This window comes from Pseudomonas sp. GW822-FHT02G04, from assembly GCF_058802085.1.
The window spans coordinates 1-55,811 of record NZ_JBXANU010000004.1 but is presented as its reverse complement, the minus strand read 5'-3'; the positions used below and the strand labels follow the sequence as shown (position 1 = coordinate 55,811).

Here is a 55,811-nt window from a genome sequence, read left to right as displayed (position 1 = left end):
GAGATGTGGCAAGTAGACCAACTGCAGGTCAGGTCGATCGAGCTGGAATTCGGCGATGGCGCAGTCGACGATCCAGCGGCTCGACGCGATGCCGGCCGCCGGGCCCCAGAAACCCGGAAACGGGAATTCGCCGATCTGCTGCTCGATACGCTCATGCAACGAGGCCGGCGACGAATACAAGCCGAACATCTTGCGGCCATCGGCCGGGTAGTGCGGGCGTGGGGTGATGGCGGCGTCCACGTCCGCATACATGTTGTACCACCAGAACAACTGGCTGCAGCGAAAACCGGGGAGCTCACGCTTGAGCGCCTGCCAGACCTTTTCTCCCTGGATCAGTGCGTTGGGTTGCAGCCAGAAACGCACTTCGGCCTGGTCGCGAAAATACCAGCCATTGCCGACGATGCCGTGCTCCGACGGCGACAGACCGGTGAGAATCGAGGCCTGCACCGTCGACGTGACGGCCGGAAACACCGGTTGCAGGCTGGCCATTTTTGCCGTTTTCAACAGGGCATTGATGTGCGGTGTCGCCGGCCCCAGCAGCGCCGGTGTCAGCCCGACCACGTTGATCAGCAGCAACGGTTGACGCTCGTGATCAGAGGGCATCGGCGTACGCCTCCCGCACTTGGGGTTGCAGCAATTGACGCTGGCGCAATTGGTCTTCGACCCAATGCAGCTCCGCGGCGATTCCCTGCAGTTGAGCGTGCTCGGTGTTGGGCCGCAGTTGCGCGGGCAGGACGCCCCAACTGTAGGTTTCCACTTCCAGCACGGGACGAAAATCCCGATGGTCTGCGAGAAAGTCGAAGGTCTGCGACAGGGCGATCTGGCTGCCGCTGAGCTCAGGCAGCAGCAAGTGTTCGCTGAACAACGGAATGTGGAAATGAATCCGCAGTTCGGGGTATTGCCCCAGGTTGTTGGCGCAATCGTCGAGGGCTGCGGGAAGGTCGGCCCAGCCCGATAACCGCGCCCGCGCATCGCGGGCTTTGACTTGGTGCAGGTAAGTGGTTTCGGCGAAGTCGCTCAAGGTCTTGAGCACGTGTTCGCGCCGGTTGTGGTCTTCAGCGGGCAGGCGACAAATCAGCGCGTTGGACAGCTGAATCTTGCCGACCGGCACCCGAGCCTGACGCAGCTTTTCCAGCGACTGATAGCAGTGTTCGAAAACCACGGCCTGATGGCAGACATCAAAACACAGCGCCAGATAGTCATGGTGCGGGTCGCTGGCTTGGTAGCGGTGGAAGAAGGCGATCGCCTGGTCGGTGTTTTCCAGCACGCAGTCCGGCTCCATCTCCAGGCAGAACACGATCTTCTTGCCGGTCTCCCGATGCAGGCTGGCCAGCGCAGCGGTGAGCTGGCGCAGCAGATGTTCGGCTTGCTGCTGCAACTGCGGGCTCCAACTGGCGGCATAGCCGAGCGGCACGGTGGAAATCACCCCCTGGCGACAGTCCGGCGGCAGCGCATCGGCGAGGATCCGCGCCAGATTCAGGCTGTACGCCAGCCGTTCCGGCTCGGCCCAACTGGGCAAATAAACCTCGGCTTTCACCGCGCCCTGATGAAATTGGCCATAGGGAAAGCCGTTCAGCGAAGTCAGCCGCAGCCCGCTGCGTTGCAGCAGGCTGAGGAAGTCCGCGCGAGCCGACGGCTGTTGTAATTCGGCTGCGGCGAGGGCGCTGATCCACAGCCCACTGTCTTGCTCGTTCAGGCCGCGCAGGGTGCGCACACCCTGAAAATGCTGTTCGATGGATGACCGTAGCCCCGCCAGGTCACGGGTCGGGTGCACATTGCTGCAATAACCGACCTGCGCGGCAGCCCAACCCGTGCCGGCACTCATTTGATCACCGGTTCCTGGCCACGCAGGGCAGAGTTTTCCTGCCACTGCCGACGCTGGTCGATGGGCAGCGGGGTGCTGACCAGGGATTTGTCCAGTTGGCCGCTTTGGGCAAAAAAGTCCACGGGATTGTGGAACAGCACCTGTTCGACCTGGGCTTTGCTGAAGCCGGCAGCCAGCATCGCTTCGCCCGTTTTCGGCACCTTGAGCGGGTCGCTGATGCCCCAGTCGGCGGCGCTGTTGACCACCATTTTCTCAGTGCCGTACTGCTGCAACAGGGCGACCATGCGCTGTTCCGACATCTTGGTGTTGGGGTAGATCGAATGGCCGCGCCAGCAGTCGCTGTCCAGCACCAGCGGCAGAGTCAGTTCGTTGAGGTGGTCGATGATCACCAGGTGCTCGGCAATCCCCACTTCGCGAATCACCGCCAGGGTGCGTTTGGTGCCACCGATCTTGTCGCGGTGCGGGGTGTGCACCAGCACCGGCAAATTGAATTGTTTGGCCAGTTCCAGCTGAGCGGCGAGGAAGCGATCCTCCTCGTGGGTGATATCGTCGTAGCCGATTTCGCCGACCGCCACGACGCCGTCTTTCACCAGGTAGCGCGGCAGAATCTCCAGCACTTCATTGGCAATCGACAGGTCATTGGCCTCCTTGGGGTTGAGGCCGATGGTGCAGAAGTGATGGATGCCGAACATGCTGGCGCGAAAGCGCTCCCAGCCTAGCAGGGTGTCGAAGTAGTCGATGAAACTGCCGACACTGGTCCTCGCCTGGCCCTGCCAGAAGGCCGGTTCGATCACCCCGGTGATGCCGGCGGCAGCCATGTTCTGGTAGTCATCGGTGGTGCGGCTGACCATATGAATATGCGGGTCGAAGTACTTGAGCATGGTAAATCCTCGTCAAGGAAAAGGAGTCGTTGAGTGTCAGTTCTGTGAGGTGCCGGCCAGGTGCTCGTGCCATTCCGGCGGCAAGCGTTGCTGCTGATTCAGGCCGGCCAGGCGCTGGCGTTGCGCCGGGCTGAGCAGGTCGAAGGCAATCACTCGGGGCAGCCCGGCGGACACCGTTCGTTCGGCGGCAAGCTGTTCGTCCAGCAGGTCGAGGGCCAGCTGGTTGAGGGTGACGCTGTGTCGTTGCGTCAGGCCGATCAGGCGTCGTATATCGAGCCCCATGCCCAGTGCCTTCAGCACCAATTGATGGAAGGCCCGTTCGCTGTAATGGCGCGATGGGTAAAGGGTGTCCAGGGCGAGGGCGGCGAACACCTGGCTGTTGCTGGTGCGTCCAGCCTGTAGCGCCAGCTCTACGCAGAGCCCACGGCTGTCGAGCCAGTCGAGGGCCTTCAAGGTGGCGATTTTTTCCTGATCGTCGCCCCACAGAAACAGCTGGCGCAGCAAGGGCAGTTGCCCGGCGAGGGGTTGTCGCTTCAGGACCTGAGACAGCAACAACGCCCGAGCCAATTGCACGTGGTTCCAGCCGGGGCTGTGGGGCACTGGTTGCTCCTTGAGGCTGCGCTTGCACTGGCTGCTCAGGAGCGCCGCAGTATTGGCGTCCGGGCGTTGGGCCAGCCGCTCCTGTGCCTGGCGCCACCACTGCAGCTCGGCGTCATCGAGCTGTTGGGTGAGGGCCTGGTGTTGTTCGGCAAGGCAGTCGTGGCGCATTTCGAGGGCCGCCGATGGCGGCGCAGTGACGTCCATGTTCATGTCGGTTTGATCCAGCGCTGGAAGTGTGGGAGCAGGAAAAACACCAGAACGCATAACAGGCTGCCCAGTGGCTGGTTGGCCACGGCCAGCACCAGGGCATCGAACAATGGCAGGGCGGCCAGGCCAGCGCCGATAAACGCGCGGACCTGCCGTTGCTGCGGGTTGGCCAAGTGCTGCCAGTAGTGCCATCCGAGCCAGCCAAGCCAGAGCAGCAGCACCGGCCAGAACCAGACGTTGTCGGAATAGATCGCCAGCGCCAGCGGGCTCAACATCAGCAGTAGAGGGAGGCGGCTGAGCAGTTGGTTGTCGTGTTCCTGACGAGCCAGGTAGGTCAGGCCGCTGATGTAGACGCCAAGCAAAATGGCGCAGAGCCAGATCGGCTCCGGCGGCACCGCGAGGCTGGCCGCCGCCGTGAGGTAGAGGGCTGAGCGGCAGGCGCCCATCAGCCAGACACTGTGGGCGTATTTCTTGTGCAGCAGGTTGTAGCCGAGAATGCAGCCCACCAACAGGGTGGCGCTACCCAGCAACCAGTGCGGCTGGTCGATCAGTCGGCTCAGGCCCAGTACCGAGGCTGCGGCCAGCATCAGCAACAGCGCAGTGGCCAGCCCCACTTGCTGGCGGCTGACCAGACCCAACGTGATCGGGCGGGGATTGTGGTGCTGTTGGTCCCAGTCGGCGTCCAGCAGGTCGTTCAATAACATACCGGCCAGATACAGCAGCGACAGCGCGGCCAACAGCAGGATCCACATCAGTGACGACGGCGGCGCCAGGGCACCGGCGCTGCTGGCGAGCAGGGCAGCGGCCAGGGTGTTGGTCCACACCGTGGGCAGGTTGGACACCCGGCCGAGGGTCATCCAGGTTTTCAGGTTCAGCGGTGTCTGGCTCATTGCGCGCAGCCCTCGCTGAGGGTGAGTGCCGGGTCGATGCGGGTGGACAGTCGTTGCAGCGCTTGCTCCATCCGCGCGGCATCGATTTCATGCAGGTCCACCGACTCGCCGATCCGGCTGAGCATGGGGATGGAGAGTTGCCCTCCCAGGTGCTGGCGGAACTCCTCCAGACCGAGCAGAACCAGCGAGCGTCCCTGTGCATCTTTCAAGGTCAGTTCCGGCGGGCACAGGCTGAAGCCGAGCTTGAGCAGCAGGTTCAGAACCCGTTCGGTGTCGGCATCGCTCAACAGCCCCAGCGCATTGGCATAGAGTCCATCCAGAGCCATGCCCACCGCCACGGCTTCACCGTGACGCAGCCGATGCTGACTGAGGTTTTCCAGTTTGTGCGCGGCCCAGTGTCCGTAATCCAGCGGCCGCCCGTTACCACGCTCGAAGGGGTCGCCGGCACCGGTGATATGCGCCAGGTGCAGTTCGGCACAGCGGCGAATGGCATAACGGCTGGCCGAGTGATCGAAGTGGGCGAGGGCGTCGGCCTGCTGCTCCATCCATTGGAAGAAGGCCTGGTCTTTGATCAGCGCCACTTTTACCGCCTCGGCCAGCCCGGCGATCTGGTCGCGGCGGGTCAGGCTGGTCAGCAGCTGGAAGTCGTTGATTACCGCGGTGGCGGGGTAGAAGGCGCCCAGCAGATTCTTCTGGCCGAAGGCATTGATGCCGTTTTTCACACCGATGCCGGCATCGTTCTGCGCCAGCACGGTGCTCGGGATGCGGATCAGGCGAATGCCGCGATGGAAGGTGGCGCAGGCGTAGCCCACCGCATCCAGTACCGCACCGCCACCCAGGGCCAGCACATAGCAATGCCGGTCCAGCCCATGCTGCAGCATGTCGCTGTAAAGCTGTTGCAACACCTGTGAATCCTTGCTCAGTTCTCCGGCCGGCACCGCAATCGGCGCGGCCTGCAAGTGCAGGTCCGCCGCATGCGCGGCAAAGTAGGTATCGATCTGATTCAGCAAGTGTGGAGCGCTTTTCAGCAGTTGCTCATCGGCGAACACCAGCACCGTCACCGGGCCTCTGTGCTGTGGGGTGAGCCGTGCGGTGAGCTGGCGGTGCAGACAAGGATTGGACGGCTCGAACAGGTGATCGGTGAACACCACCGGGTAGTCGTAACGGACCTCGAAGCGCCCGTGCAGGGGCTGCTCGGCGTTTTGCTTGCGCAAGGTCTTGAACAGACTGTACCCAGCGATAAACAACCCGGGCAACACCATGCTGGCGAGGAGAGTTACCAGCAGCGCGTTCTGCTCGACGAGGTAGGTGCCGATGGCGCTGTAGGTCAGTGCCAGGCCGGCATTGGCCAGGGTGGTGACCCACAAAAATGCACGCAGCGGATAACGTTGCATACCGGCGGCCACCACCGAGGTTTCCGCCAATACCGGCACGCCGCGCAGGCAGATCAACGACAGCGTGCCCAGCTTGTACGCCAGTTGCCCCGGCTGGCGCTGATGCAGGCCCAGGCGGCCGGACAGCAGACGAAAATAGCCCGCCCCCAGCGCATACCCCAGCCCGGCTCCAAGGCACAGCCCCACGAAAATCACCAGGTAGCCACCAACAGCGCCGAGCATGGCCACGGCCAGCAGCGCGACCATGCTCGACGGCACCGGCAGCACCACGTCCAGTGCGAGCAGGGCGATCAGCAGCAGTGCCAGGTTGAGTTTTTGGGTGGGGGTGGAGGGCAGGTACAGGTTGAGATGGGTCAGGAAGTCCTGGATCTGCTGTTCGAACAACAGAAAGCTGGCGATCACCAGGCCTGAGAAGCAAAGCAATGAAATCCAGAAATGACCGGCAGGCCCCCGTTGCGAGAACGCACGATACCCATGGCTGCGCTTCATCAAGCATCCCTCTTTATTGTTATGACTGATTCCGTGTCAGTAATTAAAAGCAGCGTCTGGTCGGTTTTAGATCAATAGACTCTCTCGCCTGAGGGGCTGGTTATGTACGGTTTGGTTACGCCTGTAGAGATAGTTCTGAACTTAGACGGTCGTGGTGTTTTTGCAAGGCGGCCTGATGGCGATCTGACTTTTTTCACCTGTGTAAACGCGACCGGTAGCAGCTGTCGAGCCTGCGAGGCTGCGTTCGGCTGCGCAGCAGTCGTAAAACCAGAACTGCGGTGCATCAGGCAAACCAGGTCAGTCGGATTCACGACGGCTTCGCCGCCGAACGCAGCCTCGCAAGCTCGGCAGCTGCTACAAAAAAGCGCGTCGCGGCTATCGATGCTCCTGAGTCGATGTTAAAAAATGTTATTTTAAAAAAATACTTCACATAATCTGTTCATTGGTGGATTATCTGCTCAACCAGTGTCAAGCGATCGTAGCTGCCATTGTGTTGGGCGATCCGCTGGTCATGCCGCCGGTGCCCATCTCTACATCACGGCCCGCCGCCTGCGCTTTGCCAGCGTGGAACAGGCTGTTGCTTCCCTCAGGAGTACCCCATGAATAACAAGAATGTCGGTGTTGTCGGTCTGGGCGCGATGGGGCTGGGCATTGCCCGCTCGCTGTTGCGCAGTGGTTTCAATGTGCATGCCTGTGATGTGCGTGCGCAGGTGACTGAACAGTTTGCCGGGGAGGGCGGTGTGGCGTGCGCTTCGCCCGCGCAGATGGCCGCGGCGTGCGACGTGATCATTACCGTGGTGGTGAATGCCGAGCAGACCGAAACCGTATTGTTTGGCGAGGGTGGCGCCGTCGCTGCGTTGCGCCCTGGCAGCCTGGTGATCGGTTGCGCCACCGTGGCCCCGACCTACGCCGTCGACTTGGGTCAGCGCCTGACCGCCCAAGGCTTGCTGTATCTGGATGCGCCGATTTCCGGTGGCGCGGCCAAGGCGGCTGCCGGTGAAATGACCATGATGACGTCCGGCCCGGCCGACGCTTACGCCAAGGCCGAAGCGGTACTGGCGGGCATGGCCGGTAAGGTTTATCGCCTGGGTGACAGCCATGGCCTGGGTTCCAAGGTCAAGATCATCAACCAGCTGCTCGCCGGGGTACACATCGCGGCCTCTGCCGAAGCCATGGCGCTGGGCCTGCGTGAAGGGGTCGATGCCGACGCGCTTTACGAAGTGATCACCCACAGCGCCGGCAATTCCTGGATGTTCGAAAACCGCGTGCCGCACATTCTCAAGGCCGATTACACGCCGCTCTCCGCGGTGGATATTTTCGTCAAGGACCTGGGCCTGGTACTGGATACCGCGCGGGCCAGCAAATTCCCGCTGCCGCTGTCGGCCACTGCCCACCAGATGTTCATGCAGGCCTCCAGTGCAGGCTTCGGGCGTGAAGATGACTCGGCGGTGATCAAGATTTTCCCTGGCATCGAGCTGCCGACTGCCAAGACCGAGCCTGTTTGAGGAACGCACCATGAGCACAACCACTGCACGCCCATTGCTGGGCTGCATCGCCGACGATTTCACCGGTGCCACGGACCTTGCCAACATGCTGGTGCGCGGCGGTATGCGCACCGTGCAAAGCATCGGCATTCCGAGCAGCGAAGTGGCGGCCGGGCTTGATGCCGATGCGATCGTCATCGCCCTGAAGTCGCGCACCATTCCAGTCGCCGAAGCGGTCGAGCAGTCCCTCGCCGCGCTGGCCTGGTTGCGTGAACAAGGCTGCGAGCAGATTTTCTTCAAGTACTGCTCGACGTTCGATTCCACCGGGGCCGGCAATATCGGCCAGGTCAGCGAAGCACTGCTGGCGGCGCTGGGCGGCGACTTCACCCTGGCGTGCCCGGCGTTCCCGGAGAATGGCCGGACGATCTTTCGCGGTCACTTGTTCGTGCAGGATCAACTGCTCAGCGAGTCAGGCATGCAGCATCACCCGCTGACGCCGATGACCGATGCCAATCTGGTGCGGGTGCTGCAATCGCAGACCCGTCTGAACGTCGGCCTGTTGCGTTACGACACCATTGCCCAAGGGGCCGAAAAGGTACGCGGGCGCATCGCCGAACTGCGGGCTGAAGGTGTCGGCATGGCGATTGCCGACGCCTTGTCGGACCAGGATCTGTACACCCTCGGCACTGCTTGCGCCGACTTGCCATTGCTGACTGGCGGTTCGGGACTGGCCCTGGGCTTGCCGGAAAACTTCCGTCGCGCCGGTAAGTTGCGCGACCTCGACGCCTCGAAACTCCCGGCGGTGGCTGGCGGTGAAGTGGTGTTGGCCGGCAGCGCTTCGATCGCCACCAATGGCCAAGTCGCGGCCTGGCTCGAAGCTGGTCGACCCGCGCTGCGGATTGATCCGTTGGCCCTGGCGGCCGGTGAACCGGTGGTTGCCCAGGCCCTGGCCTTCGCCAAGGGCAATGAACAAACCGTATTGATCTACGCCACCAGCACCCCGGATGAAGTGAAGGCGGTGCAACAGCAACTCGGCGTCGAACGGGCCGGTACCTTGGTGGAGAATGCCTTGGGTGAGATCGCTCAGGGCCTGCGCCAGAGCGGCGTACGGCGCTTCGTGATCGCCGGCGGTGAAACCTCGGGCGCGGTGGTTCAGGCGCTGGGAGTGCAACTGCTGCAGATCGGCGCGCAGATTGATCCGGGTGTGCCGGCAACGGTCAGCAGCACCGATGAGCCTCTGGCCCTGGCGCTCAAATCAGGCAACTTCGGTGGTCGGGATTTCTTCAGCAAAGCGCTGAAGCAACTGGCCCAGACCGGAGGTGCGCAATGAGTAATGAAAACGCCCTGCGCGAAGAAATCTGCGATGTTGGCCGCAGCCTGTATGAGCGCGGTTACACCGTCGGCAGCGCTGGCAATATCAGCGCACGGCTGGATGACGGCTGGTTGATCACGCCGACCGATGTCTGCCTCGGCCGCCTCGATCCGGCGACCATCGCCAAGGTCAATCTGGCTGGCGAATGGGTGTCCGGTGACAAGCCGTCGAAGACATTGGCGCTGCATCGTCAGGTCTACGACCGCAACCCGAGTGTCGGTGGCGTGGTGCATACCCATTCCACTCATCTGGTGGCGTTGACCCTGGCGGGTGTCTGGCAACCGAACGACATCCTGCCGCCACTGACGCCGTATCAGGTGATGAAAGTCGGGCATATCCCGTTGATCAGCTACCAGCGTCCCGGCTCGCCAAAGGTTGCCGAACAGGTCGCACAACTGGCCAACAGTGTTCGCGGCGTGATGCTCGAACGGCTGGGCCCGGTGGTCTGGGAGAGTTCGGTATCCAGGGCCAGTTACGCCCTGGAAGAACTCGAAGAAACCGCGCGGTTGTGGCTGATGAGCAATCCCAAGCCCGAACCGCTCGATCAGGCAGCACTGGACGAGCTGCGAGCGGCCTTCGGCGTGCACTGGTAGTGCGCTGAAGCTTTTTAACACGATAGAACACGAAAGACCGATAAAGCAGGCCTTGTCCGGGAGCCGCGCAGCGACTTCCCACGACCCCGGCTTGCCTGAAAAATACAATAACAAGAGGACATCCAGGCATGACTCACCTTCACTGCGGCATTTTCGGACCCGGTTGCAGCACCCTTGTGTTCACCCGGCGCGGAGGGCTTGTGAAATGAGCCCGTTAATCCTGATGGTTACCGCGGGGCTAGGGATCGCTCTGTTGTTGTTTTTAGTGCTCAAGTACAAGTTCCAGCCGTTCGTGGCGTTGATGCTGGTGAGCATTCTGGTGGCGCTGGTGGCCGGGGTGAAACCGGCCGATCTGGTCGCCACCATCGAAGGCGGCATGGGCAAAACGTTGGGCCACATCGCGATCATCATTGCCCTGGGCGCGATGATCGGGCGGATCATCGAACTCTCCGGCGGTGCCGAGGAACTGGCCAAAACGTTGATGGCCCGTTTCGGCAATCGACGCACGCCGCTGGCGCTGACGATTGCCGGGTTCATGGTCGGGGTGCCGGTGTTCTTCGAGGTCGGCGTGATCATCCTGATGCCGCTGGCCTATGGCGTCGCTCGCAGTGCGCGCAAGCCGCTGTTGGTGTTCGCGCTGCCGATGTGCGCTGCGTTGCTGACCGTACACGCCTTCCTGCCGCCACACCCGGGCGCGGTGGCCGCTGCCAGTCAGTTGGGCGCCGACCTTGGCCGCGTGCTGATGTTCGGTCTGCCGATCACAGCGTTCCTCTGCTATGTCGGCTACCGCGTGGCCGGGCGCATGACCCGTCGGGTGTACCCGATGACCGACGACATCCGCGCCGAAGTCTATGGCCCGCATGTCACCAACGAAGACCTGGTCGCCTGGGCCAATGGCAACGGCAAGAGCGCTGAACGAGCCGCCGTGGCCGCGTCGCACATGGGCCTGGAAGAAGCCACCAGCGCTATCGTTTCCAAGTTGCCGCCGGCCCCCGCGCCGGGCTTTGGTCTGATTGTCAGCCTGATTCTGTTGCCGATCATTCTGATCCTGCTGGGGACGCTGTCCACCTCGTTGCTGCCGGCCGACTCGACCCTGCGCGGCATCATGACCGTGCTCGGTGCGCCGCTGGTGGCGTTGCTGATCGATACCTTGCTGTGTGCCTGGTTGCTGGGTTCGCGTCGGGGCTGGAGCCGTACCCAGGTGTCTGACGTGATCGGCTCGGCGTTGCCTGGCGTGGCCATGGTGATTCTGATTGCCGGCGCCGGCGGTGTGTTCGGCAAGGTGCTGGTGGATACCGGGATCGGCGCGGTGGTCTCCGATTTGCTGCGCACCACCGGTCTGCCGGTGCTCGCGCTGGGCTTTCTGCTGACCATGCTGTTGCGTGCGGTTCAGGGCTCGACCACGGTGGCGCTGGTGACCACCGCCGGCATCATCAGCCCGCTGATCGCGACCCTCAACCTCACGGCGAATCACATGGCACTGTTGTGCCTGGCCATGGGCGGTGGCGGGTTGGCCATGTCCCACATCAATGACGCCGGTTACTGGATCTTCACCAAACTGTCCGGGCTGAACGTGGCCGACGGCCTGCGCACCTGGACCGTGCTGACCACCTTGCTCGGCACGTTGGGATTCGGTATTACCTTGCTGATCTGGCCGTTTGTGTAACCCACTGTCGACCTGTTGGAGCATGGCTTGCCGGCGAAGGCGTCCTTGACTTCACCGGCAAGCCCCCCTGTCCACAAGCTCGGTGCCTACAAGAAAGCCATTTATAGGAGCTACCATGCCTCGTTTTGCTGCCAACCTCAGCATGCTCTACCCGGAACATGAGTTTCTGGATCGCTTCGCCGCCGCTGCCGCCGATGGTTTTGAAGCGGTGGAATACCTGTTCCCCTACGACTACAGCGCCCAGGAACTCAAACAACGCCTGAGCGACAACGGCCTGGTACAGGCGCTGTTCAACGCCCCGCCCGGCGATTGGACGGCGGGCGAGCGGGGCACGGTGTCGTTGCCGGGCCGGGAGAGTGAATTTCGCAGCGGTTTCGATCGCGCGCTGGAATACGCGGCGGTGCTGGGCAACTCGCGTATCCATGTGATGGCCGGGCTGCTGCCGTCGGAAAGCGATCGCCCGCGGCATCACGGCGTGTACCTGGAGAACCTGGCCTACGCCACCGCGCAGGCCGCCAAGGTCGGAGTCACCGTGCTGCTGGAACCGATCAACACGCGCGACATGCCAGGCTTTTTCCTCAACCGCCAGGATCAGGCCCAGGCCATCTGCAAGGAAGTGGGCGCCAGTAACCTGAAGGTTCAGTTCGATTGCTACCATTGCCAGATCGTCGAAGGTGACCTGGCGACTAAACTGCGTCGGGACTTCGCCGGCATCGGTCATATCCAGATCGCTGGCGTGCCGGATCGACACGAGCCGGACCTGGGCGAAGTCAACTATCCCTATCTGTTCGAGCTGATCGACCAGTTGGGTTATGACGGCTGGGTAGGGTGCGAATACCGGCCCCGTGGCAACACGTCGGCCGGCTTGCAGTGGCTGCGGGACTGGAAGGCGCGCTAACGCCTTACAGGTTGTTATCGGAGGGCAACAGCAGTTCGACACCCTGCTTGCGGATGCTATCGGCCGCGGCAGGGGTCAGTGCGTCGTCGCTGAGAATAATGTCGAACTGCTCGAGCCCGGCGATCCGGTACATGCTGAATGTGCCGTACTTCGAACTGCTGGCCACCAGCACCACTTGCGAGGCCGATTGCATCGCGACTTGCTTGACCTCCACCTTCAGCGCCGACGGCGTGGTGAGGCCGCGACGCAAATCCCAGGAGCTGGTGGAGATGAAGGCGATATCGGTGACGATCTGGCGCAATGTCGCCACCGCCAGACCGCCCACGCACGACTGGTTCGAATGATCCAGCTGCCCGCCGGTGTGAATCACTGTGACATGGGGGGCATCGATCAGCGCCTGGACAATCCCGAAGTCGTTGGTCACCACGGTCATTCCCGACAGCGCCTTGATGTACGGGACGATCTCCAGCGTGCTGGTCCCCGCATCCAGATAAATCGTCATGTCGGCATGCAACAGCCGCGCGGCCATCTTGGCCATCGCCTGCTTCTGCGGCAACTCGACCACTGCCTTGAACTGATGACTGGGCTCGCTGTGGAGCTGGCTGGCGATTCGCACGCCGCCGGTGACCGAGTAAGCACGGCCTTCCTGTTCAAGCAGCGCGATATCGCGGCGGATGGTCATGTGCGAGCAGTCGAACATTTCCATCAACTGATGAACGCTCAGCACCTGATGCTTGCGCAACTGGCGCAGCATCAATTCACGGCGCTGTTCAGGAATCATCGGTGCGCCGCTGTCGGCGGCGATGTCCTTTTGACTAGGCATTCAGGCTCCAGAATGAAGAAATCCACAGACAAGGAAAGCGGGACCCACATAGTAGCGAATCTACAGTAAAGGAACGAGTTGTTGCGGATCACTGTTCCGGTGGCGGTAGCCTCAATCCAGATCCCGGCGGATAGCGTCCAGGCGTTCGTCGAGCAATGGGGTGAGGAGGGTGTAGCACTGCGCCGGGGTGATGGACACAGTCGTTGTGCCGATCAGGCAGCGTTGCAGTTGTTCGAGCGCAGTGTGCAGCGAACGGGGGGCATGCTTGAGCAAGCGTTCGTGCAGGTACTGCAATTGAATCAGCATTTCCAACGGGCAACTTCGATGGGCGGCGGCGCGTACCGACAGCCCGCGCAGTCGTCCCAACTCTTCAAGCTCCCAGCAGCGCGCGGCAATGCTGGGGGGCGCCAGGCTGAGCGCACAGCGTTGCAGTTCGAGGTGCTGGATGGCGCCAAGCAGGTCTTGCAGCAAGCGGCAATGACCATCGAAATCTGCCGGGTCGCGGCGCAACGCATTCCAGGCCTGGCACTGTGCGGAATAAGGCCACTCCCTCCAGCGTTGGTCGAGCGCGTGCCCCAATGCCTGGCAACGTTGTTGCGCCTCGCGGGTGACTTGTCCGCCGAGACCACGATGCTGCTGCAGACCTTGCAGCAGGTCGAGACCCAGCAACAGCGCCTGTCTTAGTCCCGTGTCTCCCTGTGGCTGATGGACTCGTCGGGATGGCCCGCCTTCGGATGCTGTGGCAAGTGCTGGATTCATGGGCGGCTTCCGACGGTGAGCTGGTTGAGATAACGGGTCAGATCGTGCAACGCATTGGTTTGCGTGCTCTGTTCCTGCACCGCGCCATTGACCTGTTGCAACTGTTCGCTGAGGGCATGATTGGCTAGCTGATGCTCGCTGAGCGCCTGTTGCATGGCGCCGAGGTGTTGCAGATTGATCTGACTATGTTGCGCCAGGTCGTCGAGGTTGGCGGCGAGCTGCTCGCTCTGTTCACTCCCGGCTGCCAGCAGATCGCGGTGTTCCTTGACCTCGCCATCCACCTGGCGCACGGCCATGGCGATCGCCGTCGCGGCGCTGGTGATTTCGTGGGTCGCCCGGTCGGTGGCCTGGGCCAGGCTGCGGACCTCATCGGCGACCACGGCGAAACCGCGCCCGTGCTCGCCGGCGCGGGCCGCCTCGATGGAGGCATTGAGCGCCAGCAACTGGGTCTGTTTGGCCAATGCCTGAATGCTGTTGACCGTGCTTTCCACGGCGGTCGTGCGTTGCAGCAACGCTTCCACGGCATGTGCGGTGCTGCCCAGGCGGTGCTGAATGGCGCGCATGCTGTCACCCACTGAGCGCGCCTCCAGGCAACCGGTTTCGCTCTGGGTGTGAGCGTTGGCGAAGGCTGTCAGCGCGTCCTTGGCCAAGGCATCGATGCTGTGCAGGGTCTGATCGATCTGTTCGCTGGCGGCGGCAATCATGGCAATGCGTTGGCTCTGTTCCGCTCCTTGGTCGCGGGTCTGTTGAGCCATCTGCTCCAGGGCACGGCTGGCGAACTGTACTTCGCTGCGCAAGCGTTCGTTGTTGCGCAGTTGCATGCTGGCGGCCACCAGCAATGTCGCGGGGTCGGCATCCCGGGAGCTGCGCAGCAGTTGTGCCAGTTCGGTGTCCCAGAATGTCTGCAGATGGCGTTGATGACGCTCGCGCAGCTGCCAGGCACCTCCCAGATAAAGGACGCCGGGTATCAGGGCCAATGCGCTTGCAGGCTGTTCGGCCAGTGCGAGAGCGCAGGCGCCGAGGGCCAATCCGAGCGGTAGCCAGAAGCCGATCCTGCTGCGTTCGAGCAGGGCTCTGCCAGGTTCGAACAAGGCTTTGGCGAATGATGTGCCGGCCGGGTGCGATTTGCCGCCATCGCTGCGCCGATGAACGATGGCATGACCCGGTGGGTGCATTCCTTGAGCGGACATGAGGATTTCCTTCTGATGCCGGGATGAAAGCAAAAACGGCGCACGCTCTCCTGCCGCAATGGGCAGGGGAGCGGACGCCGTTGTCCGAGATGTTTGCCAAACCATCGTTGTTGATGGCTCAAGCCTGATCAAAAGCCTAAGCAAGTTGTTTGCCAGCCTTTGCGCTCGACAGCGGATCAGCCTGTCGCCCCTGCGGTGGAAGGAGAATTGCATCCGATGGCTACAGGGCTGCGAAGGCAGAACCGGCGAGCAACGCACCAGTCGCGGGAATGGCAGAGCCGCCGTGCTCTGTTCTGGGTCGAGTAAGTCAAGACGCATAACCTGTAGGAGCGAGGCTTGCCCGCGAAGAATGCACCGCGGTTTTTCAGGTGTTACGCGTCATCGTTCTTCGCGGGCAAGTCGGATCGCCGCACCGCTCGCTCCTACAGGATTTTCGTCGCAAGTTAGTTCATGATTTTCTGAACTAACTATTTGCTGCAGCCTATTCAATCGCTTGTCGCCGTAGCCTTAGGATTCGTCACACGGGACCGCAGCCATCAGAGCAGCGGCCCGCAGCAACTTCTTTCGACTGCCCAGTAACGCCAGCCCAAACAGTGGGTGGCCTGACGCAGCCGAGAGGAATGCATGAAGCTAGAAATTTTCCGCACGTTATGGGGCTATACCGCCAGCAAGGCACAGGCCCTGGATGAACTGCTCGCCGCCGGCTTCGATGGCCTCGAAGCGCGCCTGCCACTACAGGCTGATGAGCGTGGCGAGTTCAGCGCTTTCCTGCGCAGCAATCAGGTTCCCTACATCTGCACACTGTTCAGTGCCTACGATGTATTGCCCGACCAGAACGCCACGCCCCTCCAACACTTGGCTGACATTGATCGCAAACTGGGCTGGGCCTCGGAGCTGATCCCACGTTTCGTCAACCTGTTGGCAGGCAACGACCGCTGGCCGCTGGCACAGCAGGTCGAGTTTTTCGGCCAGGCCATGGAACTGGCCGCCAGGCACGGGGTTTTCTGCAGTTTCGAGACGCATCGCGCCCGTTCCCTTTACAGCCCTTGGGTGACCCTGGAGCTGATCCGCCAACTGCCGGGCCTGCGTTTCACCAGTGACATCAGCCATTGGGTGGTGTGCTGTGAGCGACTGCTGGACGATCCGGCCGACGATCTTTCGGCCTTCGTCGAACGCGTGCATCACATTCAGGCTCGGGTCGGCTACGACCAAGGCCCGCAAGTCCCCCATCCCGCCGCCCCGGAATATGCCCGTGAATTGGCGTTCCATCAGCGCCACTGGGAGGCCGTCTGGACCTCTCAGCGCCAACGTGGCTACCCGGTCAGCACCTTGACCCCGGAGTTCGGTGCCGACGGTTATCTGCATCACTTGCCCTTCACCAACATGCCGGTGGCCGACCTCTGGACCTTGAACCAGTGGATGGCCCGGACCGAGCGCGAACACTTTGACCGTTTCACCCGTGAAGGAGCCCGCCATGAGTAATACCTCGCCAACCCAGGCCAACTTCAACAGTATCCCGGTGGTGAACATCGCCGGACTCTTCAGCATCGAACTGGAGCATCGCCTGGCCGTGGCCGAGCAACTGGGCCGCGCCGCCAGCGATGTGGGCTTTCTGTACATCACCGGGCACGGCATCGATCCGGCGCTGATCGAGGGGCTGCGCCAGGCGGCCAGGGATTATTTTGCGCAACCGCTGGAAGCCAAGATGCGCCACTACATCGGCGCCTCGCAAAGCCACAAGGGCTTCGTGCCCGAAGGAGAGGAGGTGTATTCCAAGGGCAAGCCGGATCACAAAGAAGCTTTCGATATCGGCTTCGAAGTGTCAGTGGATGACCCGCTGTTCCTCAACCGAACGCCGCTGCTGGGGCCGAACCACTGGCCCGAGGTGCCGGGCTTCCAGAGCGCGGTACAAAACTACTATCAGGCGGTGTTCGCGCTAGGCCGCCGGCTGTTCGATGGCTTCGCCTTGGCCCTGGGGCTGGAGGAGGGCTACTTCGACGCGCTGGTGACTCGCCCGCCCTCCAAGTTGCGGCTGATTCATTATCCGTTCGACGCCGATGTCGTCGACGCTCCGGGCATCGGCGCGCATACCGACTACGAGTGCTTCACCATCCTGCACGCCGATCAGCCGGGGCTGGAGGTGCTCAATGATCAGGGGCAGTGGATCGACGCACCGCCACTACCCGATGCGTTCGTGGTGAACATCGGCGACATGCTGGAAGTCATGACCGCAGGTGCCTTTGTGGCCACTGCCCATCGGGTGCGCAAGGTCGCCCAGGAGCGCTACAGCTTCCCGCTGTTCTACGCCTGCGACTATCACACGCTGATCAAGCCGTTGCCGGCATTCGCCAGGGATGACCGGGATTACGAGGCGCTGGCGATTGGCGAACACATGTGGAGCCAGGCCTTGCAGACCTACCAGTACCTGCGCAAACGCGTGGAGAACGGCGAGCTTGAGCTGCCATCCCGGGCCCGAAAGCCATCAAGCTTCGGCCACCTGAAGAACACCACCCCTCATTCCTAAAAAAACAACCAACGGAGCTTCCCACGATGAAAAGCCACTACGCCCTGACCAAACTGAGCCTGCTCGCCGCCGGCCTGTTCTGCGCCAACGCCGCCTTCGCCAGCACCGCGACCCCCGGTGTATTGAAGGTCGGTATGGAAATCACCTACCCGCCGTTCGAGTCCTACGACGCCGACAAGAATGTGGTCGGTTCCGACCCTGAATTGGCGCACTCCCTGGCCAAGGCCATGAGCGTCAAGGCCAACTTCGTCGACACCAAGTTTCCCAATCTGATCAACGGCCTCAACGCCGGGCATTACGACGCGATCATTTCCGGCATGTACATCACCCCCGAGCGCCAGCTCCAGGCCCGCACCATCGCCTACGCCAACACCGGCGCCGCGATCATGGTGCCCAAGGGCAGTGAGTTGAGCCCACAGGTTCCCGAGGACTTGTGCGGCCTGAAGATCGGCCTGGAGCAGGGCACCACCTGGGTCGCCAAGTTCAACCAGTTGTCCAGCGACTACTGCGTGCCGAACAACAAAGGCGCGATCACCGTCAACGAATACCCCTCGGCCCCTGAAGTGACACAAGCGCTGCTGTCGAAAAACATTCAGGCCCAGGTGGAAATCGCCGGCGCCGCGCACATGATCGCCCAGCGCACCAACGGGCGGGTCGTGGTCAGTTCGCAGAAGCTGGTTTATCCGCAGACCTTGGGCATCTACGTGAAGAAAGACGCCGACGCTACTTATCAGGCGCTGGTCAAGGCGCTGGCCGACAGCAAGGCCAACGGTGAGTACGCCGCCATTCTCAAAAAATACGACTTGGAACCGGTCTCCGAGTAATGGCTGAAACCGCGCCCTCGGTCGAGGGCGCGGCGAGCACGAGGTGTCTATGCAATTCGACTGGTCTTACTTTATTTCGCTGTTCTCCAAGACTGACTTCTGGGCGGCGAGCCTGACCGTCATCGAACTGAGCGCCCTGGCCTGGTTCCTGGGGATGTTGCTGGGCTTCGTTCTGGCGTCAGCCAAGCTGTCCGGCTCGTCCTGGCTGCGTCTACCGGCGGCACTCTATATCTGGTTCTTTCGCAGTATTCCGCTGCTGGTGCTGGTGGTCTTCATCTACAACCTGCCGCAGTTGCTGCCCGGTGCCGGGCTGGTGCTGTCGGTACCGTTCTATTCCGGCCTGTTGGCGCTGGTGGTCACTGAGGCCGCCTACATGGCTGAAATTCATCGTGGCGGGCTGATCTCGGTCGCCAAGGGCCAGAAGGAAGCCGGCCGCGCCCTGGGTATCGGCCTGTTCGGCCTGCAACGGCTGATTGTGATTCCCCAGGCATTTCGTATCTCACTGCCGACCTTGATCAACGAATACATCACGGTGGTCAAACTGACTTCGTTGATCTCGGTGATTTCATTGACCGAACTGTTGACCGTCGGCCAGCGCCTGTATGCGCAGAACTTCCTGGTGATGGAAACCCTGGCCGCGGTGGGCGTGTACTACGTGCTGATCGTCACGCTGTTCGGCTTTGCCCTGCAGCGTCTGGAACGCTACCTGGACCTCAACCTGCGGACACCACAAACCCTCGACAGCGCCTCGGCACAAGTGTTGCGTGACAGTCTGGCGCCTGTTCTATCGAGCAAGCTCAAGCCGCCATCCAAAGGCGCCGCACCGGCGCTGCAACTGCAGGGCGTGCACAAACGCTACGGCGATCATCATGTGCTCAAGGGCATCGACCTGAAGGTGCAAAGTGGCCAGGTGATTTCGATCATCGGCCCGTCCGGCTCCGGCAAGACCTCGCTGATTCGTACGGTCAATGGCCTGGAGCGCATCGATCAGGGCGAAATCCTGTTGTTCGGGGAGGGCTTCATCAATGCCGGGGACAAACCGGATAGCCGCCGGATTCGTCAGGGCGTACGGCGTATCGGCATGGTGTTCCAGAACTTCAACCTGTTCCCGCACCGCACATTGCTGGACAACATCAGCCTTGCTCCCCGTTATCACGGTGTCGGTCGCGCACTGAGCGAACAACGCGCCTGCCAACTACTCGACAAGGTCGGCCTGTTGGCACACGTCCACAAATATCCGCATCAACTGTCCGGCGGCCAACAACAGCGCGTGGCAATTGCCCGGGCCATGGCCATGGACCCGGACATCCTGCTGTTCGACGAACCGACCTCAGCGCTGGATCCGGAGCTGGTCGGCGAGGTACTCACGGTCATCAGCCACCTGGCCCGCGAAGGCATGACCCTGCTGATTGTCACCCACGAGATGGACTTTGCCCTGTCGATTTCCGACCGGGTGATCTTCATGGAAAACGGCCACATTCAGCTGGACGCGTCACCAGATGCGATCCGCGAGAAGCCCGAGGCTCATAGAGTGCGGCGCTTCATGGGGTTGCAGGCGCCAGAGGAGGAGCGATGCCTGCCTTGAATGCATTTAGCTGTGCGCCATCAGAATTCACCCGTTGGATCGGCCGCACATCCCTCGCTGCTGCGTTGCGTTATGGCGACGAATAGCGCCTTTGTATGCGCGCCAGGGTGCCGTCATCGCGAAGCGTTTCAACCGCCTTGCGCAAGTCTTGCACCAGTTGGGCGGAGCACTGCTTCGAGCAGGCCAGGTAGAGTTCCGCTCTGCTCATGACGGGGCTCATGTGCAGTGTGTGCTCAGACACCTTCGGCCAGATGTATAGACTCTCCGGGACACCGTTGAACCAGGCATCGATGCGACCTTTCAAGAGCATCTGCGCGGGGTTGTCGCCAATGGTCAGCGGGTGGATCTGCTCGTCGCTGAAGCCTTGTGCACGGAGGATTTCCTCCTGCGCACTGCCCAGGCCGACGCCGATCGCCCGGTAGGTTTGCTTCGCTTGTTCGAAGCTGTTCACCGGCCGGCCAAGGCTGAAAAAAGCGCGCTCCATGGGCATGATCGGCGCGATCCAGGTGAAGTGATCCTCACGCTCCGGCGTGCGTGACAAGGGCGCGATCAGGATGTCCTGCTTCTCGCTGACGTGTTTCTGCGATCTGGCCCAGGGAAGCACATGGACATGCGCGACATAGCCGGCGTTGGCAATGGCAGTCAGCACGGCTTCACCGACCATGCCGTGGCCTTTGGAGCCATCGACGAACGTCAGGGGCGGAGCGTCCGGGATATACAGCTCGAGCGGCAAGGGCGCGCCACTTGCGTGAAAGGCAATCAGCAGTGAGACCGACAGGCAGAACTTGAAAAGCGTCTTTGAGGTCGCGCTCATGATTGATCGTTCAGGCATTGAAAGTAGGGTGGAGCCACAATTCACCAGTGGTGTTGAGAACAGGGATGATGAGTCTGTTTTTGTATTGGAACCAGTATAAACACGGTATTTTACGCAGACTTTGCGGCGCGACACATCCTCCCCCAAGTGAAGGTGTCATGCGCCAGAGCTTCAAAATGTGGGAGCGAGAGTCAGTGCCCGCCCACCACCATATGGCTGAACGGCGCCACATACGCCTGCAACGTCACCAGCCCGCCGACCAGAATCGCCAGCACTACGGAGTGGAAAAACACGTAGCGCAGGATTTCCCCTTCATGGCCGTACCAACGGGTGGCGGTGGACGCGACCACAATCGACTGGGCGTCGACCATCTTGCCCATGACCCCGCCGGAGCTGTTCGCGGCGGCCATCAGCACCGGGCTCAGGCCCAGTTGTTCGGAGGTCACTCGTTGCAAGCCGCCGAACAGCACGTTGGAGGCGGTGTCCGAGCCGGTCAGGGCCACGCCGAGCCAGCCGAGCAGGGTGCCGAACATCGGATAGAAAATGCCCGTTGCGGCGAACGCCAGGCCCATGGTGGCGTCGAGGCCCGAGTAGCGGGTGAGAAAACCCAGGGCGAGCATCGCCACAATGGTGGTGAGCGAATAGCGCACTACCCACAGCGTTCGCAGGTAATGGTGCAGCAGTTGCGGGATGGAATAACCCATCAGCAGCCCGCCGAGGATCGCCGCGAGCAAGATGCCGCTACCGGTGCTGGTGAACCAGGTGAACTTGTAGATCGCGTCCTCGGTTTTCGGTGCGGGCACCACAGGTGGGACTTTCTCGATCTGTTGATGAATCGTGGTGAAGGTCACGGTCGGGGCAAAGATCGGGTTGGCCTCGCGCATCGGTTTGCCCTGAGGATCAAGCCTGGCCGAGTGAGTTTGCGGATCCATGGCCGGGCGGGTATCGAACAGGTTCTTGAAGCTCTGGGTGCCCCAGGCAAACACGAACACCGTGAGGATGATCCACGGCATCCATGCGCGCATCACGGCGGGTTTTACATCGCTGGCAAAGGTCGCGCTGGCGACGGGTTTTTTGTCATGTTCTTCGGCTATTCTGGAGTGGTCGACTCGCCCAGACAGGGCGGCCGAGGTATGCACCGTGGCCGGCTTCCAGACCCTGAGGAAACCGGTCAGGCAGGCCATGGAAATCAGCGCAGCGATCACGTCCACCAGCATCGGCCCGTGGTAGTTGGACACCAGGAACTGCGGTATGGCGAAGCTGACGCCAGCAACCAGAATCGCCGGCCAGATTTCCAGCATCTTGCGCCATCCGGCGAAGGCCCAGATCAGCCAGAACGGCACGATCACCGAGAAGAACGGCAACTGCCGACCGACCATCATCGACAGCTCCATTTCATCCAGCCCGGTCACTTTGGCCAGGGTAATGACGGGCGTGCCCAGAGCGCCGAACGCCACGGGCGCGGTATTGGCGATCAACGCCAGGCCAGACGCGGCCAGGGGCGAAAAACCCAGCCCGATCAAAATGGCCCCGGTTACCGCCACGGGAGTGCCGAAACCGGCGGCCCCTTCGAAGAAAGCACCGAAGCAGAAGGCAATCAGCAGCAATTGCAGACGTCGGTCGTCGGTGATGCGCGCCAGGGAGTCTTGCAGCACTTTGAACGAGCCATTCTCGGTGGTCAGCCGATGCAGGAAAATAATGTTGAGCACGATCCAGCCAATCGGCAACAGACCGTTGGCGGCGCCGAAAAGTGCGGCCGAGCCCGCCATGTTCGCGGGCATGCCGAAGGCGAAAATCGCGATCAGCAGCGCCGAGCCCAAGGCCAACAACGCCGCCAGATGCGCCTTGATGTGGAAAAACGCCAGGGAAACCAGCATCACCACCACCGGCACCGCCGCCATGAGGGTTGATAGCACCGGGTTACCGAAGGGGTCGTAGATTTGCTGCCAGACCATTTTCCACCTCTGCTTTTTATTGTGGGTAGCGCGGGGAAGGTGGCTTGAGTATAGGTGGCATTAGGCTGATGGCTTGGAAGGGGGCTCGCTTTGAACAGGCTGCTTTGCCGTCGGTAACGTGAATGAAAAAGCCCGGTTGGATGCTCAATGCTGTTCACTTAAACGCACTCCCAGTCATGCCTACCTTTGTGGCGAGCGAGCTTGCTCGCGCTGGGCTGCGTAGCGGCCCCAAAAATCTGACAACCATTGCCGATTTTTGTGAGTGCTACGCACTCAAGCGGGAGCAAGCTCCCTCGCCACAGGTTTCTCTGACTCAAGACTCTCTTGGGTGAACGGCATTGCGGTCGGATGCCGGGCTTTAGGGGGAGTTTTTAAAGGCAAAAAAAGAGCCTCAAAGCTCTTTGATGGGGAGGAAGTAGAGCCCAGAGGCTCAAGATGCGCATGAAACAAGTGGTGGGCTTATTGGGGTTCAGTTCACCCACCACCTACGCAACGGCCTAAACCTCCAACCGCTGCGTACCATTATCGTAGGAAGCCGTGGTTTAGCACTCAAGTACCATTAGTCTGCTGCCCCCGGCCAGCCTGGTTGCAGTTGAGTCAACGTCAAAAGATCGCAGCCTGCGGCGGCGCCCACAGGCGCGTAGGAGCTGCCGAAGGCTGCGATCTTTTGATCTTCAATTACCCCTGTCTAAACACCAACGCCTTCAACCCGCACTCAACATCGGCATCGGGAAACTCCGGCGGATTCTCCAACCGCTGCTCAAATCGCAGGCTCGGCGCTTCGCGGGTAACGCCATCGATGAGGAAATCTGCGCCAAAGGCCGGATCGTTCATGCAGGCCAACACCGTACCCTGAGGGCTGAGCAACTCCGGCAGACGGCGCAGCACACGCTGATAATCCTTGGTCAGCAGAAAACTGCCTTTCTGAAAGGACGGCGGGTCGATGATCACCAGATCGTAAGGGCCGCTATTGATCACTTTGCCCCAGGACTTGAACAGATCGTGGCCGAGAAAACTCACCTTGCTCAGGTCATGGCCGTTGAGCCGATGATTGTCGCGACCACGGCTCAGGGCCGCGCGAGACATGTCCAGGTTGACCACATGCGCAGCGCCTCCCGCAATGGCGGCCACTGAAAACCCGCAGGTATAGGCGAACAGGTTCAGCACCCGCTTGCCGTCAGCATTGGCCCGCACCCAATCGCGGCCGTAGCGCATGTCGAGAAACAGGCCGGTATTCTGTTTGCGGCCCAGGTCCACGCGATACTGCAGGCCGCCCTCGGTGATCGTCATTTCCTCGATCGGCTCCCCGAGCAGCCATTCGGTGGTGCTTTCCTGCAGATAGCGATGTTGCAGCAGTAAGGTATGCGCGCCGGAGGTTTTCCACGCAGGCGCCTGCGTGATCGCCATCAGTCGCTGCTTCAAATCGTCCAGTTGCGACGCTTGCGGCTCCTTGAACACGCAGACCAGCACTACGCCCTGGAGCCAATCGACGGTCAATTGCTCCAGCCCCGGCCAGCAACGCCCACGGCCGTGGAACAGCCGACGGGTTTCTGCGGGGGCGGCCGCAAGCGCTGTCAGCAAATGGTCATGGAGGATGGAGAGGGCGTCTGGATTCATCAGGCAAGGTCGGCAAAGTAGAAGGGGCGGCATTTTAACCACAATTACGCGCTGACAAACGGTCGTGTTTGTCGGCCTGAACAGAGAATGTCCAAGACACCTGTATCAAAAATGAATTTCTGCGAACGCCGCTGCTCATACCTGAATAGGAGGCGGATTTGAGCCCGCGTAACCATTGACACAATCAGGGAGTGGCACAGTGATGAGTCCAGTATCGGCGGCGGGCGAGCATTTGTCTGACGGTTTGATTCTTGTGGTTGAAGACGACCCGTTGATCCTCGAGTTTCTTTGCGAAATTCTTCAGGAGGAAGGCTTTGCGGTTGAACCACAGATCAGCGCGGATGCCGCGTCGCAGTATCTGGAGCAGCACGCGCCGGAGGTGGGGCTGTTGCTGACGGACATCACCATGCCGGGAAAACTCAATGGCGCGGACCTGGCCAATCTGTTCGGTGACCGTTGGCCGGATAAACCGATCATGGTCATGTCCGGTTTCGAAACCCCGAAAAGCTCCGGGGTCAAGCATCCGGTTTCGTTCATCAAGAAACCCTGGGCGGTGGGGCAGTTGCTCGATTGTGTGCAAAACGCCTTGCACTCGACCCGAACCGTGTAGGAGCTGCCGCAGGCTGCGATCTTTTGACTTTGCTTTTAAAAGCGAAGATCAAAAGATCGCAGCCTGCGGCAGCTCCTACGTGGGTGATGTACATTGCTTGAAAATCCTCGTCTGGTTCTGGAAATCGCCCTTTGTCCCAAGCATCCGTTTACAATGCTCCGTTTCGCGCCTTCCTGTTCGATATGGACGGCACCGTCCTCAACTCCATCGCCGCCGCCGAGCGGATCTGGACAACCTGGGCCGTGCGCCACGGCGTCGATGTCGAAACCTTCCTGCCGACCATCCATGGCGTTCGCGCCATCGACACCATCAATCGCCTGGCGTTGCCCGGGGTGGATGCCGAAGCTGAAGCGGCGTGGATCACCGAGGCGGAAATCGATGATGTGGAGGGAATTGTCGAGGTGTCCGGCGCGGCGAGTTTCCTCAAGTCGCTGCCCGTCAACCAATGGGCCATCGTCACCTCTGCGCCGCGGGCGCTGGCCTTGCGTCGAATGGCCGCGGCCGGTATTCCCGAGCCTGGCGTGATGGTTACCGCCGAAGACGTCAGCGCCGGCAAACCCGACCCTGCGGGCTATCGGCTGGCGGCTCGTCGACTGCAGGTGGACCCAGCCGAGTGCCTGATCTTCGAAGACGCCGACGTCGGTATTCGCGCAGGCGAAGCGGCGGGTGCCAACGTCATGGTCATCACCGCGACCCACGTTCATCCCCTTCAGACCCGGCACGCCACATTGGCCAGTTATGACTCGGTCACGAGCCATGTGGATGCCAATAACCTGATCCGTCTGCATTTTTTGTAATCGGCACGGGCCTGATGTGGCCAGTTCAGTAAATCCCCGGAATCAATCGCCAGCTACGGGCGCAATAAGCCTCGTATTCGCTGCCGAACTGCGTGCGTAACAGCGCTTCTTCGGCGTGAATGCGGGCGATCAGCGGTATCAACATTAGCACCACCAGCAGCAATCCGACGCCGGAACGAAAGGCCAGCGCCCAGCCCACGCCGTTGATCAGCAGCCCCAGATAACTGGGGTTGCGCAACTTCCGATAAATCCCGTCGGTGACCAGGCGGTGTCCTGGCTGAATCGCCACTAATCCGCTGAAGCGCTTGCCCAGTACAAACACCGGCCACATCCGCAACGCGCCGCCGCCAATGAACAGCAGCGCGCCCAGCCAACGTACGCCCTCGCCACCGAAGGTCCAGAAGTCGATCCGGTCGGTATAAGCTGGCAGATAGCCACTCAACAACCCGAGCACCCCGAAAACCGGCAGCACCCAGCGATTGGTCCGGTCTTCACGTTCGCCGGGGCTCAAATTGCCCTCACTGAACAACGACACGATCGTCATCACCAGGGTTGCCAGCGCAATGACCACCAGCGGTGGATGCGAGAAAAACGCCGCCAACCCGCCCAGCCCGAACACCGCGAGAGCGAGGTAGGCAAGGGTGGTGACGAGGGTGAAAAACGCGAGTTTGGCCGAGATTTTCATGACGGACATCGCAAAGGGCCTATGACCATTGTAGGACGGGGTGCGTTGTCATGACGATAGTCGTCGAGCAGGGTGAACTAAGCTTGGATAAGGATGAGCCTGTCCGTTCACTTCCAGCCCGTTGAAAGATCTCAACGCGCCGGTGCTGTCACAAGGAGCACACGATGCTTCACATCAGAACGCCCCTGATTCTGCACCCTGGCCTGTCCACTGCGACCCGGCGAATCTGGCTCAAGCTGGAAAACCTGCAACCCAGCGGCTCGTTCAAAATGCGTGGCATGGGCCTGCTGTGCAGTCAGGCGGCGGAGCAGGGCAAGCGCAAAGTCGTCTGTCCTTCCGGTGGCAATGCCGGTCTGGCCACGGCCGTGGCCGCCGCCAACCTTGGGCTGAAGGCCTGCATCGTGGTGCCGAACACTACCCCGGAAACCACCCGCGCCAGAATCAGGAAAACCGGTGCCGAGGTGATTGTCCATGGCAAGGTCTGGGACGAGGCCAATCAACGGGCGAAAGAACTCGCGCAGGGCGCGGATACCGAATACGTGCCGGCTTTCGATCACCCGGTGTTGTGGGAAGGGCACAGCACGATGATCGATGAAATCCTCGAGGACTGTCCCCAGGTCGATGCGTTGGTGACCTCCGTGGGCGGCGGTGGTTTGCTGGCGGGCCTGCTCACCGGCCTGATCCGTCATCAGCGCATGGATTGTCGGATCGTTGCGTGCGAAACCCAGGGCGCGGCGTCGTTCGCTGCTGCCATCGCTGCCGGTCACCCCGTCAGACTGCCACGCATCGACACCGTCGCCACATCACTCGGCGCCGCGCAAGTGGCCGCCTGGCCGGTGCAGCACATCCTTGATTTTCCGCACGAATGCGTGGTACTCAGCGATGACGAGGCGATCATGGGTGTGGTTCGTTACGCCAACGACCTGCGCCAGTTGGTCGAACCGGCGTGCGGCGTTTCATTGGCGATTGCCTACCTCGATCATCCGGCAATTGCCGAGGCCCATGACGTGGTGATTGTCGTGTGCGGCGGCGTCAGCATCAGCGCGCAGCTGGTCGCCGGCTGGGCACGCCTGTCCGCTGGGGTTGAGAAAAACAGCGCTGAAGCAAGGTAGGGCTGAGTAGCCCTACCGCTTGCATTTGAGATTTTATTGACCCGCTGGTACACCTTCCTGAACGAGGATCGCTCTGGCCAGGTCTTCATCGCTGGCCTTCAGGTCGGGATGATTTTGGCGAATCTCCTTCAACACCGATTCCAGGTAGACGCCACGGATCGTACCGCCGCTGGCGACAAAACTGGAGGCGTCATCCCGGGCGGGAATGACCATTTTGTGATCCTTGAACGTTGAGTACAGCGATGCGGAGACCCCGGCTGAGGTGGCGACATCGCCCGCATCCACACGGGCCATGGCTGAGCCAAAGGGCAAGCAAAGCACGAGTGAAGATACTAAAAACAGACGGCGCATGACGGCGTCCTCCGAAAGCGTGAAGCGTGAAGGAAGTAACACATAATTTAGGATGCCTGGCGGTGGTCAGGAGTTCCCTGCTGATCGACATATGCACCGGCGACTGTTCACTCAATTCCAGCCAGATCTACCGTCATGCGACCCGTAGCGGGAGCGTCGATGCTTTCGACCGAGCGCTCACCGGCGCGTTCGAGCAGTGGATACGCCAGTGCGGCGATGTGGTGATGCATGCGCCGGTAATCACGCAGTACCCGCTGGAAAATATCACCGGATTGCGCCCAGGTACTTTTGTCTTCCTGCAACTGGCGAAAGTGCTCGCGGCTGGCGCAGGCTTCGAGCCTTCTGACGGTCTCCTTGCGCTGGATCAGTTGATGGGCGGTGGCGATGTCTTCGCGCAGGAACACGGTGATCGCCAGGCTCAGGCTTTCCAGAACGGCGTCGTGCAGCGGGGCGATGTTGCCCAGTTCGAAGGCCGAGAACTGTTCACCCTGGCGCAAGCGGCGCATGGCCAACAGCGCGAGGCTGCTGGAAAGAATGTCCGCGGCATGTTCGAGGTTGATCACGAACGTGAGGATTTCCTGGGAACGATCGGCATCGATGTCACTGATGCCTTCCTTGCCGATGTCGGCCAGATACGCGCGAATCGCCGCGCTGAGCAGGTCCAGGGATTGATCGATCCGCCGCACTTCATCGGCGCAGGCCGGTAGCGATGTGTGCAACAGCTGCAGCATCCGGCCGAGCATGGCCGAGAACATGTCGGTCATGCGCAACGCTTCGCGAGCGGCATTCGACAGGCCGATGTTGGCCACTTCCAAGCCAGCCTCGTCCAGATAGCACGGCATGCCGGGATCGACATCCCGCTCAGGTGCTGGCAGTAGTCGGGTGAGGGCATTGGCGAGCACATCGGTCAGACCGATGAACACCAACGCCAGCAGCAGATTGAAACCGGTGTGCAGGCACACCACCAAGGTCGGGGGCGCGAGCGGCGCCTGAGCGAGTAACCCGGCAAACGGCAGGATCACCAGGGCACCGACCGCGCGCACCAGCAGATTGCCCAGCGGCAGGCGTCGGCCGACGCTCGATCCGGCATTGATCACCGAGGGCAGCGCACCGCCGATGTTCACCCCCAGCACCAGCGCGACGAGGGTGCTGGCCGAGAGCATGCCAGTGGCGGCCAGCGAGACGATCAGCAAAACCACGGCCACGCTGGAGTGGCACAGCCAGGTGAGGATCAGCGCCACCAACAGCGCAATGACCAGGTCGCCCTCGAGGCTCTGCATGATCAGCTGGAAGATCGGCGTGCCTTCGACTTCCGCCAATGTGGAGCCGAGCATGTGCAAGGCCAGCAGCATCAGCCCCAGGCCGATCAGTGCACAACCGACGCTTTCGTAGCGCGAGTCATCGCGCAGCCGAAAGACGATCAGGCCCGCCAGCAAAACGCTGGGCGTGAGCATCGACACATCGACGCTGAGCAATTGCACCACCAGGGTCGAGCCGATGTTGGCGCCGAGCATCACCGCCAGGGCCGGCGCCAGTCCCAGCGTCCCGGCGGCAGTGAACGAGGTCGCCATCAGGCTCACGGCGGTGCTGCTTTGCAAGACCCCGGTGATGCCGATTCCCGATAGCAAGGCCATCCAGCGGTTGTTCAGGTTGTGGCCCAGCCACTGGCGCAACGGCGTGCCGAAGCCGCGTAACAGCGCCGAAGAAATCATATGAGTGCCCCACAGCAACAGAGCGATGGAGCCGGCGAGGTTGATCAGTAGAGTAGTTCCCGACATGAGGACTCTCCCTTGTTTCGTGTTGCATTTATTGAAGGCCCGGGAACTGGAACGTGGTATCTGACGAGCACATGACTCCTACAGGTCCACAACTAATTCAAATAATTCAGCTTTTTGACGGGCAATAAGAAGTTGTCGGATTCCCATGTAAGGAAACCGTTCTGGAAGGACATTAAAGTGCCTTCAGATCAATTGAAAGTGCGTGCCCCGGTAGACAGTCCGAGCCTCGGGCTCGCCTGCTGGAAGAGGCGCGCGATGCGCCAACTTTGTGGGTCCTGACTGTCGTCGAAGCTCCAGCGTTGCTGAAGCCGGCCCGTCACCGGGCAGACGCGCCAATTAGCACGAGGGTGTGCCTGGGCGTGGGTAGAAGGGGCGGAGAACGGGGCGCAGAGCCGAGTCGTCGGCAGACGCTCACGGCAAGGCTTGACCCGCATGGTCGATGCAAAGGCGCGTACGCCCGGCATTACAGTGGTTTTGAAGTTCATAACATGCCTCTGGGCCGGACTGATTCCGGTGAGGCAAGTTACGGTGGAGCGTCAAGCTCTAGCGCAGCTCACCCGACCGAAAAGTCGAGGCCCGTCATTGTCTGGGTTATGTGCCAGATCCTGCGTGTGAGCAGTCATCCGACAGCGACTAGATACTGTGTCCATTGAATTCTTTTGTGAGTTGAAAAAGGCCGTTGTTATCGGCCGGCGCAATTTACTCAGGCAGGTTGGCAAAGTCAATCGCCGATAGCCGGTTAAGTGGGAAGTGTTCAGGTTAATGACAGTTAATTGTCGTTTTGAAAATCGTTAAATGGAAAGTTAAATATAAAGTGTGAACTCCCCCTACGCAGAGCGTAGGCTGGCGATATTCTCCAGCCTGATCGATTATCACATCCAGGGTTGGCTTGAATGAGTGGAGGGCAGGTGAGCGTCGATATCGAATGCGTGGTGGTCGGGGCTGGAGTGGTCGGGCTGGCGGTGGCCAGAGCCCTCGCCCGGACCGGGCGAGAAGTGATCCTGGTCGAGGCGGGCGAGGGGATTGGCATGGGCATCAGTTCGCGTAATTCGGAAGTGATCCACGCCGGGATCTACTACCCGAGCGGCAGTCTCAAGGCGCAATTGTGTGTGGAGGGCAAGTAACGTCTGTATGCCTTCTGCGATGAGCGCGGCGTCGATTACCGACGCCTCGGCAAGCTGATCGTGGCCACCGATGACCGCCAGCGCCATGCCTTGCAGGCGTTGCTGGAGCAAGGCCGGCGCAACGGTGTCGATGACCTGCAATGGCTGGATGCCGGGCAGGCAGGGACGCTTGAACCGGCGTTATCTTGTGTCGCCGCGCTCTGGTCGCCGTCCACCGGGATTGTCGATTCCCACGCCTTGATGCTGGCGCTGCAGGCCGATGCCGAAGCCTGGGGCACTTCGATGGCCTTCCATACGTCGCTTACATCGGCCCGTTGTACCGAACAGGGTTTCGAGCTGCACATGGGTGGAGCTCAGCCGATGACCTTGAGCTGTCGTGAACTGATCAACTGCGCCGGACTGTCCGCGCCAGAGGTGGCGAGCCGGATCGAAGGCTTGCCGGCGCGGCACGTGCCCAAGGCCTGGCTGTGCAAGGGCAGCTACTTCAGTTTCAGCGGTCCGGCGCCATTCCGGCATCTGGTGTACCCGGCGCCGGAAAACGCCGGGCTGGGCGTGCACATGACCTTGGACCTGGGCGGTCAGGCGCGTTTCGGGCCGGATGTCGAATGGGTCGAGCAGGTCGAATATCGCGTCGACCCCCGTCGTGGCGAAGGGTTCTATCAGGCGATCCGGCGCTACTGGCCGGCATTGCCCGATGACAGTCTGCAACCGGCCTACAGTGGTATTCGCCCGAAAATCAGCGGGCCGACCGAGCCGGCCGCCGATTTTGTCATCAGCGGCCCGGACGTCCACGGTGTACCGGGTTTGGTCAACTTGTTCGGCTTAGAATCGCCGGGGTTGACCAGTTGCCTGGCATTGGCCGAACGGGTGGTGCAGCGTTTAATTCGCGACGAGATTCTTTAGGTTGCGGCATGACCGATAATCAGCGTTTACGATACTGCCCGCCGTGAGGGCTATTCTTGGCAGTGCGCCCATCGCTATGGGAGATCATCTGATGATCAACGTACGCACTGCCCGCATGCTCGCCGATTACAAGCGCTGGGCCGATCAGCGACTCTTCGACAGCCTCATGGCGCTGCCACCGGAAGAACTCAATCGCAAACGGGTGTCGGTGTTCAATAACATGATCGGCGCCTTGAACCACACCTACGTGGTGGATTGCATCTGGCAAGCTCATCTGGAGGGTCGGGGGCACGACTTCAAAACCTCCCATGGCCTGCTCCATACCGAGCTCGCCGAGTTGCGAATGGCACAACAGGAGATTGATCAATGGTTCTGTGGCTGGAGCTCGGCCCAGACCGAGGAGTCGCTGGATAAACCCATCGAATTCACCTCCATGTCCGGGGAAAGCGGGGTCATGAGTGCCGGCGCCATGTTGTTGCATGTGGTCAACCATGCCAGCTATCACCGGGGCTGGGTGATCCAGATGTACTTCGAGATTCCGGCCATACCGCCGATCACCGACCTGTCAGAGTTTTTGCGCGAGGTTCCGGGGTATTAAGCTCCCCACAGGGTAATGCTGTTCACTTAAGTCATTTCAGCCGCGTTCGTAATTCTTTGTAGCAGTTGCCAAAGGGGTGCGCATGTCCGGATTTGTGGGAGTAACTGACCGATCGACCCGACTCTCCCTTTACCGACGACCATTCGTCGCTACTGTCAGATCTGACAGTAGTCAGCTCCTCTCCAACTCGTGTGTGATAGCGCCAGCCATTGCGCCGAAACAACGGCCGGCTATGTCGTCCAGCGAGGGAGCGTTTCCATGACCACCGAGAGCAACAACTTACCGGATAACACTGCGTTAGTCCTGTTTTTACCTGATGTGCCCGGAAGTACAAAACCGGTGGAGGGAGCCCATTGTGGTGTGCCAATCCATGTGGCTGATCTGCCGCCCATGGGCGCGAAGGTAAAAGTAGGCGCGTACCTGTACCAGGCGCCGAACGACACCGTTGTGCTCAACCTGAATGGCCAACCGAACATCGCCAGCGGACAAACCGACACCGATGCCTCCGACACCCTCATCAACCTGCCGAAACGCCTGCTACTAGCGGATATCGTCAACCGTCTGACGTACACCGTGTTCCGTGGCAGTCAGAACGAAGGCACTTCCGGCCCGCTGGAGATCTTGTACAACGCCATCCGGCCTGGCAACGAAGACACCGAGCCGGGGCCACCGCATGATCACTCCCGACTGGAATTGCTGTTGCCCGACGCCATCAAAAACGGCGTCGGCCCGGACTTCCCAGTAGCCGGTGTTCAGGTGTGTGTGCGTTATCCCTATTGCCGGGCCTACGACCTTATTCGCCTGAACTGCAACGGTTATGACGTCTACCACACCGTCACCCCAAGCCAGGCCCCGGCGCAAGGCTCGGACACCCCGGTGACGGTGTGCTTCACCGTGACCCGAGCCGACCTGGAGGCCGCCAAGGACCATCCCCGGTTTGTATTTTCGTTCACCGTCACCGACCAGGTCGGGAACGGGCCTGACACCGATTCGCCCTGGTCGGCCGCGCATATCGTCGATGTAGACCTGGCCGGCAGCCGATTGCCGGCCGCGCTGCTGCGCGAACAACTGAACGATCCGGGCGATGACTTGAGTCTCATCGACCTGGAAAAGCTGCTCGGGAAGCCGTTGCTGTTGATCATCCTGACCGGCGATGTTCGTTTTCAGCTGGGTTACACCATCAACGCCGTCTACACCGCCACCTTGAGCGGTCAGCCGGACATAGTGGTCCCGGTGTCGGGAACGGTTGAAGCGGATGAATTCGGGCAGAAAAAGCTCTGTGTGCTGGAGGTGCCGAACGACAAGGTCCTGGCCGGGTACGCGGTGAAGGTGACGTATGACCTGTTCAACGGCGCCACCTTGGTTGGAAGCTCTAAAACCGCCACGGCGTTGGTGGTGGGTGAAAACACGATCGATTTAACCCGGCCGACGCTGGTGGCCCCAGCCATTAACCCCATCGATGCGCTGCGCTATCCTCAGGGCGTGCAGGTGCAGGTCGTGTTTGCGGCGGCGTTGCCGGGTGATCAGGCGCAACTGTTCTTGCTCAATCCGTTGCCGGGCTCGCCGGCGTTTCCCGTGCTGCCACTGGATCAGACCTTCGCCATCTTCACGCTGGATGCGGCCTTTCTCGGTCAGTGGCACGGCAAGGTGCCGCAGTTGGGCTGGAAACTAATTCGGGGCGGGCAGGGGATTGCCGAGTCGTTGCCGTTGGTGCTGACGGTGCAGGCCATCTCGAGCGAGGATGGGCGTCTACCGACGCCGACAGTGGCCAACCAAACCGGTCGGGAGCTGCATGTCCCCCCGCTGGCGACGAGCGATCGATTCAAGCTAGCGCGCTGGCCGTTGCAGGCGAAAGGGCAACGGGTGTGGCTGCGGTATGACGGCTTCCTGGACAACGGCACCGCCACCGAGTTCGTGATATGGACAGGCCAACCGCATAACTATGAACCCGAGAGGGAGTTCTCGACCCCGCTGACGGCGGCCTTAATCGCCTGGCTCAAAACCCTCAAGGACGGCAGCGAGGTCACGATCACTTTCGCGGTGAATTTCGACAGGGTGGCCAATGCGGCGACCGCAGTGAGTTTTCCGCGGCGGGTGTACACCGTCAAGGCTGCGCTGGAATTAGACCTGAAGGCGCCATCGATCAAAGAAGCGCCCAGCGGCGCGCTGAAGCCCATTGACGCTGAGAAAAGCCTGACGGTGCTGATCAAGCAATACACAGACATGGATCGCGCTCACAAGGTCGTCGTGGAATGGAAGGGCACCGCAGGGGACGGTTCACTGGTGACCGAGCCGGTTGAGGTGGGTAAGGTCGCAGATCTGGAGATTGCGATCGACAACCGGGTAGTGGCTTTCAACCTGGGTATGCGAGTGATGGTGAGGTACGGGATTATTGTGGGTGATGCTGAGCCGCAATGGTCGGAGGTGTGGCCGCTCGACGTGTTAGCAATCCCTGATAAGAGTCTGGATTGGCCGACGCCGACGGTGCCTCAATCGCCCGACCAGAACGTATTGGATCTGAGCGTGTTTGAGGGTGATGCGGCGGTTAAGTGCATAGCGTGGCCGTTGATCAGGGCCGGGCAACGGATTTGGTTGCGCTGTCATGGCACCCGGGCGTCGGACAACTCGCAATACCCAATCGTGCTGGCCAACGGGATCGAGATCTCGGAAGCCGAAGCAGGTGCGGGTTTGAACAAGGTCTTGCTGCGCAGTGAGCTGATGAAGCTGAAGAATGACAGTGAACTGCGCATTGAGTTGAAGGTGAGCTTTGAAGGAATCAGCAATGAAGCGGCGGCGGTGACGTTTAGGGAATTGAGATTGATGGTAAAAACGATACCGGAATTCTTTGTCGATACCACACCAATTACCCTGAATGGAGCGAACATCTCTATTGCGGGCTCAGGGCTCAATTGGAGTCGTACCGGACAAGACCCGGCCGGCACCGCCGAGCACCGTCCTGCGACCGGCGGCACACCCCCGTACTCATACCAGCCCCGTGATCCACTTATCGCCTCGGCAGACAGTGCCTCCGGGATGATCCGCAGCGAAGGGAATGGTACAACCACCGTCGTTGTGTCGGACGCGGCGGGCAGGTCAAAGGAAATCATCGTCAGGGCATCCAATGTCACTCGCGTACTGTACAATCGTAACGCCCTCACTCAACCTCAAGCCCTCGCATGGGTGCGCTCCGTCGGAGGCCAGGTTTTTCCTAACCTACCAAAATCATCACACCCATACTCCACAATGAGTACCAAATACTTCATCCCCCCTCTCGGCAACGCCCCGCAAACTTACTATCACACAGGCGGCACCACGGCAGCCCCAGCCCCACCTCCACGCCTGATCCATTACACTGTCGGTTTTTACCCCCTTGCCTCATATTTCGGCGTGGACATCGGCCAACACACATACCCCATACCCGCAATATGCCTAGCCCCTTAATGGTTCTCAGGCGGAAAAGGGGACGTACCTATTTTAGGGAAAAGGGGACGCATTTATTTATCAGTCCGGTCTCCTGGTGGATGCTGCTCTCTAGGCTGCGCAACGGCCCCGAACAAGGGACCGCTGCACAGCCAGCCTCAGTTATCCACTCTCCACAGCAGACTACCCCTACTTAGGCAGATCAATCTTATCCAGCACCCGGTTCGCGGTGATCTCCGCCACCATGATGCTGTTGGAAATGCCCAGCAGGGCGTAGCGTGACTCACCCTCCAGATGATCCACCAACTGGTGCACCATCACATCGACCGAGGCCAGCGTCTCGACCAGAAACACCGCCAGGGTTTCGGCCGTCGCCTCTGGGGTTACGGCAAACAGCTTGCCGGGTTTACGCGCAGTGGCTTTGATGTCGGCGTTCGACGGGAAGTGGAAGTCGAGAGCCCGCTCGGCGGCTTCGTTGAGTTTCTTTGAATCGGGTTCGTACGGGGAGACCGGATCGGTGTCCGGTGGGTTGGGCGTTACTTTGAACATAGTTGCTTACCTTTTGTATTAGGGGCCGCAACCATCTCGCGACTAAACGAGGGTGGCAGCCGTGCGCAAGTTAGTCGACCGGCAAGGTAAAGCAAAATCCGGCGCGTCCGAAGACGCCTTGCGCACAGCTGCCATAAAGTACAGGCGAATACCTGACTGACGATGCTCGTGCGACCGCTTTACCTTAGCCGGGCGACTAAACCCGATCACTGATGGGCAGTGACGGGAATCAAGTTATCGAGCGGCCCCAAGGCGCACAAGCCGGCGGATTCTGGCGCAGCCGTAGGCAACGACGCAAGGTTTTGTAGCTTTCAGGAAGTATCCATGAGGGCACTTAAACAAGCCCGTTTCACGGTTAAACACGAGCAAGGGGTCAAGCCTGGGGAATCAGGCTCTGCCGGCAATCGAGTATCAATTGCGCGCCACCCAGCTCGCTGTCGCCCACTTCCAGCGTAAACCCATGCAGGCTGACGATCGCCGCGACGATCGACAGGCCCAGGCCGAATCCGCTTTGCGGGTTGCCGCCTTCGGCGCGATAGAAACGCTGAAACACTGCCTCTCGCTCGGCCAGCGCAATGCCGGGGCCGGAGTCGAGTACTTCGATGCGCGTATGCCCGGCATCATTCACCCCACGCAGAATCACCCGGCCGCCCGGCGGTGTGAATTTGATCGAGTTGCTCAGCAGATTCGCCACAGCTTCGAACAACAACGCCCGGTCGCCGTTCAGTTGCGGCAGGGACTCGGGCAGTTGCAGCTCAAAGGTCAGTTCACCTTCTTCCGCCAGCGGCAGATAAAAGTCGTGCAATTCTTGCAGCAACGGTACCGGGTCCAGCTGCACGAAACCCGAACGGCGCTGGCGATCCTCCAGCTCGGAAATCCGCAGCAAACCACGAAAACGCGCCATCAAGGTATCCGCCTCGCCGAGCACGGAATCCAGTTGCACGGCCAGCGTCGAGCCTTCATCGGCCTGCTGCTGAATCCGGTACAGCTGCGCCCGCAGGCGGGTCAGCGGCGTGCGCAGGTCATGGGCGATGTTGTCGCACACGCCCTTGACCTCGTGCATCAAGCGCTCGATGCGTTCGAGCATGGCGTTGACGATGGCGGCGAGCATGTCCAGTTCGTCACGGCGATTGGACAACGGCAGGCGCCGGGTCAGGTCGCCGGCGACGATGGCTTCGGCGCTGGCCTGGATCGCCCGGATCCGCCGCAGCGGGCGCCGTCTCAATAAATGCCAGCCGGCGATGCCCGGCAAAATCGTCAGCGACACGCCCCACAACAGCGCGTGCAGGATGATCCGGGTCACCGCGAACAACGAACCGTTGTCCCGCACCAGCACCAGCCAGCGGCCGTCCAGGGTTCGGGTCGCGACGGCGTCGCAGCTGTCGGCGGGCAGGGTCGGGTCGTCGGATTCGACGCAATCGCCGAGCATGTGAATCTTGCCGTCCAGCGGCAGGCCTTCGGGGATCTGGCGCAAGGCACCGCTGAGGTAGCGCTGCTGGTCATCGAACAGGCCATAGGCATCGATGCCGCGAATGTCGAAGGTCATGCTGGCGGCGAGGGCGTCCACCAGTTGCTCGCCCTGGAAGCGTGAAAACAGATGCTGACGTTGCATCAGCGAGTGTTTGGCGAGGGTGTCGAGGTAGCTGGACACTTCGTAATACATGACCCCCATGAGAATCGCGCTCCAGGCCACGAACAGCGAACTGTAAAGCGCCAGCAAGCGGCTGCTGGAGGAGCGCCAGCCTTTAGAGGGGTTCAGCAATGACATAACCCGAGCCTCGCACGGTCCGAATCAGTGGGACTTTGCCTGGCGGGTCGATTTTCTTGCGCAGACGGCCGATGTGCACGTCGATCAGGTTGGTGCCAGGGTCGAAGTGATAACCCCAGACTTCTTCGAAAATCATCATCCGCGACAAAATCTGCCCGGTGTTGCGCATCAGAAATTCCAGCAACTTGTACTCGGTGGGCAACAGCGTCAGCAACTGGCTGTCGCGGCTGGCCTCGTGGCTGATCAGGTTCAGCTCCAGATCGGCCACGCGCAACGTGGTGGCCTGTGCGGTCACGGTGTTCTGCCGGCGCAGCAAGACTTCGACCCGGGCGGCCATTTCATCGGTGGCGAACGGTTTGGTCAGGTAATCGTCGCCGCCGGCGCGCAAGCCTCGCACTCGTTCATCGACATCGGAGAGGGCGCTGATCATCAGGATCGGCGTGGCTACGCCCATGGTGCGCAGAGTGGTGACAATCGCCAGGCCATCGAGCTCCGGCAGCATGCGATCGAGGGTGATCAAGTCGTAGTCGCCGCTGACGGCGCGCTCCAGGCCTTCGCGGCCATTGTCGACCCAATCCACCTCAAGGCCGTGGCTGCTCAGTTCGGCGACGATTTCCCGGGCGGTCACGGCGTCGTCTTCGATGGTCAAGATGCGGGTCATAGGCTGCCTGATAATCGGTTCAATACGAAATTGCGAGCATTTTGCCAAGAATTACGTGCGGCTTATTAAATTAACTTTCATGTGGCCTCGTGAGTCTGGCCGGAACATTGATATCATCCGGCCATGACTCTAAAGGGAAGCTGCATTGTGCGCACTTTAATGGTTCGTGGCTGGATGCCAATATTTCTGTTGTTGGTGTGCCTGTTCGGCTCATACGCCTGGGCTGCCAACACACCGTGTTCCGGGAAGAAGGGCGGTATCGATCGTTGCGACGGCGATCTGTTCCTGTGCAATGACGGCTCCATCAGCGGTTCGAAGAAAAGTTGTTCGGCGATGTTTGGCACTAAAAGCCAGGCGCGGCCGCAGACACTGTTGCAGGAAACCGATGGCTGCGCTTGCGGTACCGGTACGTTCTGCACCGGGCCAAGAGGCGGGGTGTATTGTCTGACGCCCAGTGGCAACAAGAGTTACAAGCGCAAGTAATTCTTTCTCGGCGTTCGATCATGCCGTCTTCGCGAGCAGGAGAAAGGTGTATTCACTGGCCTGGATCAATATTTCCTTCGGCGATATCTCCTAGCATGAGATATCCAGCCCCATCCTGCGGTATCGACTACAGTGCTTTGACGCGCAGCTGATGCGCTGTCGAAGTACCAGTGCAGACCTTCTCGTTGTTATCAGTCAGGTGGCCCGCAAGGTGTAGTGCAGCATGGAGCTGAAGAATCTCACCTGAACCTTTCACGGATGAACAATCGCAATGCAACGCATAAACCGAACCTTCGATATCCAGCCACTGGTGCGGGCGGATATGACTGTGCGCATCAATGGCCAGACCGTCAGCGCCGCCATCGGTGAAACCGTTCTGACGGTCATTCAATCACTGGGCATTCGCCAGGTGGCCCGTAACGATCACGATCAAATCAGCGGTGCCTATTGCGGCATGGGCGTGTGTCAATGCTGCCTGGTGAAAATCGATGGCCGACACAAACGGCGCGCCTGCCAGACGATCGTGCGTGAGGGCATGAGCGTCGAAACCCGGGTCAACCGTATCGCCGGGCAGGAGGTTTTATGAGCCTGCATCCGGTGATCGTCGGCGGCGGGCCGGCGGGTATGGGCGCGGCCATTGAACTGGCGCGGCAGGGTGTGCGTTGTACCTTGCTCGAAGAAGCTTCGCGCCTCGGCGGGGTGGTCTATCGCGGCCCGTTGCGCGATAACGTTCAACTGGACTACCTGGGGCCACGCTATTCGGAAGTGCTGGCCAGACTGCATGGAGAATTCCACGAGCATTCAGGCCTGATCGACGTGCGTTTGAACCACCGCGTGGTCGGCGCCGAAGGTACCCGGGCGCTGGTGGTGCTGGACATCAACGAGCATTTGCAGGAGGTCGAATACCCGCAGCTGCTGTTGGCTGCCGGTTGCCATGAGCGCAGCGTACCGTTCCCCGGCTGGACCTTGCCTGGGGTGATTCTGCTCGGTGGTTTGCAGCTGCAAATCAAGAGCGGCGTCGTTCAACCGCAGGGGCCGGTGGTGATTGCCGGCACCGGTCCGCTGTTGCCGCTGGTGGCCTGCCAGCTGCACGCTTCGGGGGTGAGCGTCGCCGGGGTTTATGAGGCATGCGCGTTCGGCAAGATCGCCCGGGAAAGCCTCGCGCTATTGAACAAGCCGCAGTTGTTCCTCGACGGTTTGAGCATGCTCGCGTACCTGAAGTTGCACGGCATTCCCATGCACTATGGCTGGGGCGTAGTCGAGGCTCAAGGCGAGGAAGAGTTGAAATCAGTGACCGTCGCGCCGTACTCCAGCACCTGGGAGCCGGATCTTAGCCGCGCCGAACGGATTGCCGCGCAGACCCTGGCGGTCGGCTATGGCTTCATTCCACGCACCCAACTCAGCCAGCAAATGGGCCTGGACCACGGTTTCAGCGATGACGGCTACCTGCGGGCCAGCGCTAATGTCTGGCAGCAAAGCAGCGAACCCCATGTGCATCTGGCCGGCGACATGGGCGGGATTCGCGGTGGCGAGGCGGCCATGCTCGCGGGAAGGATCGCGGCCGTGTCGATCCTGCTGCAACGGGATGTGCTGGACGCGGAGCTGGCGCGAGTCAGGCGTGACCGTTACCTGTCGAAGCTCAAGTCCATCGTGCGCTTTCGCGCCGCCGTCGACCGTTACACCAAACGCGGTGCCGGGCAGACTGCATTGCCGGCTGCCGACACGGTGATTTGCCGCTGCGAGCATGCGACCCGCGCCGACATCGATCGGGCGCTGGAGCAGGGTGTGCAAGACCTGGCCAGTCTGAAAATGCGCACCCGCGTGAGCATGGGCGACTGTCAGGGGCGGATGTGTGTCGGCTATTGCACCGACCGTTTGCGCGAAGCCACCGGGCGGCAAGATGTGGGCTGGTTGCGACCGCGCTTCCCCGTCGATCCGGTGCCTTTTTCAGCGTTCCAGTCTGTCGGCACGGAGGCCGCAAGCCATGAGTAAGTTCTACGACGTGATCATCGCCGGCGGCGGTGTGATCGGGGCGTCTTGCGCCTATCAATTGTCCAAGCGCAAACACCTGAAAGTCGCGCTGATCGACGCCAAGCGCCCCGGTAACGCGACCCGTGCTTCGGCCGGTGGCTTGTGGGCGATCGGTGAGTCGGTAGGCCTGGGCTGCGGGGTGATCTTCTTCCGCATGATGTCGGCCAATCGCAAGCGCGAAGCCCAGGGGGCGGCGGTGGCGGTGGACTCCAGCACGCCGCACATCCTGCCGCAGTCGTTCTTCGATTTTGCCTTGCAGTCCAACGCGATGTACCCGGATTTGCACCGGGAGCTGCAGGACAATCACGGGATGGATTTCAAGTTCGAGAAAACCGGCTTGAAGTTCGTGATCTATGACGACGAAGACCGGCTCTACGCCGAGCACATCGTGGCGTGCATTCCGCACCTGGCAGACCAGGTGCGCTGGCTCGATCAAGCGGCACTGCGCGAAGCCGAGCCGAGTGTCAGCCATGAGGCGAGGGGGGCGCTGGAGTTTCTCTGCGATCATCAGGTCAGCCCGTTCCGCCTGGCCGATGCCTACACCGAAGGCGCGCGGCAAAACGGTGTGGATCTGTATTTCAACACCCATGTTACCGGCGTGCTGCATGAAGGCTCGCAGGTCACCGGCGTGCAGACCGCCGAGGCCGGGGTATTCCGTTGCGATACGCTGATCAACGCCGCCGGTGCCTGGGCCGGTGACCTCAGCGAGCAGGCCACGGGCATTCGCATTCCGGTGAAACCGGTGAAGGGCCAGATCCTGCTGACCGAACGTATGCCGAAGATCTTGCGCGGTTGCCTGACCACCAGCGACTGTTACGTGGCGCAGAAAGACAACGGCGAAATCCTGATCGGCAGCACCACCGAAGACAAAGGTTTTGACGTGACCACCACCTACCCGGAAATCCGCGGCCTGGTGCAAGGTGCGGTGCGCTGCATTCCGGCGCTCGCCGACATCAACCTGAAACGTTGCTGGGCCGGATTGCGCCCAGGCTCGCCGGACGAATTGCCGATTCTCGGGCCGATGAAAGGGGTGCAGGGTTACCTGAATGCCTGCGGGCATTTCCGCACCGGCATCCTGACCTCGGCGATTACCGGCGTATTGCTGGACAAACTGGTGAATAACGAGCCGTTGCCGCTGGATATCACGCCGTTTCTGGCGGATCGGTTTGAGGTGGCGCCGAAGGTCGAATCGAAAGCAGCGCACATGGTTTGACTGCACCCTCACTACAGACGCGCGAGCGCTGTGGTGAGGGCGCTTGTGCCGTCATTCTTTAACGCGCATGAACTCTTCCGCCCAACGAATGTAATCCTCAGGCTGCGTATAGGTATGCGTCAGTTCGGTGGCGTTCAGGTCGGAGGCCTGGGTGAAGATCTGGCGTTGTTCGCGCAGGCTGTCATAAGTGGCCTTGATCGCTGCGAAGTAGGCGCCATGACCGTCGATGGTGACCCGCACGCCCAATTCGGCCAGGCGTTTGTCGTCGCGCAACAGCGGGTTGCCATAGGTGACGAGCATCAGCGGCACGCTCAGGTGCTCGGCGATTTGCTCCAGTTGGTCGAAATCCTGCACGCCGACCATGCAAATCCCGTCGGCCCCGGCCTGTTGGTAATGCTGGGTGCGGCTGATGATTTCCTGGACCGGCAGGATCCCTGCGTTGGTGCGGGCGATGATCGCCATTTCCGAGTCGACCCGGGCTTCCAGCGCCGCGCGGATCTTGCCGACACCTTCGGCGACCGTGATCAGGTCGGTGGACTTGCGACCGAATTGCGCCGGCAGCAGGGTGTCTTCGATAGTCAGGGCGGCCACGCCGGCGCGTTCGAGTTCGACGATGGTGCGCATGACATTGAGTGCGTTGCCGTAGCCGTGGTCGGCGTCGGCAATGACCGGCAATTGCGCCACTCGGCCGATACGGGTGGCCTGTTCGGCGAACTCACTGAGGGTGATCAACGCAAAATCGGGGGCGCCCAATACCTGCAACGACGCAACCGAACCACCCAGGATCCCCACTTCAAAACCCAGGTCGGCGGCGATGCGTGCCGACATCGGGTCGAAGACCGAGGCCGTGTGGTAGCAGGTGTCGGACGCGAGCAGTTGGCGGAAATTACGGCGCAAATCTTGATGAGAAAGCCTGGACATACGAGTTCCACCATACAAAGGAATGGAAGGGCTTGAGCAAAAGTGTCAACGCCGAAGGAACAAAAGGCTATCACGCGGGCGGGTAAAGGATGATGACGAATTTGCCGGAGGGAAGCGGTATTTTCGTCAATGCCATTTCTGGATCTAAAAAAAAAGGCTGCAGACCTTGTCGGTCTGCAGCCAGGTAGTGCGTAACTACGAGTGTCTTCAGTCTTTGGCTGGCATGCTCCAGATTTGCTTGATTTCGTGGATATTGCCCACGTTATATCGAGGCATGAAAGTGGCACATGGGGCTTCCATCGTGGTCTTGACCGGAGTGTTGATCACGTTGGTGCCTGCGCGCAGCAGTGGGGTTTCGTTCCAGTTGTTCATTGGCTTGTTCATATGTTTTTCCTTTGGAGTTTTTGGGTAGCGAATGACTACCCATCGTTAAGGAGTGACAGCGCATTTTCAAAGAGTGCTGTTTCCTGCGTAGCAATGCCGGGGTAAGTCGGCACGTGGTTTTCGTCGAAGCACCAGGCCTCTTCGTTTTTAACCGAACGCTGAGGGTGGATAAGCAAACTCAGCGATGCGGACATTGTTTGGGGTGGAAGTTGCTTGTGTATCTCTTGCAGTGGAAGCATGTGCAGGACTTCGCCGGGCGAAAGTTTAAGTAATTGCTTTTCACCCAGTGCGGGGCATGCCCCAACTCGTAGCGGTGCGTCATCAAGTATTTTTCGTGTGACGGTTGTATAGCCGTCACCGCTATAGCCCACCGCATAAAGTTCAAAATCGTGGGTGTGGTTCAGGTTGTAGATGAACGTTTCGTTTTCGTCTTGTGACGTAACTGGCGACCAGAACCCCAAGCGGACAGTAAATAATTCATTGTAGTGAAGTACAAATGCATAAGCGCTGTAAAGACTGTTGCGGGTGCTGAAGCCTTCGCGCTGAATGGTGGTGTAAAGGTGTTCGCTCAGCAACGTGCGGTTTGTCGCCAGTCGACGTAGATCGCTAATAATTTCTGGTTTGTCTCGCAGCAGATCGTAAGCCGACATACGCTCAATAAATGTCTTCAGTTTCATGCCGATTCCTTGAACTGATCGAGCAAGTGGTCAAGGCGACGGTTTTGCAGGTTTCTTAATAGCGGTATGTAATTGAGTGCGGCCTCCTGATCGGCTTGGTAAAGCACCTGAAACGCCTTCCACGCAACAGCGGGGTGGTAGTGATAAATCAACTCTTCTGCCACTTTTCCAGCCCCGGGATCCTCGGCGGCTTCCAGTAGTTCAAGACTTACCAGATAACGTGCGGCGCTGTCGTCATGCGGGAACCAGGCGATTTTGCGCAATGAGGTACGGTCAAACACACTGATGTCTGCACTTCTGTCTGGCTGGTTGATGCTGCCGATAAACGCATTGTGCCCTTGGCCCGCTGGGTCGCAATCGTATAGTGTCTGTGTACCATCGATAAGCAGTGGGTTGCTTTCATCAACGATGACGGCGTCCTTCACTATCAGTCGATCATCTTCAACGGTATATCGATGGACGATGAAAGACTGTCTGTTAATCGCAAACAAAATGGATTGTCCAGGAACCGAGTACAGCGGTGACGGTACTGATTGGACGTGCGGTACCTTGATGCTGATATTGCCGATGTCGGTACAATGCAGTGTGATATTTCCTGTGTGTGGGTTGGTGGTGTTCATGATCGCTGCACGTCGAGCAATGGTTTTAGTGAATGTTGGTTGAGTATTAAAGTTGCCGATCAGGTCTTTGATTTCCGCTGTCATGTTTGAAGTTTTAATGAGGGCGATTATTTCGGCAGGTGTCAGCTTCTTGGAAATTAAAGTTCTAATCATAAGGTTTTTTGTTGTGGGGTTTGTTAGTGTTTTTTGAGTATGAGGATGTCTTTTGGTAAAGGCAATTTTGCAGTTGTAAGTTGGTATTGTTAGTTGTTTTTGGATGTGTTTGTTGAGGTCGAGCGTTTCGGAGGATGGTGCAATTTGAGTGCGAAGCGCTCGCCATCCGATAGGCACGCTTGATCGGAAGTCATGTTTAATCGACGATCAGTCTGAAAGATCGGGTTGGCAGGCATTACAAATGCTACGTCCGAACGCGGCCCGAGCCGAACGCAGGCTTCGCCAGTTGCTACCGCTTACGCCGCTACCGCTTGCTGCTGTTGGTTGAGCAGCGGCACGGCGCGGACCGAGTTGCCGGGTTGCAGTTGCAGGCGTTTGGCGGTGAGGCGGTCGACCACCAGGTTGTTGCCCACCAGCCGCGCCCGGGCGGTGGTGATGCGGCAGTTTTCCAGTCGACGGTTGTGGATCAGCCAAACCGGGGCCTGGTCGTCGGGCGTGCCGATGGCCAGCATCAATGACTGGCTGTCGCGCACCGCGCGGATTCTCGACACCGGGGCTTCGATCACCGGGCCTGCGTCGAAGATGTCGATGTAACCCTTATGGGCAAACCCCTCGGCGGTAAGGATCTTCAGCGCCGGTTCGGTGTTGGGGTGAGGCTTGCCGATCACCGCCTGGGCCTGTTCGGTGAGCAGGCAGGTGTAGAGCGGCTGGCGCGGCATCAGTTCGGCGATGAACGCTTTGCTGCCCAGCCCCGACAAGTGATCGGCATGGCTGAAATCCATCTTGAAAAAGTGCCGTCCCAGGCTGTCCCAGAACGGCGAGCAGCCTTGTTCGTCGGCACTGCCGCGCAGTTCGGCAATGAGCTTGTCGCCGAACAGCTGGGGGAATTCGGCAACGAACAGCAGACGCCCCAGCGACAGCAATCGACCATTACTGCCATAGCGTTGATCGTGTCGTAGAAACAGCGAGCAGATTTCCGATTGCCCGGTCATTTCGTTGTTGAGGAATAACGTGGGGATCTGGCGCTGAATGCCCAGGTCCGGCGAGGAACTGACCGTGAGCCCGACCCGGTAGTTATACCAGGGCTCACGCAGACCGACAGCCCCGACCAGGGCGCTGACACCGACCACTTGCTGATCATCGTCTTCGAGCACAAACAGGTAGTCGGCATCCGCGCGCTCGACTTGTCCGGCGAAGGTCCGCTGGGCCCATCGCACCCGGTGGGTCAGGCGCTCCTCGTTGGCCGGCAGGGTAGTGAACCCGGGGCCGGCCCGTTGTACCAAATCCAGTAAAGCGGGCAGGTCGGTCATTTGAACCGGGCGCAGAATCATGATGCAGCTCCTTCTTCGCGCCTGCTCGGGCGCTGTCGTTGGGCTCGGGGCCGGTGGCAGCTCACAGGGCGATCAACCGTATCGCACTGGCGTCGGTCACGTTCAAGGCCGAGCACATCTCGGCGCTCAAAGCGATAGGTTGCCCGGCGCTGTAGTCCAGCTCGGCGACAATGGCGCGGTAGCCCTTCAACGAATCATTGCTCACCAGGTAACTGCCACGGGCGTCGATGGGCAAGCCCGTTTGCACCGTGCCGGTCTGGCTCTGGGCGATGGAACGAATGCCTGAGGTGCGGGCGTACAGTGTCGGTCCGCCGTCGAACAGGTCGATGTAGCTGTTGGTCTCGAAGCCTTCGCGTTCCAGAATGTCGAAGGCCTCCTGGCCATCGGGGTGGATCCGGCCGATGCAGTCTTGTGCAGCCTGCGACAGCATCGGCACGTAGATCGGGTATTGCGGCATCAGTTCGGCGAGGAATGTCCGGCTCTGCAGGCCGCAAAGCCGTTCGGCCTCGACGTAAGGCAAATCGAAGAAATGCTTGCCCAGCGCATCCCAGAACGGCGATTGCCCTTGTTCGTCGCTGTAACCGACGATCTCGGTGATCACCGCTTCGGCAAAACGCGCCGGGTGGGCGGCAATGAACAGCAGACGCGCCCGGGACAGCAACTCGGAAAATGGCGTGCGCTCCAGTGCCGAGTCGATATGGAAACCGCGCAACAAGGAATGACCGCTGAGGTCTTGGCACAACGACAACGCCGGCACCCCATGCTCGATGTTCAGCTCCCGTGAGGCGCTGGTGAAATGGCGGTTGCGCAAACTGTAGAACGGCTCGCTGAACCCGGCGGTGGCGAGGACTTCCGAGCAGCCGACCAGGCGGCGAGTCGTCAGGTTTTCCAGCACGAAGAAATAGTTCTCCGGGCCCTGGCCCTGAACGTCTTTTGCGAACGAAGCACAGGAATCGAGAATTTTCTCCCTCAGGCGCTCGGTGTCGTCCGGCAAGGACGTGACCCCCACCAGACTGTCGCGCGCCAGCTGCTGTAACTGGGGCAGGTCGGTTAACTCGACTGGACGTAAGACCAGCATGGACATACTCCTGTATCAAAGGGTTCGGCGGCTTGCACCGAACCTGACTATCACTGTCGGTTTCCACGCGTTAAATCGGCGGACGCCTGAAATCGTGTCAGACGCTGCTCTTTTTCTTGTCAGCCATTGCTTGGGTCGGGCAGTGCCGTGCTAGCCCCCAGCTTGTTGAGGAAGAACAGATAGACCAGGCCCAGGGCAATCCAGATCAGGCCGAGTTTCTGTGCATCGACGCCCATGTTGTACATGATGGCCGCGACGATGGTGAAGCCGATGACCGGGCAGATCAGGTGACGGATCACCTGGCCGGATTGCTGCCGGCGCCAGTAGTAGTTGATCACGGTCAGGTGCAGCAGCATGAAGCCGCTCAGGGCGCCGAAGTTCACCAGGGAGGTGAGGGTGTCCACCGAGTTGATGAACAGGTAGCAGATTACCAGCGACAGCACCGCCACCAGATAAATGCTCAAGTACGGCGTGTTGTGTTTCGGATGTACCTTGGCCAGCACTTTTGGCAGTTTGCCGTCCCGGGCCATGCCGAACAGCAGTCGCGAAACCGCCGCTTGGGAGGTAATGGCGACCGCCACCCCCCAGGCCAGCGCGGTGGACACGGCGGTCAGGGTGGCCAGCCAGCTGCCGGCGGCGATTTCGGCGATTTCATAGAACGCGGTGTCGGCGGACTTGAAGCCCAGGCCGGCGGCCAGGTCGGTGGCAATCCAGGTCTGCACGACGAAGATCACGCCCATCACCAGCAACGTGATCAGCGCAGCCTTGCCGACGCTGCGGCCCGGATCGCCCTTGATCTCTTCGGCGAGGGTGGAAATGGCATCGAAACCGAGGAACGACAGCACCGCAATCGACACCGCTTGCATCAGCAGGGCGAAGTTGAACGTTTCGGGGTTGTACAATGGCGCCAGGGTCAACTGACCGTTGCCGCCGCCATTGTGCAAGGCAGTCCAGGCGTAGAACAGGAAGATCCCCAGCACCACCAGTTGCGCGAGCAGGAAGATGATGTTCATCCGCGCGGTGAAGGTGATGCCCCGCAGGTTGACGAAGGTGGCGCTGACCAGAAAGGCCAGGATGAAGCCGACTTTCGGGATGTCCGGGTACAAATGATTCAGCGCCATCGCCGCGTAGACGTAGAGCAACGGCGGAATCAGCAGGTAATCGAGCAGCATCAGCCAGCCGGCGATAAACCCGACATGTTGGTTGAGGCCGCGTTGTGCGTAGGAATACACCGAGCCCGCCACCGGAAAGGCCCGGGCCATGCTGCCGTAACTGAGGGCAGTGAACAGCATCGCCACCATGCCGATGATGTAGGCCAGCGGCACCATGCCGGGTGCTTCGGCGTTGACGTAACCATACACGCCGAATGGTGCGATGGGGATCATGAAGATCATCCCGTACACCACCAGGTCGGTCAGTGACAGGCTACGTTTCAACTCTTGCTTGTAGCCGAATTCTTCAATGTCCATGAAGCCGTTCTCCTTGATATGAAAGCAGCTGCACGCTGCAAGTTTGAAGCTGTTGCTATAGCAGCGGCGCCAGATAGTCGGTCCAGCGACTGATGTCCTCGGGCGTGCGCAGCAGGTCGTTGCGCACCTCGATCAGCACCGAGTCCAGCCCGCGTGCGTCGCCGTGAACCGGTACGGTCATGTCACCCAGCGGATCGACTTTGTACGGCTGATTACCGGCGATTTTCAATGGATGCCGGCTCAGCCCGTCGATTACTCGCTGGGCGTACTCCCAGGCCTTCCCGTACAGCACGCCGACTTCCAGCGATCGTGGCTGGCCGTAATATATCGGCGTGAAACTGTGAATCCCCACCACTCGAACCGGTTTATTTTGCTCCACGCGGGCGTCGATCAAGGTTTGCAGGCGTGCATGAAACGGCTTGAACAGGCAGTGCCGGCGGTATTCACGGGTGGCCTCGTCCAGATCGCGATTGCCCGGCACCTGATAAATCTCGCTCTGCAACGGGATGCTGTCCGGCGCATGACGCGGGCGGTTGAGGTCGATCAACAGCCGTGAATAGTTGGCCGCCAACAGGGTCGCGCCCAGTGCTTCGGCCAAACCCTCGGCCAGCGCCAGGGCGCCGATGTCCCAGGCGATGTGTTCGCGGGCGGCCTCGTCGCTCAGGCCCAGGTCGTTTAACCCGTCCGGGATAAAACGACTGGCGTGTTCACACACCAGAATCAGCGGGTGCTCGGAAGCTTCCCGGCTCAGGGTGTAGGCAGGCCGGGTGTAGAGGCCCAGTTCAGCGGATTCAGTACAGGCGCGCATAGTGCTCACAGAGGTCGGCGGGCGAGAGCTGTTCCGTCAGCGTCAGTTCCTCGGTTTTCAGGGCGAAGTAGGTGTCCAGTAACGCGCTCGGCAGGGCTTCGATCAGCGCCTCGCTGTGGCGCAGGCAATCCAGTGCCCGGGACAGCGACGCGGGCAGGGCGACGATGCCGCGGGCCTGGCGTTGCTCTTCGTTGAGGGAGTCAGGGATTTCATCGGTGATCGCGTTCAACGCCAGGCGCTGCTCGATACCCAGGCGCCCGGCGATCAGCAATGCAGCCATGGCCAGGTGCGGCGAAGCAGTGGCGTCCATGGCGCGAAATTCCAGGTTGTATTGCATGGCCACGGACTTGCCGCCCAGGCTGACGGTCGGGCAAATCCGCAGCGCCGCTTCGCGGTTGCGTTGGCCGAGGCAGGCGTAGGAAGCGCTCCAGTGATGGGGCTGCAAGCGTTCGTAGGAAATCGGCGTCGGCGCGGTGAACGCACAGAGCGCCGGCAAGTAATGCAGAACGCCGGCGGCCCAATGCTGGCCGAGGGGCGACAGACCGTTGGCGGTGCCGGCGTCATACATCACCGGTTGGCCGGCCAGGTCTTGCAGGCTCACGTGCAAATGCACGCCGTTGCACACAGCATGCTCGGCCGTCTTGGGGGCGAAACTCAGGTTGAGGCCCATTTGCCGGGCGATCTCTCGGGTGATCTCGCGCACGTTCACCGCGCGGTCGGCGGCAGCGACACCAAGGGCCGGGCGGCAGGTGATTTCGTATTGGTGCTTGCCGTATTCCGGCAGGAACATTTCCGGCTCCACACCGCCGGCACGCAGTGCACTGAGCAGCCAGCCGCCGAATCCGGCACCCTGGCGCTGGGCTTCCAGGGAGAACGCAAGGTGCTCCGCCGCGCCGCTGTCGAGGTTGAATTCATGTTCGAACGCGGCGTTGATCTGCAAACCCAGCTCTTCGCGATAGCGCTCCACCTCGTTGCGCAACAGCGTACGAGGGCAGGCGCCCCACGGACGGCCATCGGTTTCGCGAATGTCGCCGTGAATAAAGTCCAGCGCCGGGGCGTTGACATCCGGGCCGTTGTTGACGGTCACGCGGCTGCTCAAGTCGGGAACCAGCCGTAAATCCCCATAAGCGCCCCAAGGGTTGCTGGTGGCGATGATGTCTTGCGGGGTCAGGGCGCTATTGGCCGGCACCCAGCCGCAACCGGCCACTTGATAGGTATCGAGTTTGTCGGTGGGAAAGGAACGGCCGCGCGTCACGCCGATCAGGTCGGTGGTGACAATGGTGGTCATGGGCAGTGGCGACAGGCGTTCGCTCATGGCTGCATCTCCTGCAACCGGCCAAGCACGGTCTGGGTGTCGGTGATCCAGCAGTAGCCCTTGATGGCGTTCAGGCAGGCGTGATGCCGTTGTTCGGTGTACGTGGCGCAGGCATCTTCGACCAGCGTCACGAGGTAGCCACGGTCGGCGGCGTCGCGCACGGCCATGTCGACACATTGGTCGGTGACGATGCCGGCAATGATCAGGTGCCGGGTCTCCAGGTTGCGCAGCACGTAGTCGATGCTGGTGGAGTTGAATACCCCGGAAGAAGTCTTGGGCAACACGACCTCGTTTTCGAGCGGCGTCAGCTCCTCGATGATCCGCGCTTGTGGGCTGCCCTTGGGCAGGTGCATGTCCGAGAGTTTGTGATCCAGCGAACGATCGCGGCCATCGGCGGTGAGGCTTTCGATGAGCGTGTGCAACACGTTTTGCCGGGCTCTGCGAAAGGCATTGAGCAGCCTGCGTTGATTGGGCACCACCTGCGTGCGGGCGCGGGTCAGGAAGTAGTCGGCATCCGGCTCGTTGAGGTGCGGGTCGAATTGCGGCTCAAGCCAGGCACGTTGCATGTCCACCAGCAACAGCGCGGTGTGATCGGTGGCAAACGGCAAGTCCCGGGGCGAATGGTGGGGGAGCATGAACATCCTTATTTATCCTCCAGCAGGTGGGTGTCGAAGTCGGCTCGAAGGGCATCTATGCCTTCCAGGCGATCGGCCAGATCGGGGCTGCGCAGGGTCAGGCAGGCAATCAGTGCTTCAACCTGGGCCAGCGCCGGCACCATCGAGTCGAAGGCCGACGCCGACTCCACCGGTGCGCTGATGATCAGGTCGGCTATTTCCCGCAGCGGTGATGCGTAGATGTCGGTGAACAGCACGACACGTGCATGTCGGCTCTTCGCGGCATTGGCGACCCGCAGGGCCTGGGACTGATAGCGGCGATAGTCGAACACCAGCAATACGTCCTGACGCTGCAAGTCGAACAATCGGTCTGGCAATTGCGAGTTGTCTTCCAGGGCGAAACAGCCGGGCCGCAGCAGGCGCAGGTGGTTGAGCAGGCAGTTGGCGAGGAAACCGCTGAAGCGGCCGCCGAAGCAATGGATCTGATGGCGGGTGTCGAGCAGCCACTCCACCAGAATCCGCACATCTTCGGGTTGGGTCAGCGCCTGGGTTTCTACCAGTGCCCGATGGCTGTCTGCCAGATAATGGCTCCAGGGGTCATCTTTTTTGAGTTGAGCGCGGGGCTGCAACAGGGTACTGGGGGAGCGCAGGCGGTGATCCATGTCACTGAGCAAGGCTTCCTGAAAATCGGCGTAACCGCTGAAACCAAGCTTCTTTACCAGCCGCACGATGGTCGGATCGCTGACACCGGCATGTTCGGCCAAACGTGACATCGGGCCCAGTCCGTTACGCGGGTACTGGTCCAGCAAGGCACGTATGACTTTGCGTTCCGACGGCGTGAAGTCCAGGCCGGGCTCGGTGATCAGGTCTCTGAGAGGGGGCATCCGGGCTCCTGCTGGATGGGTGTGTCGGTTTCATTTCATAAAACGCTAAAATAGTATTTATGTAACGTGCGCTACATGTCTAGTGAATTTTTGTGCGGATTTTTAAAGCACTAAAATGGGGCGAAAGCCCCGTGCTTGTGGGGCTACGTGGATGTCGACAGGCTTTGTAGGATATCGCCCATAGGGGTGTGAGATATCGATCCTGCTCAGGGATAAAATGGGCGCTGTGAGCCCAATGTCGCAGCTGCTGCGAGGAAGGCGCCCAGCGTGCGCTTCTTGCGGCACAATGAACCGATTGTTCGCGGCATCGTGCCGTTTTTCATTCCACTGACAGAGAGAACCTCCGTGCAGGCGACCCGCTTGACCCTGATTTGCCACGCTCGAACCGTCGCACAGAAACTGGCGTGCTTTCCTACGAATGAACCAGTGGAAATGGATTGGCAATCGGCGAAGGGCTCGCGCAGTAGTCAGTTCAAGCGAGCGCCACGTTTACTCTGCGGCCCGGAACTGCGGACCCGGCAAACCGCTGAGCTGTTTGGCGACAACGTGGAGATTGTCACGGCGCTGGAGGATTGCGATTTCGGGCGCTGGAAAGGCACGTCGATCGACGACCTGCAAAAGTCCGAACCCGAGACGCTCAAGGATTGGCTCAGCGACCCGACGTCGGCGCCCCACGGTGGCGAGTCGGTGGCGCAGCTCGGTGAGCGGGTGGCCGCGTGGCTGAAGACACTTGAGGCGACGCCGGGGCATGTCGTTGCCATCACCCATCCGTTTGTCATTCGCGCCGCATTGATGCAAGTGTTGCAGGGTGCGGCGTTCAACCAGATAGACGTCGAACCGTTGTCGGCCATCGAATTGCGGTTCAACGGTCGCTGGCGGCTACGCTTGACGGGCATGGGCCCTGAAGGAGCGCTGTGATGAAAAAACTTCTGGTCATCGGTGTCGGCGCCGGCAACCCCGACTACATCACGATGCAGGCGGTGAAGGCGCTGAACCGGGTCGACGTGTTTTTCCTCATGGACAAGGGCCAGAGCAAAGACAAACTGATCGACCTGCGTCGCGAGATCTGCGAGCGCTACATCACCGATCGCGACTACCGCTTCGTTGAAGCCCACAGCCCGGAGCGTGAGCGCGGCGATGTGAACTACAACGCCAGCGTCGAAGACCTGAACCGTGCCAAGCAGCAGACGTTCGAGCGGCTGATCAACGAGGAAATGACCGACGACCAGTGCGCCGGTTTTCTGGTGTGGGGCGATCCGGCGTTGTACGACAGCACCATTCGGATCTTGCAGGCGATTCTGGCGTCCGGTCGTTGTGCGTTCGAGTTCGAGGTGATCCCCGGCATCACCAGCGTGCAGGTGCTGGCGGCGCAACATAAGGTGCCGCTGAACAGCATCGGCCGCTCGATTGAAATCACCACCGGCCGACGGCTGGCGGCCGGCCAGGTAAGCGATGCCGACAGCCTGGTGGTGATGCTGGATGCGCAAGATGCCTACCATCACGTGGCTGATCAGGAGACAGACATTTACTGGGGGGCCTATCTGGGGACGCCGGATGAAATCCTGATCAGTGGCAAGCTCAAAGACGTGGCTGATGAGATTGAGCGGGTGCGCAAGGCGGCGCGGCTGGCGAACGGGTGGATCATGGATACCTACCTGTTGCGCAAGCCTTGAACGCCGCCAGCCGATTGATCAGTGTTCTTTGGCTTTTCTGATCCTGATCAAAATAAACAGCAGGATGCACAGCGCGAGTGGGGTCATGGCCAGCATGGCGTCCCGCGCGGAAATGTCCGCGCCCAGGGTGTGCAGGCCCGAGTAGAACAGCTTGAACAGGCTCAGCAAATAATAGGTGATGGCGATAATCGACAAGCCTTCGACCGCGCGCTGGATTTTGATTTGGGTATCGGCGCGAGCGTTCAGGCTTCTCAGGATTTCCGAGTTCTGTTCTTCCATTTCAACCTGCACCCGCGCCTGCAGCAGATCCCCGAGGTTGGCCACGCTCTTGGCCAGTTGCTCCAGGCGTTGTTCGGTGACGTCACAGTACCTGACGGTAGGTTTGAAGCGTCTTTCGATGAAGATACCCAGGCGCTGGCAATCGCCCACGTGAGTTTCCCTGAGTTCGCCCAAACGCTCGAAAACCAGCTGGGCATACGCTTGGGTGGCGCTGAAGCGGTGTCGGGTTTTCGCGGTGCTGCTGACCACTTGCGCCGACAGACTGGCGATATCAGTCAACAACGCTTTCGCATTACCGGTATCGGGGCCGGCGTTACGTTCCGAAAGGTTGACCAATGTCTTGTCGAAGACGTTGAGCTGAGCACTCAAGGTCTTCGCGGTGGTAAGGGAAAGCGACGCCATCATGCGGTAGGTTTCGATTTCCAGCAGACGGCGGATCATCCGGCCTTGGCGATAGGCATTCAAGCGCTTGTTGACGAACAGGAAACGGTTGGTGCCGTCCTCGCTCAGGCGAAAATCGCTCCAGACCGTCGCATCGCCACCGCCTATGCATGAGCCGCAAGGGTCTTTGAATCCATAAACCGACAGATCACCGGAAAAGGACGCATCGTTGCGCACCACAATCTGCACGGCGTTGATCACGTGCTGCATGAAGGGGGCGACCCGGTCCATCAAGGCCTTGGGTGGCTGGCTCCAGTCAGGCTCGTGACTGGAAGAGGGCGCCACCAGTGTCAGCGTCAGGAACTCCGCGTGCCGCTCCCACTTCAAGGCATGGCCCTCCAGCCTGGTGATGCCCTGGGCCGCATCCGGGTCGACGGGGCCGGGGCAGCACTGACTCAGCAGGGTGTCGCATTGCCCGTCATTAGCCAGAAACGCCAGATGAAACACATGGGCGGGCTCGTCGAAATACAGCGAAGGGCGCGCGTGCAACTCATTGTGCAGGGTCAGTCTTTGCGGGTGCATGCTATCGAGGCCATGTTGGAGTTGTTTGTTTTTGGGACTGGGTGATCCATTTTCGAGTCACAAACAAACCCCGGCCATCGACCAATGCCACTCCGCTTTTCGTAGGAGCCAGGCTTGGGGGGGGGGGGGGGGGGGGGGGGGGGGGGGGGGGGGGGGGGGGGGGGGGGGG

The 55,811-nt window shown here is 60.6% G+C and carries 51 protein-coding genes and 1 pseudogene (1 of these 52 running past the window's edge); 21 read left to right on the top strand and 31 right to left on the bottom strand.

Annotation, left to right across the window (positions count from 1 at the left end):
• The 6 genes in view from AC1RO5_RS07165 to AC1RO5_RS07140 are tightly spaced (at most 36 nt apart) and all read right to left on the bottom strand, a layout consistent with a single transcriptional unit that may run on beyond the window.
• Nucleotides 1-603, bottom strand: the beginning of a protein-coding gene (locus AC1RO5_RS07165; protein ID WP_493173954.1) for an alkaline phosphatase family protein. 843 nt of this gene lie to the left of the window's left edge; the window shows 603 of its 1,446 coding nt (coding positions 1-603); its start codon is at nt 601-603; its stop codon lies off the left edge, out of view.
• A complete protein-coding gene (gene eboE, locus AC1RO5_RS07160; protein ID WP_493173953.1) occupies nt 593-1,825 on the bottom strand; it encodes a metabolite traffic protein EboE in 1,233 nt (410 codons plus the stop codon). Before eboE ends, AC1RO5_RS07165 begins: the two co-directional genes overlap by 11 nt.
• Complete coding sequence (locus AC1RO5_RS07155) at nt 1,822-2,706, bottom strand: TatD family hydrolase (protein WP_493173951.1); 885 nt, start codon at nt 2,704-2,706, stop codon at nt 1,822-1,824. Before AC1RO5_RS07155 ends, eboE begins: the two co-directional genes overlap by 4 nt.
• 36 nt (nt 2,707-2,742) lie before the next feature.
• Entirely contained in the window at nt 2,743-3,516 is a 774-nt protein-coding gene (locus AC1RO5_RS07150) for an EboA domain-containing protein (protein ID WP_493173946.1), read from the bottom strand.
• Nucleotides 3,513-4,403 (bottom strand): UbiA family prenyltransferase, encoded by an 891-nt coding sequence (locus tag AC1RO5_RS07145; RefSeq protein WP_493173943.1) that lies wholly within the window; start codon nt 4,401-4,403, stop codon nt 3,513-3,515. The genes AC1RO5_RS07150 and AC1RO5_RS07145 overlap by 4 nt, the downstream gene beginning before the upstream one ends.
• A complete protein-coding gene (locus AC1RO5_RS07140) occupies nt 4,400-6,286 on the bottom strand; it encodes a 3-dehydroquinate synthase (RefSeq protein WP_493173941.1) in 1,887 nt (628 codons plus the stop codon). The genes AC1RO5_RS07145 and AC1RO5_RS07140 overlap by 4 nt, the downstream gene beginning before the upstream one ends.
• 599 nt (nt 6,287-6,885) lie before the next feature.
• Between AC1RO5_RS07140 and ltnD the strand changes: the two genes are divergently transcribed.
• The 5 genes from ltnD (at nt 6,886) to otnI (ending at nt 12,299) form a co-directional block, all read left to right on the top strand.
• The gene (ltnD, locus tag AC1RO5_RS07135; RefSeq protein ID WP_493173938.1) at nt 6,886-7,791 is read left to right on the top strand and encodes an L-threonate dehydrogenase; all 906 of its coding nucleotides are present in this window, start codon (nt 6,886-6,888) and stop codon (nt 7,789-7,791) included.
• Nucleotides 7,792-7,801: 10 nt separating this feature from the next.
• Nucleotides 7,802-9,100 (top strand): 3-oxo-tetronate kinase, encoded by a 1,299-nt coding sequence (otnK, locus tag AC1RO5_RS07130; RefSeq protein ID WP_493173936.1) that lies wholly within the window; start codon nt 7,802-7,804, stop codon nt 9,098-9,100.
• Nucleotides 9,097-9,735 carry a 3-oxo-tetronate 4-phosphate decarboxylase gene (otnC, locus tag AC1RO5_RS07125; RefSeq protein WP_007941469.1) on the top strand — a complete coding sequence of 213 codons (639 nt, stop codon included), beginning with the start codon at nt 9,097-9,099 and terminating at the stop codon, nt 9,733-9,735. Before otnK ends, otnC begins: the two co-directional genes overlap by 4 nt.
• A 205-nt stretch (nt 9,736-9,940) precedes the next feature.
• On the top strand, nt 9,941-11,401 hold the full coding sequence (locus AC1RO5_RS07120; RefSeq protein ID WP_493173931.1) for a GntT/GntP/DsdX family permease: 1,461 nt from the start codon (nt 9,941-9,943) through the stop codon (nt 11,399-11,401).
• 115 nt (nt 11,402-11,516) lie between these two features.
• Nucleotides 11,517-12,299 (top strand): 2-oxo-tetronate isomerase, encoded by a 783-nt coding sequence (otnI, locus tag AC1RO5_RS07115; protein ID WP_493173929.1) that lies wholly within the window; start codon nt 11,517-11,519, stop codon nt 12,297-12,299.
• 4 nt (nt 12,300-12,303) lie between these two features.
• On the opposite strand, the gene AC1RO5_RS07110 is transcribed toward otnI, so the two are convergent.
• From AC1RO5_RS07110 to AC1RO5_RS07100, 3 genes are all read right to left on the bottom strand, one after another.
• Nucleotides 12,304-13,122, bottom strand: a complete 819-nt coding sequence (locus AC1RO5_RS07110; RefSeq protein WP_493173926.1) for a DeoR/GlpR family DNA-binding transcription regulator — start codon at nt 13,120-13,122, stop codon at nt 12,304-12,306.
• A gap of 111 nt (nt 13,123-13,233) precedes the next feature.
• Nucleotides 13,234-13,791, bottom strand: a complete 558-nt coding sequence (locus AC1RO5_RS07105; protein WP_493174450.1) for a hypothetical protein — start codon at nt 13,789-13,791, stop codon at nt 13,234-13,236.
• Between the two features lie 86 nt (nt 13,792-13,877).
• Nucleotides 13,878-14,444 carry a methyl-accepting chemotaxis protein gene (locus AC1RO5_RS07100; RefSeq protein WP_493174448.1) on the bottom strand — a complete coding sequence of 189 codons (567 nt, stop codon included), beginning with the start codon at nt 14,442-14,444 and terminating at the stop codon, nt 13,878-13,880.
• Between the two features lie 1,251 nt (nt 14,445-15,695).
• Here AC1RO5_RS07100 and AC1RO5_RS07095 point away from each other — a divergent pair.
• Genes AC1RO5_RS07095 through AC1RO5_RS07080 form a run of 4 tightly spaced genes read left to right on the top strand, consistent with a single transcriptional unit; the run spans nt 15,696 to nt 20,004 of the window.
• A complete protein-coding gene (locus AC1RO5_RS07095) occupies nt 15,696-16,553 on the top strand; it encodes a sugar phosphate isomerase/epimerase family protein (protein ID WP_493173924.1) in 858 nt (285 codons plus the stop codon).
• Nucleotides 16,546-17,595, top strand: coding sequence for an isopenicillin N synthase family dioxygenase (locus AC1RO5_RS07090; RefSeq protein WP_493173922.1), 1,050 nt, complete (start codon nt 16,546-16,548; stop codon nt 17,593-17,595). Before AC1RO5_RS07095 ends, AC1RO5_RS07090 begins: the two co-directional genes overlap by 8 nt.
• A gap of 26 nt (nt 17,596-17,621) precedes the next feature.
• Complete coding sequence (locus tag AC1RO5_RS07085) at nt 17,622-18,419, top strand: transporter substrate-binding domain-containing protein (protein WP_007941479.1); 798 nt, start codon at nt 17,622-17,624, stop codon at nt 18,417-18,419.
• Between the two features lie 49 nt (nt 18,420-18,468).
• A complete protein-coding gene (locus tag AC1RO5_RS07080; RefSeq protein ID WP_493173920.1) occupies nt 18,469-20,004 on the top strand; it encodes an amino acid ABC transporter permease/ATP-binding protein in 1,536 nt (511 codons plus the stop codon).
• A gap of 70 nt (nt 20,005-20,074) precedes the next feature.
• Here AC1RO5_RS07080 and AC1RO5_RS07075 read toward each other — a convergent pair whose 3' ends face one another.
• The 3 genes from AC1RO5_RS07075 to AC1RO5_RS07065 all read right to left on the bottom strand — a co-directional run bounded on the left by AC1RO5_RS07075 (nt 20,075) and on the right by AC1RO5_RS07065 (nt 24,390).
• Nucleotides 20,075-20,818: a substrate-binding periplasmic protein gene (locus tag AC1RO5_RS07075; protein ID WP_493173918.1), complete on the bottom strand. Its 744-nt coding sequence runs from the start codon at nt 20,816-20,818 to the stop codon at nt 20,075-20,077.
• Between the two features lie 191 nt (nt 20,819-21,009).
• Complete coding sequence (locus AC1RO5_RS07070; protein ID WP_493173916.1) at nt 21,010-22,773, bottom strand: L-lactate permease; 1,764 nt, start codon at nt 22,771-22,773, stop codon at nt 21,010-21,012.
• A 678-nt stretch (nt 22,774-23,451) separates the two neighbouring features.
• Nucleotides 23,452-24,390, bottom strand: a complete 939-nt coding sequence (locus tag AC1RO5_RS07065; protein ID WP_493173913.1) for a class I SAM-dependent methyltransferase — start codon at nt 24,388-24,390, stop codon at nt 23,452-23,454.
• Between the two features lie 202 nt (nt 24,391-24,592).
• Here AC1RO5_RS07065 and AC1RO5_RS07060 point away from each other — a divergent pair, with 202 nt between their 5' ends.
• Both AC1RO5_RS07060 and AC1RO5_RS07055 read left to right on the top strand, forming a co-directional pair.
• On the top strand, nt 24,593-25,000 hold the full coding sequence (locus AC1RO5_RS07060; RefSeq protein ID WP_493173911.1) for a response regulator: 408 nt from the start codon (nt 24,593-24,595) through the stop codon (nt 24,998-25,000).
• A gap of 131 nt (nt 25,001-25,131) precedes the next feature.
• Complete coding sequence (locus AC1RO5_RS07055; RefSeq protein WP_493173909.1) at nt 25,132-25,797, top strand: HAD-IA family hydrolase; 666 nt, start codon at nt 25,132-25,134, stop codon at nt 25,795-25,797.
• A gap of 25 nt (nt 25,798-25,822) precedes the next feature.
• Here the strand turns inward: AC1RO5_RS07055 and AC1RO5_RS07050 are convergent, their stop codons facing one another.
• Nucleotides 25,823-26,482 (bottom strand): methyltransferase family protein, encoded by a 660-nt coding sequence (locus tag AC1RO5_RS07050; protein WP_493174446.1) that lies wholly within the window; start codon nt 26,480-26,482, stop codon nt 25,823-25,825.
• A gap of 164 nt (nt 26,483-26,646) precedes the next feature.
• Here AC1RO5_RS07050 and AC1RO5_RS07045 point away from each other — a divergent pair, with 164 nt between their 5' ends.
• Nucleotides 26,647-27,594, top strand: coding sequence for a pyridoxal-phosphate dependent enzyme (locus tag AC1RO5_RS07045; RefSeq protein ID WP_493173908.1), 948 nt, complete (start codon nt 26,647-26,649; stop codon nt 27,592-27,594).
• 33 nt (nt 27,595-27,627) lie between these two features.
• On the opposite strand, the gene AC1RO5_RS07040 is transcribed toward AC1RO5_RS07045, so the two are convergent.
• The 3 genes from AC1RO5_RS07040 to AC1RO5_RS07030 all read right to left on the bottom strand — a co-directional run bounded on the left by AC1RO5_RS07040 (nt 27,628) and on the right by AC1RO5_RS07030 (nt 30,208).
• Nucleotides 27,628-27,945, bottom strand: coding sequence for a DUF2388 domain-containing protein (locus AC1RO5_RS07040; protein WP_026286632.1), 318 nt, complete (start codon nt 27,943-27,945; stop codon nt 27,628-27,630).
• 107 nt (nt 27,946-28,052) lie between these two features.
• On the bottom strand, nt 28,053-29,723 hold the full coding sequence (locus AC1RO5_RS07035) for a Na/Pi cotransporter family protein (RefSeq protein ID WP_493173907.1): 1,671 nt from the start codon (nt 29,721-29,723) through the stop codon (nt 28,053-28,055).
• Nucleotides 29,724-29,911: 188 nt separating this feature from the next.
• Nucleotides 29,912-30,208 carry a hypothetical protein gene (locus tag AC1RO5_RS07030; RefSeq protein ID WP_493173905.1) on the bottom strand — a complete coding sequence of 99 codons (297 nt, stop codon included), beginning with the start codon at nt 30,206-30,208 and terminating at the stop codon, nt 29,912-29,914.
• 423 nt (nt 30,209-30,631) lie between these two features.
• Here AC1RO5_RS07030 and AC1RO5_RS07025 point away from each other — a divergent pair.
• The 3 genes and pseudogenes from AC1RO5_RS07025 (at nt 30,632) to AC1RO5_RS07015 (ending at nt 35,789) form a co-directional block, all read left to right on the top strand.
• Nucleotides 30,632-31,750, top strand: a pseudogene (locus tag AC1RO5_RS07025) (NAD(P)/FAD-dependent oxidoreductase).
• A 91-nt stretch (nt 31,751-31,841) separates the two neighbouring features.
• Nucleotides 31,842-32,348, top strand: a complete 507-nt coding sequence (locus tag AC1RO5_RS07020; protein WP_493173903.1) for a DinB family protein — start codon at nt 31,842-31,844, stop codon at nt 32,346-32,348.
• A gap of 258 nt (nt 32,349-32,606) precedes the next feature.
• Complete coding sequence (locus AC1RO5_RS07015; RefSeq protein WP_493173901.1) at nt 32,607-35,789, top strand: immunoglobulin-like domain-containing protein; 3,183 nt, start codon at nt 32,607-32,609, stop codon at nt 35,787-35,789.
• 168 nt (nt 35,790-35,957) lie between these two features.
• On the opposite strand, the gene AC1RO5_RS07010 is transcribed toward AC1RO5_RS07015, so the two are convergent.
• From AC1RO5_RS07010 to AC1RO5_RS07000, 3 genes are all read right to left on the bottom strand, one after another.
• Nucleotides 35,958-36,317 (bottom strand): DUF6124 family protein, encoded by a 360-nt coding sequence (locus AC1RO5_RS07010; RefSeq protein ID WP_493173899.1) that lies wholly within the window; start codon nt 36,315-36,317, stop codon nt 35,958-35,960.
• A gap of 373 nt (nt 36,318-36,690) precedes the next feature.
• A complete protein-coding gene (locus AC1RO5_RS07005; RefSeq protein ID WP_493173897.1) occupies nt 36,691-38,085 on the bottom strand; it encodes a sensor histidine kinase in 1,395 nt (464 codons plus the stop codon).
• Nucleotides 38,063-38,746, bottom strand: a complete 684-nt coding sequence (locus tag AC1RO5_RS07000) for a response regulator transcription factor (RefSeq protein WP_007934994.1) — start codon at nt 38,744-38,746, stop codon at nt 38,063-38,065. The genes AC1RO5_RS07005 and AC1RO5_RS07000 overlap by 23 nt, the downstream gene beginning before the upstream one ends.
• A gap of 159 nt (nt 38,747-38,905) precedes the next feature.
• On the opposite strand from AC1RO5_RS07000, the gene AC1RO5_RS06995 reads away from it, so the two are divergent.
• The 4 genes from AC1RO5_RS06995 (at nt 38,906) to hcnC (ending at nt 42,473) form a co-directional block, all read left to right on the top strand.
• Nucleotides 38,906-39,229 carry a YdcA family protein gene (locus AC1RO5_RS06995; RefSeq protein ID WP_493174444.1) on the top strand — a complete coding sequence of 108 codons (324 nt, stop codon included), beginning with the start codon at nt 38,906-38,908 and terminating at the stop codon, nt 39,227-39,229.
• Nucleotides 39,230-39,500: 271 nt separating this feature from the next.
• Entirely contained in the window at nt 39,501-39,815 is a 315-nt protein-coding gene (locus AC1RO5_RS06990) for a (2Fe-2S)-binding protein (RefSeq protein ID WP_007934992.1), read from the top strand.
• Entirely contained in the window at nt 39,812-41,221 is a 1,410-nt protein-coding gene (hcnB, locus tag AC1RO5_RS06985) for a cyanide-forming glycine dehydrogenase subunit HcnB (protein ID WP_493173895.1), read from the top strand. Before AC1RO5_RS06990 ends, hcnB begins: the two co-directional genes overlap by 4 nt.
• Nucleotides 41,214-42,473 (top strand): cyanide-forming glycine dehydrogenase subunit HcnC, encoded by a 1,260-nt coding sequence (gene hcnC, locus AC1RO5_RS06980; protein ID WP_493173892.1) that lies wholly within the window; start codon nt 41,214-41,216, stop codon nt 42,471-42,473. The genes hcnB and hcnC overlap by 8 nt, the downstream gene beginning before the upstream one ends.
• Nucleotides 42,474-42,524: 51 nt before the next feature.
• Here hcnC and AC1RO5_RS06975 read toward each other — a convergent pair whose 3' ends face one another.
• The 11 genes from AC1RO5_RS06975 to AC1RO5_RS06925 all read right to left on the bottom strand — a co-directional run bounded on the left by AC1RO5_RS06975 (nt 42,525) and on the right by AC1RO5_RS06925 (nt 52,727).
• The gene (locus tag AC1RO5_RS06975) at nt 42,525-43,394 is read right to left on the bottom strand and encodes an isocitrate lyase/PEP mutase family protein (protein ID WP_493173888.1); all 870 of its coding nucleotides are present in this window, start codon (nt 43,392-43,394) and stop codon (nt 42,525-42,527) included.
• 207 nt (nt 43,395-43,601) lie between these two features.
• Nucleotides 43,602-43,778, bottom strand: a complete 177-nt coding sequence (locus tag AC1RO5_RS06970; RefSeq protein ID WP_493173886.1) for a hypothetical protein — start codon at nt 43,776-43,778, stop codon at nt 43,602-43,604.
• Between the two features lie 35 nt (nt 43,779-43,813).
• Nucleotides 43,814-44,455 carry a transposase gene (locus AC1RO5_RS06965; protein ID WP_493173885.1) on the bottom strand — a complete coding sequence of 214 codons (642 nt, stop codon included), beginning with the start codon at nt 44,453-44,455 and terminating at the stop codon, nt 43,814-43,816.
• A complete protein-coding gene (locus AC1RO5_RS06960; RefSeq protein WP_493173883.1) occupies nt 44,452-45,405 on the bottom strand; it encodes a hypothetical protein in 954 nt (317 codons plus the stop codon). Before AC1RO5_RS06960 ends, AC1RO5_RS06965 begins: the two co-directional genes overlap by 4 nt.
• Nucleotides 45,406-45,524: 119 nt before the next feature.
• Nucleotides 45,525-46,559 (bottom strand): arginine N-succinyltransferase, encoded by a 1,035-nt coding sequence (gene astA / locus AC1RO5_RS06955; protein WP_493173881.1) that lies wholly within the window; start codon nt 46,557-46,559, stop codon nt 45,525-45,527.
• Nucleotides 46,560-46,620: 61 nt separating this feature from the next.
• Complete coding sequence (locus AC1RO5_RS06950) at nt 46,621-47,637, bottom strand: arginine N-succinyltransferase (RefSeq protein ID WP_493173879.1); 1,017 nt, start codon at nt 47,635-47,637, stop codon at nt 46,621-46,623.
• A gap of 119 nt (nt 47,638-47,756) precedes the next feature.
• Nucleotides 47,757-49,106, bottom strand: a complete 1,350-nt coding sequence (locus AC1RO5_RS06945) for an APC family permease (protein WP_493173875.1) — start codon at nt 49,104-49,106, stop codon at nt 47,757-47,759.
• A 55-nt stretch (nt 49,107-49,161) separates the two neighbouring features.
• Complete coding sequence (locus AC1RO5_RS06940; RefSeq protein ID WP_493173870.1) at nt 49,162-49,914, bottom strand: N-formylglutamate amidohydrolase; 753 nt, start codon at nt 49,912-49,914, stop codon at nt 49,162-49,164.
• On the bottom strand, nt 49,898-51,229 hold the full coding sequence (locus tag AC1RO5_RS06935) for a type I glutamate--ammonia ligase (RefSeq protein ID WP_493173866.1): 1,332 nt from the start codon (nt 51,227-51,229) through the stop codon (nt 49,898-49,900). The genes AC1RO5_RS06940 and AC1RO5_RS06935 overlap by 17 nt, the downstream gene beginning before the upstream one ends.
• Entirely contained in the window at nt 51,226-51,870 is a 645-nt protein-coding gene (locus AC1RO5_RS06930; RefSeq protein WP_493173865.1) for a cysteine hydrolase family protein, read from the bottom strand. The genes AC1RO5_RS06935 and AC1RO5_RS06930 overlap by 4 nt, the downstream gene beginning before the upstream one ends.
• Nucleotides 51,871-51,872: 2 nt before the next feature.
• Complete coding sequence (locus AC1RO5_RS06925) at nt 51,873-52,727, bottom strand: MurR/RpiR family transcriptional regulator (RefSeq protein ID WP_493173863.1); 855 nt, start codon at nt 52,725-52,727, stop codon at nt 51,873-51,875.
• Nucleotides 52,728-53,072: 345 nt separating this feature from the next.
• Between AC1RO5_RS06925 and AC1RO5_RS06920 the strand changes: the two genes are divergently transcribed.
• Together AC1RO5_RS06920 and cobF are read left to right on the top strand one after the other, a co-directional pair.
• On the top strand, nt 53,073-53,645 hold the full coding sequence (locus AC1RO5_RS06920; protein WP_493174442.1) for a histidine phosphatase family protein: 573 nt from the start codon (nt 53,073-53,075) through the stop codon (nt 53,643-53,645).
• Nucleotides 53,645-54,400, top strand: coding sequence for a precorrin-6A synthase (deacetylating) (gene cobF / locus AC1RO5_RS06915; RefSeq protein ID WP_493173861.1), 756 nt, complete (start codon nt 53,645-53,647; stop codon nt 54,398-54,400). Before AC1RO5_RS06920 ends, cobF begins: the two co-directional genes overlap by 1 nt.
• Nucleotides 54,401-54,418: 18 nt before the next feature.
• Here cobF and AC1RO5_RS06910 read toward each other — a convergent pair whose 3' ends face one another.
• Nucleotides 54,419-55,642, bottom strand: a complete 1,224-nt coding sequence (locus AC1RO5_RS06910) for a DUF3422 domain-containing protein (RefSeq protein WP_493173859.1) — start codon at nt 55,640-55,642, stop codon at nt 54,419-54,421.
• Nucleotides 55,643-55,811 lie beyond the last annotated feature (169 nt).

What these genes read in the sequence shown, in the direction of transcription:
- AC1RO5_RS06930 (WP_493173865.1), bottom strand. Translation starts at nt 51,870, where the DNA reads ATGTTCATGCTCCCCCACCATTCGCCCCGGGACTTGCCGTTTGCCACC.
- AC1RO5_RS07095 (WP_493173924.1), top strand. Translation starts at nt 15,696, where the DNA reads ATGAAGCTAGAAATTTTCCGCACGTTATGGGGCTATACCGCCAGCAAG.
- hcnC (WP_493173892.1), top strand. Translation starts at nt 41,214, where the DNA reads ATGAGTAAGTTCTACGACGTGATCATCGCCGGCGGCGGTGTGATCGGG.
- AC1RO5_RS07080 (WP_493173920.1), top strand. Translation starts at nt 18,469, where the DNA reads ATGCAATTCGACTGGTCTTACTTTATTTCGCTGTTCTCCAAGACTGAC.
- AC1RO5_RS07015 (WP_493173901.1), top strand. Translation starts at nt 32,607, where the DNA reads ATGACCACCGAGAGCAACAACTTACCGGATAACACTGCGTTAGTCCTG.
- AC1RO5_RS06970 (WP_493173886.1), bottom strand. Translation starts at nt 43,778, where the DNA reads ATGAACAAGCCAATGAACAACTGGAACGAAACCCCACTGCTGCGCGCA.
- AC1RO5_RS06965 (WP_493173885.1), bottom strand. Translation starts at nt 44,455, where the DNA reads ATGAAACTGAAGACATTTATTGAGCGTATGTCGGCTTACGATCTGCTG.
- AC1RO5_RS07000 (WP_007934994.1), bottom strand. Translation starts at nt 38,746, where the DNA reads ATGACCCGCATCTTGACCATCGAAGACGACGCCGTGACCGCCCGGGAA.
- otnC (WP_007941469.1), top strand. Translation starts at nt 9,097, where the DNA reads ATGAGTAATGAAAACGCCCTGCGCGAAGAAATCTGCGATGTTGGCCGC.
- AC1RO5_RS06945 (WP_493173875.1), bottom strand. Translation starts at nt 49,106, where the DNA reads ATGGACATTGAAGAATTCGGCTACAAGCAAGAGTTGAAACGTAGCCTG.
- AC1RO5_RS07050 (WP_493174446.1), bottom strand. Translation starts at nt 26,482, where the DNA reads ATGAAAATCTCGGCCAAACTCGCGTTTTTCACCCTCGTCACCACCCTT.
- AC1RO5_RS06950 (WP_493173879.1), bottom strand. Translation starts at nt 47,637, where the DNA reads ATGCTGGTCTTACGTCCAGTCGAGTTAACCGACCTGCCCCAGTTACAG.
- AC1RO5_RS07075 (WP_493173918.1), bottom strand. Translation starts at nt 20,818, where the DNA reads ATGAGCGCGACCTCAAAGACGCTTTTCAAGTTCTGCCTGTCGGTCTCA.
- AC1RO5_RS06925 (WP_493173863.1), bottom strand. Translation starts at nt 52,727, where the DNA reads ATGCCCCCTCTCAGAGACCTGATCACCGAGCCCGGCCTGGACTTCACG.
- AC1RO5_RS07145 (WP_493173943.1), bottom strand. Translation starts at nt 4,403, where the DNA reads ATGAGCCAGACACCGCTGAACCTGAAAACCTGGATGACCCTCGGCCGG.
- astA (WP_493173881.1), bottom strand. Translation starts at nt 46,559, where the DNA reads ATGATTCTGCGCCCGGTTCAAATGACCGACCTGCCCGCTTTACTGGAT.
- AC1RO5_RS07040 (WP_026286632.1), bottom strand. Translation starts at nt 27,945, where the DNA reads ATGCGCCGTCTGTTTTTAGTATCTTCACTCGTGCTTTGCTTGCCCTTT.
- AC1RO5_RS06910 (WP_493173859.1), bottom strand. Translation starts at nt 55,642, where the DNA reads ATGCACCCGCAAAGACTGACCCTGCACAATGAGTTGCACGCGCGCCCT.
- AC1RO5_RS07045 (WP_493173908.1), top strand. Translation starts at nt 26,647, where the DNA reads ATGCTTCACATCAGAACGCCCCTGATTCTGCACCCTGGCCTGTCCACT.
- AC1RO5_RS07110 (WP_493173926.1), bottom strand. Translation starts at nt 13,122, where the DNA reads ATGCCTAGTCAAAAGGACATCGCCGCCGACAGCGGCGCACCGATGATT.
- AC1RO5_RS06940 (WP_493173870.1), bottom strand. Translation starts at nt 49,914, where the DNA reads ATGCGCGCCTGTACTGAATCCGCTGAACTGGGCCTCTACACCCGGCCT.
- AC1RO5_RS07065 (WP_493173913.1), bottom strand. Translation starts at nt 24,390, where the DNA reads ATGAATCCAGACGCCCTCTCCATCCTCCATGACCATTTGCTGACAGCG.
- AC1RO5_RS07090 (WP_493173922.1), top strand. Translation starts at nt 16,546, where the DNA reads ATGAGTAATACCTCGCCAACCCAGGCCAACTTCAACAGTATCCCGGTG.
- AC1RO5_RS07060 (WP_493173911.1), top strand. Translation starts at nt 24,593, where the DNA reads ATGAGTCCAGTATCGGCGGCGGGCGAGCATTTGTCTGACGGTTTGATT.
- AC1RO5_RS07100 (WP_493174448.1), bottom strand. Translation starts at nt 14,444, where the DNA reads ATGCGCGCCATTCAGCACCGCCTGGGCAGCACCGCACATGCCGTGGAA.
- AC1RO5_RS07150 (WP_493173946.1), bottom strand. Translation starts at nt 3,516, where the DNA reads ATGAACATGGACGTCACTGCGCCGCCATCGGCGGCCCTCGAAATGCGC.
- AC1RO5_RS06975 (WP_493173888.1), bottom strand. Translation starts at nt 43,394, where the DNA reads ATGTCCAGGCTTTCTCATCAAGATTTGCGCCGTAATTTCCGCCAACTG.
- eboE (WP_493173953.1), bottom strand. Translation starts at nt 1,825, where the DNA reads ATGAGTGCCGGCACGGGTTGGGCTGCCGCGCAGGTCGGTTATTGCAGC.
- AC1RO5_RS07005 (WP_493173897.1), bottom strand. Translation starts at nt 38,085, where the DNA reads ATGTCATTGCTGAACCCCTCTAAAGGCTGGCGCTCCTCCAGCAGCCGC.
- AC1RO5_RS07070 (WP_493173916.1), bottom strand. Translation starts at nt 22,773, where the DNA reads ATGGTCTGGCAGCAAATCTACGACCCCTTCGGTAACCCGGTGCTATCA.
- AC1RO5_RS07155 (WP_493173951.1), bottom strand. Translation starts at nt 2,706, where the DNA reads ATGCTCAAGTACTTCGACCCGCATATTCATATGGTCAGCCGCACCACC.
- AC1RO5_RS06990 (WP_007934992.1), top strand. Translation starts at nt 39,501, where the DNA reads ATGCAACGCATAAACCGAACCTTCGATATCCAGCCACTGGTGCGGGCG.
- AC1RO5_RS07120 (WP_493173931.1), top strand. Translation starts at nt 9,941, where the DNA reads ATGAGCCCGTTAATCCTGATGGTTACCGCGGGGCTAGGGATCGCTCTG.
- AC1RO5_RS07035 (WP_493173907.1), bottom strand. Translation starts at nt 29,723, where the DNA reads ATGTCGGGAACTACTCTACTGATCAACCTCGCCGGCTCCATCGCTCTG.
- AC1RO5_RS07010 (WP_493173899.1), bottom strand. Translation starts at nt 36,317, where the DNA reads ATGTTCAAAGTAACGCCCAACCCACCGGACACCGATCCGGTCTCCCCG.
- otnI (WP_493173929.1), top strand. Translation starts at nt 11,517, where the DNA reads ATGCCTCGTTTTGCTGCCAACCTCAGCATGCTCTACCCGGAACATGAG.
- AC1RO5_RS07020 (WP_493173903.1), top strand. Translation starts at nt 31,842, where the DNA reads ATGATCAACGTACGCACTGCCCGCATGCTCGCCGATTACAAGCGCTGG.
- ltnD (WP_493173938.1), top strand. Translation starts at nt 6,886, where the DNA reads ATGAATAACAAGAATGTCGGTGTTGTCGGTCTGGGCGCGATGGGGCTG.
- AC1RO5_RS06935 (WP_493173866.1), bottom strand. Translation starts at nt 51,229, where the DNA reads ATGAGCGAACGCCTGTCGCCACTGCCCATGACCACCATTGTCACCACC.
- AC1RO5_RS07140 (WP_493173941.1), bottom strand. Translation starts at nt 6,286, where the DNA reads ATGAAGCGCAGCCATGGGTATCGTGCGTTCTCGCAACGGGGGCCTGCC.
- AC1RO5_RS06995 (WP_493174444.1), top strand. Translation starts at nt 38,906, where the DNA reads ATGGTTCGTGGCTGGATGCCAATATTTCTGTTGTTGGTGTGCCTGTTC.
- otnK (WP_493173936.1), top strand. Translation starts at nt 7,802, where the DNA reads ATGAGCACAACCACTGCACGCCCATTGCTGGGCTGCATCGCCGACGAT.
- cobF (WP_493173861.1), top strand. Translation starts at nt 53,645, where the DNA reads ATGAAAAAACTTCTGGTCATCGGTGTCGGCGCCGGCAACCCCGACTAC.
- AC1RO5_RS07030 (WP_493173905.1), bottom strand. Translation starts at nt 30,208, where the DNA reads ATGAACTTCAAAACCACTGTAATGCCGGGCGTACGCGCCTTTGCATCG.
- AC1RO5_RS07085 (WP_007941479.1), top strand. Translation starts at nt 17,622, where the DNA reads ATGAAAAGCCACTACGCCCTGACCAAACTGAGCCTGCTCGCCGCCGGC.
- hcnB (WP_493173895.1), top strand. Translation starts at nt 39,812, where the DNA reads ATGAGCCTGCATCCGGTGATCGTCGGCGGCGGGCCGGCGGGTATGGGC.